Raw genomic sequence first — 57671 nt, 5'->3', positions numbered from 1 at the left:
AAGAAATAGAATAAACCCAGATAATATTTCTTGGTTTCAGTATGATTTATTGGAGTGTTTATATCAAACAAATGGAAGTCTCCCTGCAGAATTAAGTAATAGATTAGGTGTTTCACGTTCTAAAATATCTAAAGGGTTAAAAATTCTTAAAGAGATAGGCTATATAAAACAAGAGAAAAGTAATTATGATGCAAGAGAACTTTGGACAGAATTAACAGATAAAGGGTTTAATTTTTTAAAGGATACTGAGAAAGGACATGAACATTTAGCTGAAATTTCAGCATCCGCTTTAACTGAAAATGAACAAGTACTTTTTGCTGAACTATGTATTAAAGTAAGCAAAATTTTTGGAGAAAGAAGGGGATACTATGACAGAAGAAATGATTGAGATACTTCATGCAAATGAAAATAATCTTAAGGATATATCAGTAAATATTCCAAAGAAAAAAATCACCATAATCACAGGGCTATCTGGTTCAGGAAAATCTTCACTAATTTTTGACACACTAGCTGCTGAATCTCAGAGAATGCTGAATGAAACCTATTCTTCCTATATTCAACGATTGTTGCCACACTATGGCAGGCCTAATGTTGAGAAGATTAATCATCTTCCTGTGTCTATTATTATAGATCAAAAGAAAATAGGCGGAAATGTACGCTCAACAGTTGGAACAGTTACTGATATTTATACCTTGTTACGTCTTCTATTTTCGAGAATAGGAAAACCTTTTGTTGGTTATTCAATGAACTTTTCTTTCAATAATACAAATGGTATGTGTTCCTATTGTCAAGGCTTAGGAGTAGTTAAAGATATTGATATTCATAAGTTAATCAATTTTGATAAAAGTTTAAATGAAGGTGCTATTCAATTTCCTACATTTAAACCAGGCGGATGGCGATTAAGTCGTTACACCGAATCTGGTTATTTTGACATTCAAAAACCTATTAAAGACTACTCTAATTTAGAGCTTAATACGTTGCTTTATGAAGAAGAAAAAATACCTGATAACCCTACAAGCAATTGGCATAAAACAGCCAAGTATACTGGACTTATTCCCAGAATCAGAAGTTCCTTTTTAGAAAAAGAGCAAAAACAATACAAAAAAGAAATTGAACAACTTGTTGATGAAAAGATTTGCCCTCATTGTGGTGGAAAACGTCTTAATACTACGATTTTATCCTGTAAAATTAAAGGAAAATCAATTGGTGATTGTGTGGATATGCCATTAAATGAATTAAAATCTTTTATTCAAACAATCCACGAACCAAAAGTTCAGGCAGTCGCTCATGATATTCTCAAGCACTTAAGTACATTAGAAGAAGTAGGATTAGATTATCTTACACTAAACCGCACAACTAATACATTATCTGGTGGAGAGTCTCAACGTATTAAAATGTCAAAACATTTAAATAGTAGTCTTAATGATATACTATATATATTTGATGAACCTAGTATTGGATTACATCCTCATGATATTACTGGTATAAATAAGATATTCAAGGGGCTTAAAGAAAAGGGAAATACAGTTATAATCGTCGAACATGATCCTGATGTAATAAAAATAGCAGATCATATTATTGATATGGGACCAAAATCAGGAGTTCATGGTGGAAAAATTATTTTTCAAGGAACATATTCAGAAGTATTAAGCAGTTCTACTGCTACTGGTATTGCTTTATCTCAAAAACATAATATAAAAGAAACAAATAAAAATTTTACCTATTTTTATGAACTTAATAATGTAAAAATGTTTAACTTAAAAAATTTATCTGTAAAAATACCTAAAAACGCATTAACAATTGTAACAGGAGTAGCAGGTTCAGGCAAAAGTACGTTGATTACACGTCTTTTCCGTAATAAGTATCCAGATAGCATCCTTTTAGACCAAAGAAGAATTTATACATCTTCTCGTTCAATATTAGCTACATACATGGGTTTGTTTGATAAAATCCGAACTATATTTGGAAAGACAAGTGGTCAATCTCATTCATTATTTAGTTCTAATGGAGAAGGCGGGTGTCCTTTGTGTAAAGGAAAAGGAATAATTAAAACAGACCTTGCATTTATGGATGATGTGGAACAAACTTGTGAGTTATGTGATGGAAAACGTTATAAGAAAGAAGCATTGAATTATAAGTATAATGGATATACAATAAGTGATATTCTTAATCTCACAGTTGATGAGGCTTTAACAGTTTTTATTGACAAAGATATAAAAAAAATATTATATACTATCCAAGAAGTAAATCTAAGTTATATTAAACTTGGACAATCGCTTGATACACTATCAGGAGGAGAACTTCAGCGATTGAAAATAGCTTCAACACTTTTAAATGATACTGGTGAAATTTATATATTGGATGAGCCAAGCACTGGATTACACGAATCAGATATCCAAAAGTTAATAGAATTATTAACCAAATTAATTGAGCGAGGTAAAACAATCATTACATTAGAACATAATTTAAGTGTAATGTGCCATGCTGACTGGATTATTGATTTGGGGCCTTTCGGAGGCCTTAATGGTGGAGAATTGATGTATATGGGATATCCAGAAAATATTATACGATGTTCTTCATCCTTGACTGGAAAAAGATTGTTAGAATATACTCAAAGATAATATATTAATAAAATATATATTGTACCTGTAAAATAGTTACTAAAAATAGAGAAAGTATCATTCTTTTTCCTTTTTAATTGCAAAATATCTGCTTAAGATCATCTGGAACAATTTAAAGGCTACTTAATATTTAACATTATATTCATTAGCTTTATGTGAATATAATCTTCTATTATTCACATAATAAATATTGTTTAATAGATTAAATTTAAGAATGGAGTGATTTAAATGGGGATAGTAACAACAACTACAGACAATTATCAAAAATGTATTGATGAATGCAGTAGATGTACTCAAGCATGTTACGAATGTTTTGAGGCATGTATTAATGAACCAGATTTAAAAGATAGAAGAATTTGTGTAAAAATACTAATTGAATGTGCAAAGATGTGTGAAATGTCAATAGGGATTATGTCTATGAATGGAAAATTTGCAAAAGAGCACTGTAAAATGTGTGCTACAGTTTGTGATACATGTGCACAAGAATGTAGTATGTTTAAAGATGATCATTGTCAAAAATGTGCACAAGAATGTAAAACATGTGCAGATGAATGTAGAAAAATGTCTGGAATGTAATTTCTCCCAAATAGCTAGTAACTTCATTTGTTACTAGCTATTTTTATTATAATATTTATTCTACATATGTATTAAATAAGTTGTTATTTTTATCTATATTTATCATATAAGAATGAACTTTTTCGTTAATATAAGATAAATCTTGATTCGTTAAAATACTACATGTTTTAGAGTAAGACATTTCTTTTATAATATAATTTGAATCATTATATGTTTTATTGTTGGAAAGACCTATATGTGTATCATAACCATAAAAGCTTATAGTATCAAATTTATAATTAAAGCTTTTTAGAGTGTGTAAAATTAAATAAATATATTTAATATTAAGTTCAAGATCATGAGTATCTATAGTCATTAAATAGGTGAAATTTAAAGCATTATTTTTAGATGAATTTCTTTCATAAAATATTTCATAAGGTGGAATTTTGCTTTTATATTCTTTAAATAGATTAACAGATGAATCAATGCTGAATTCAATACAATCATTTCCAGGTTCTCTTTTTATACATATGTTTAATAATTTGTTTGCATATGGTTCATTTGATTTTAATGCATATTTGTTTATTTCAGATTTTATTTTAGAATTAATTTGCTTTCTAAAGTAATGCTGAAAATAGTCATCATAAATTATATTATTTTTTATTATTATAGAAAATGAACAATTATAAACAATTGACTGAGCTGATATTACTATAACATCGTCCAAAAAAGAACTAATATTAAATTTTTTATCTAATATTATAGGAATATCATAACATGATTTAATATATTCCTTGCATTGTTCAACATAGTAATTATGCATTGAACATAATTTATAATATTTTCTGATATTTTTTGGAAGTAAAAGCATAAGAATAATGAAAATATACAATATAAGTATTATATATTTAACATTAAAGTGATTAATTATAAATAAATCATCTAAAGTACTGCCAATTAAAATTCCTGCTTTCATAAAGAGAGATGTAATAAAAGTCCATCTAGCCCAGTTAAAGCCATGTTGTACACAAAGCCACAATATTACATCAAGTATGATATTAAAAATTCCAATGAGAAAAAAAGCAAAGTTATTTTTTAGTATAGGAAGTAACACATAAATTAGTACATCAATTGAAATTAAAAGAATAAATAGTGAAATAAAATAATATGTTAATTTTAGTTTATTATTAATATCTTTCATGATTGTATCTTACCTTTCATAAGTTAATCTCTTTGAATACCTCTTTGATTTTGATAATCATAAAAGCGATAAACAGTATCTTTAAAGTTGTTAACAGTTAAGTTATTAATATCTAAAGCTTCAAGAGTTTTTTCATTATACCAGCTAACTGCTGCCTCATCTATATGAGTTGTGTCACCTTTTTTGTTTATGGTATCACCACTAACGACAATTCCAAATAAGGTATGTCCAAATTTTTCGGGATAAAGGGTATATAATGATTTGTAAAGTTCTACACTTGCATTAATTGCAGCTGCTTTTAATTCATCACTATTTCTATAAAAACCAATGTTTATGTATATAGTGTAACTATTGTTTGAAAAGAGTATTCTACTTAAATAAGGGTTATCTTTTTTGCCAAAAGTTTCGGTAACACATGTACTAACATATTGGTTAATTGTAAGTTTACTATAATCGGTAGGAGTACAGTCATTTTTAGAAAACGTAAAATTATCTGAATAACTTTCAACATTTTGCTCATAAGTACCATTGTTTTTTTCTGAGTTTACACCATTATCTTTATAATTTTCAGTATTATCATTAGAAGATATATTTTCATTTTTAGATATAAATAGATTTTTAATCTTATTATTAATAAAGCTTTGATCAATAATTATGATAGGCTTTTGCAAAGTCACATATGTTGAAATACTATATGCTAATATAAAAATTAATGAAAGCATTATATTTCTTAATTTGAATTTATGTGGAGGTTTAATTTTAAATTCCATTTAATCACACCTTTCAGTAAAACCAAGTTAAATTATAACATATATGATAAAAAAATATAATTCATATATAAATTGAAACAAATAGGATATGTATACTAATAAAAAATTATGGATTTGGGCTAGATAAGTAGTCTATCTCTTTTTCTATTTTAATTTTCAAAATAGAAGATATTCATACATAAAGTACATTGTGGATACTTTATCCAAATAAGTTAAAATATATTGACATATAATATTATACGACGTATAGTATTATATATAGGGTATATTATACGTTGTATAATATATAAGAAAATATAGTATAGATATAGGAGGTAAAGGAATGGCTTTTCAATTAGGAGCAGCTTTACTTGATGCTTGTGTGTTAGCAGTTCTTTCAAGGGGAGATACTTATGGATATGTTCTTACTCAACAAGTACGATCCATAATGAATATATCAGAATCAACACTTTATCCAGTGCTCAGAAGATTACAAAAAAATGAATGTCTAACAACATATGATCAAGCTTTTCAAGGAAGAAATAGAAGATACTACAAGATAACGGAAAAAGGAAAAACTATGCTTAGTCAGTATCTTAATGAGTGGGAGCAATATAAAGAGAATGTTGATAAAGTTCTTTTAGGGGGGATATTAGGAGATGAATAAAGAAATTTTTATTCAAGAGTTAAGAAAAAAATTAAAGAGATTACCAAAGGAAGAAATAGAAAATGCAATAGGGTATTATGTAGAATACTTTGAAGATGCAGGAGTAGATAATGGTCAAGATATTTTAAAAGAATTGGATTCTCCTTCAGTTATCGCATCACAGTTGTTATCAGAGTATGCATTTAAAAATGATGAGATAACTATTACTAAACCTAAAAGAAGTATTTCTTCAATATGGTTTATTGTCTTAGCAATATTAGCTGCACCACTAGCATTACCATTAGCATTCACACTTATAATACTAGTAGTAACTATGATTATAGTTGCAGGAGCTATTATTTTTACATTTATAGTTACGACAATTGCATTGATAGTAGCAGGAGTTGTTACTAGTTTTGCAGGATTTGCAGTTATTACTCAAGGTTTTTCAACAGCCATTATGTTTATTGGAATTGGATTGGTATTAATTGGAGTGGGATTATTAGTGTTAGTGTTGAGTTCAAGATTAGTACCGAAAATATTTAAAGGAATTGCAACATTAGCTAGAAAATTATTAAATAGAGTTAAGAAATCAAATAAGAAGGAGGAGCTATAATGGTAAGAACAAAGAAGAAATTGTTAATATGTTCAATATGTATGATTGGAGTAGGATTAATCCTTGCTGTAATAGGCTTCTCAATGGGAGGAAAGTTTGGAATTATAAGGGATAAATCAGGATATAAGATTTTGGACAAAGAAGATGGAATTGTAAAAATTGAGGCGTCATCTGATTTTAAAAGTATAGAGATTAATTCAACTGTAGATAAAATAGATATAATAAAATCATATAAGTATGGAATTGAAATTGAATATAATAGCAATGAAAATGATGTTAATTATTCAATTAAAGATGGAAAGCTAGTAATACAGGGAAATAAGTCACAAGATACATTCAATAATATAAGTTTTGGTATAGGCAACACACATATACCTAGTTATATTAAGGTATATGTTCCTGATGCGGCTGATTTAGATACTATAAATGTGAAATCAAGTAATACAAAGATCACTATGAATAGTATTAATGCTAATGAAATTTCTATAAATTGTAATTATGGAGAAATAAAGTCAAATAATCTTATAGCTAATGGACTAAAAATAGCATCAAATAATTCAGATATTGATTTAGATGGAGAATTTAAAGGGGTTACTAGTATATCATCACATTATGGAGATATAAATCTTAGAACTAATATATCTAAAGAACTATATAATTATAGTACTTCATGTGATTATGGTGATATAAATATAGATGGAGATAAATTTACAAATAAGGTTGAGAAGAATGGTAATAATAATGCTCAGCATAGTATAGATATTACTAGTAATAATGGTGATATAAATGTAAATTTTAAGTAATAAAGATAATGATTTACTTAGAATTAGATTATTATCTATAAAAAATTTCTTTTATAATTATATTTGATTAAAAAATAAGAATGCTTAAAAACTCTATTGAATGTGCTTAGAGTTTTTAAGCATTAAATTTTTAAATATTTGTATTTTGATAATTTGTTTTATTAAAAGATACAGATTCTATTAATTCTTCCGGTTTAGAATCTCATTTTTTTTATATTTTCATCAAAGCCTATAATCATCCATGGAAACTTATCAGAAAAATACAGTATAACTTTATTAACTTATAAATATGTTTTACATAGAAAAAGTAATATAAAATTAAAAGGTATATAATAGGGTAATTTTAAGTTTAAATATACACATACTATTCACATAAAGTAGTTAGGAGAAGATTTATGAAAAAATTATTATTACCACAAAGTGCAAAGGTGACACCAAAAGAAGTATTAGATGAAATTAGTAAATTTGAATATATTAATAAAAGTCCATATAGTTTAAGTTATTATAATGTACCAGGAGTTTCTTGGGATTATAAACCAGAAGGAAGTTTAAGAATATCAGATCATTGGAATTTTGTATCTCATGGAAACAAGCATTGTCTTTTAGCTGATATAGAAGAAGAAATACAAAATAACTGGATATTAGCAAAATATATAGATGGTCAATATCATATTTTAAAAGAGTTTGGGGAAAATGTTTCTGGATATAGATTTATTAAAATAAATAAAAATGAATTAGAGTTCCTTAAATATCTATATAGTAAAGGAGGTATAGTTAGTTCAAAGGAGATATATAGATTATATAGTGATAGACCTAAATTAGCCAAGGAAGGTCATACAAAGAATAAAAAATCATTATTAAAAAACATAGGTGAAGAGAGATTTAAAAAATTTAAACAAGAAAATAAAAAAACAAGAAAAGTAGTTTTTATTGAGGAAAATAATATGAATATAATTCATAAAGTATTAACTTTATATGAAAATAGTATTGAATTTGATGAACTTTGTAAGACAGAGCAAGGAGTTAATGAATTGATTAATAAATATAAGGCTTATAAATTTAAGAGTGATGAGCTTGAATCATTTGAAGAAATATTTATTTTAGTATTAGATAATGGAATGGCTATCAATAAAAGGTAAAAAGTAGAATTAATTATTTTTTAAATAAACTTAAAAGCCAATACTTAACAACACTAAGTATTGGCTTGAAATTTTTAATTATTATATCCAAAATACCGATACTCTAATTTTGACACCTATCCCTCGATAGGTGGGTGTCCTCACAGATGTTTCAATCACCTTTAATGCCGTAAAAGGACTCACATGAAAGTACATTTCTTCATCTAAATATTGAACTCCCAAAATTTAAATGTAGGTTCAAAATAAGAGTTGACGAATATTTCAGAAAGTACAACCACAACTATTTATAAACAGTTGTTCTTTGCTATGAGATTATAATAACATATTTAAATTTTCTGTACAAGAGATATATAATTGGTAATTTAGGAATATAAAATAAAATAGCAAGTTAAAGATAGGATGTATACATTTTTTATATAAAAATATATAAAGTTATATTACAACTTGGAGACATTTAACAGAAGAAATCATATTATGAAGTAATTAGGCAGATGAAAGAAAATAACAAGTCAGATATACTAGTATACTGACTGGTTATTTTTATGGATATGCCTCAATTCTTTTGAAAGGTCGAAAATCATGTATAAATTAAGAGATAGTGATAATTATAGCTTAAATGATTATTCAAGCACTAAATGTGATAATAAATTTAAAGTCTTTGGAACAGGTACAGTAAGTTTAAAACCAGATGGAGCGGAAGTGGTAATTGGTATTATAACAGAAAATACACAATTAGAAGTAGCACAAGAAGAAAATGCTAAGATAACTCAGCAAGTTATAGATAGTATAATGGGAATGGGAGTATTGCCTAAATATATACAGACTCAAAGTTATAATATTAGACCTAATTATGATTATATTGATGGAAAACGAGTTTTTATAGGTTATCAAGTAAGTAACTATTTAAAAATTTTTGTTAGAAATATTAGTTCTGTAGGTGAAATAATTGATACTGCAGTAAAAAATGGTGCAAATACTGTAGGTGATATTAGGTTTATTGTTTGGGATCAAACAAAGCATTATTACGAAGCATTAAACTTAGCTGTTGAAGATACTCAAAATAAGGCTAGTGTTATAGCTAATAAACTTAAAGTAAAATTAAATATTATACCAATACAAATAAATGAGCAGGATAAGGGGAATATAACTCCATTAACATTAATGAATGTTAAAGCAGTAAATGGAGCTACACCTATTGAAGCTGGAGAAAATAAAGTAACTGCAGAAATTGAAGCCGTATTTATATATACTGAGTATTAATAATTATATAATAATAATGCAGTTAAGTTAGTAAAATGGAACCTATAAAATAGACACTTAAAAAAGACTATTTTGATAGGTTCTTTTTCTCTCAATTTTATTTATAACTTAATGCAAAAAATATAAATTAAAATTTATTGTCAGATTTACTTCACATAATACGAATGGTATTGTGTAAGAATAAATTTTAAGGCATACTGACGTGTTATTTTTTGAATATGCCTAAAGGAAAGGGCGGTGAATATCTATTTCTGATATTGAGTTATTAGATTTACTTAATAGTGATTTTGAAAAAGGATTAGAAGAAATTATGGATTGCTATACACCTCTTATTTATACAATAGTATCTAATAAGATTTTAGGAATATATTCTAAAGAAGACATAGAAGAATGTGTAAGTGATGTATTTATGGAAATATTTAATAATAGAAATAGAATTGATCTTAATAAAGGTTCTATTAAGGGTTTTTTAGCAACTATAGCAAAAAGAAAAGCCATAGATATGTATAGAAGAAAAGATGCTAATAAAAGTTTATTTAGTATATCTATGGATAATGTATGTTGTAGTAGTCATAGGGATGATGTTATTAATTTAGTATCTAAAAAAGAAGAGTATTCAAAATTAATAGATACAATAAAAGCTCTTGGAGAACCTGATAGTGAAATAATTATAAGAAAATATTACTTAAATCAAAGCTCAAAAGAAATTTCTAAGGATATTAATTTAAAAGTTAATACTATTGATAAAAAGGTATCAAGGTGTATAAAAAAGTTAAAAAAGATGTTAGGAGGAATTTTGTAATTTGGAAGATAGATTATCAAATATATTAGATGGTTTAAATGTTGAGGATACTACAGTTCTTTTGGAGGAAGATATTAATTTATCTATAAACTCATTTTCTAAAAGGCGTATTATGAAATCTGTAAAGAAAAAAGTTAAAAACAAAGGAAAAAATCATAATTTTATGAATGAATTTTTAGGGGGATTTTTTATGAAAAGAAAGTTAATTTTAAGTGGAGTAATGTTATGTTCAATGGTAATAATAGGGGGTGGAGGATACGCTTATGCTAATACTCCAGTAGCATATGTAAGTCTTGATATTAATCCAAGTGTTGAATTAGGTGTAAATAGACTTGACCAAGTTGTATCTGCTGAAGGATATAATGAAGATGGTAAAAATATATTAGAAAATACAGATTTAAAAAATGATAATGTTAATGAAGCAGTGGGTACATTAATTGAAAATGCTATTGATAAAGGTTATATAACTTCTGATAATGAGGCAGTTATATCACTTACAACTGCTACAGATAATGCTACAATTTCAGAAGAACTTGAAGACTCATTAAAAGTTGCAGCAGATGAAGTTTTAGATAAAAATGAAATTCAAGCAGAAATTGCAGAAGATAATATTGCATTACAAAGAAGAGATGAAGCAAGAAAACTAGGAATAACACCAGGTAAATTAAATCTTATACAAAAACTTCAAGCATTAGATTCAAATATAAAAGTAGAAGATTATAAAAATCTTTCTGTAAAAGAAATACAAAAGAAAAATAAAGAATTAAGAAAAGTAACTAATGAAGAAAATAGTGATAAAATAAATGATGATTTAAATAACAATTATGAAAACAATATTTCTGATGAAGAAATAGAAAATAAAATTCAGCGAGAAGATTCTACTAATTATTTAGAAAAAGAAAATGTACTTAAACAAGAGAAGAAGAATAGTGATAATAACAGTAATAACAATAAAGATAAAGAGTTTAATCAAAATAAACCAGAAAAACAAGAAGAAAATAATTCTTCAAATTCAAAAAATGATAATTTAAATAAAGCAGAACAAAAAGAGAATAATAATTCTTCATTAAATTCACAAAGCAAAAATTCAAATAAAAAGTAAATAATAATCATATGCCGCACCGTTATTTATGCACTGCGTTTGAAAATGGTACATGGCTAAAAAATCGACGGCTTTAAAGTGACCTTGACGATTTTTTTTAAGAGTTTATATATATAAACTCTTATTTTAATGGTTAAATATAGTGTATAATATAATTAAAGAGTAATTATCTTTACATAAAATAAATTTTAATGAAAAACTTAAAATTATTTAATATGATTTTAAATTTAGGGAGTTGATATTATGTCACACAAAAAGAATACATATATACAAAGTTTATTAGGTTCCGTATTTTCAACTTTTAGTGAAGATGAATTGAAAGAAATAACAGGAAATGAAAAAAGAAGTATAGCTATTTGCGGAAAAATAAATAATCCAGGAATAATAGAAGTTCCAGAAGGTGCAACGCTTAGAGATATATTAGAGCTTTGTGGAGGTCTTGTACACAATAGTAGTTTTAAATCTGCTCAGATAGGAATTCCTTTTGGTGGTTTTTTAAATGAAAGTAGCTTGGACAAAGAATTTGATTTTGGATTATTTTATGAAAATATTAGTAGAGCTATTATTGTTTTATCAGAAGAAGATTGTATAATCCAATATGGAAAATTTTACATAGAATATTTGCTAGCAAAAATTAAAGATGGTACTTATGAAAATTATAAAATAGTTAAAGATGAAATAACTAGAATGCTTAAGGTTTTAGACAGAATAAGTAAGGGTGTATCTGATATGCGTGATGTGTATATTTTAAGAAGTCTTGCAGATATTGTAAAAGATAAGATGAATCAAAAGCATAATATAATGGAAGAAATAGTTGAAAATTTTTATGAAGAAATAGAAGAACATATAGAAGAAAAGAAATGCTATACAGCACAATGTAATCATCTTATAAAGTTAACAATTACAAAAAAATGTATTGGATGTGGAAGCTGTAAAAGAGCTTGTCCTGTTGACTGCATAGAAGGAGAATTAAAAAAGCAACATAATATAGATTACAACAAATGTACTCATTGTGGAGCATGTATATCAGCTTGTCCTGTTGATGCTATAACAGCAGGAGATAATACAATAAAGTTTCTTAGAGATTTAGCTACACCTAATAAAATTGTAATTACTCAAATGGCACCAGCTATAAGAGTTGCAATAGGTGAAGCATTTGGATTTGAACCAGGGGAAAATGTAGAAAAGAAGATAGCAGCTGGTCTTAGAAAATTAGGAGTGAATTATGTTTTTGATACTACTTGGGGAGCTGATTTAACTATAATGGAAGAGGCCGCAGAACTTCAAGAAAGACTTGAAAAATATTTGGCAGGAGATGAAAGTGTTAAGCTTCCAATTCTTACTTCATGTTGTCCTTCATGGATTAAGTTTATAGAAAATAATTATGCAGATATGTTGGAAGTTCCTTCTTCTGCAAAATCACCGATGCAGATGTTTGCTACCATAGCAAAAGAAATATGGGCAAAGGAAAAAGGGCTTTCAAGAGAAGAAGTAACTTCAGTTGCTATTATGCCATGTGTTGCTAAAATATATGAGGCATCAAGAGTAGAATTTTCGGTAGATATGAATTACGATGTTGACTATGTAATTACTACAAAAGAACTTATAAAAATATTTGAAAATTCAGGAATAGATTTAAAAGAAATTGAAGATGAAGAAATAGATACTGTTATGGGAGAATATACTGGTGCTGGAATTATTTTTGGTAGAACTGGAGGCGTTATAGAAGCTGCCACTAGAACAGCAATTGAAAATATGACAGGAAAAAGAATTGATAATATAGAATTTGAAGGCCTTAGAGGATGGGATGGATTTAGAATTTGTGAACTTGAAGTAGGTGATCTTAAGCTTAGAATAGGGGTTGCACATGGACTTAAAGAAGCTGCAAAGATGCTAGATAAAATAAGATCAGGTGAAGAATTCTTTCATGCAATAGAAATAATGGCTTGTGTAGGTGGATGCGTAGGTGGCGGTGGTCAACCTAAAATAAGAAAAAATAAACAACAAGTTTTAGAAAAAAGGGCAGAAGGATTAAATGAGATAGATAGAAGTAAAGTGCTTAGAAGATCTAATGAAAATCCAGAAGTAATTGCTCTCTATGAGAAATATTTAGATCATCCATTAAGCCACAAGGCTCATGAATTACTTCATACAAAGTATTTTCCAAAAGTTAAAAAAAGATAATCCATAGGTAAACATAGGATGTTTATTTTAAAAATTAAATTTATAACCTAAAAAAGTTAGCAATGCAAAAAATCAACCTGTAGTTAATATGGGTTGATTTTTTTATTTTTAAATAAATCACTTATTCATATCAAGTATTTTATATAAATTTATTATACATAATATATAATGTAAAGAATAAGAAAATTAAATTTCTAAATTTTAAAAGTTTTATGAAATTATACTAGTATTTTATTTTTAAAAGTTGTAAAATAATATTAATTAAATAATAATAAATATCATTTAATATAAAATGTTGAATTTGGGAGGGCAATTTATGTATGATGTTAGTATTATAGGAGCAGGAATAGTTGGATCAGCTATTGCTAGAGAATTATCAAAATATGATTTAAAAGTGTGTCTTATAGAGAAGGAAGAGGATGTTGCAACAGGAGCTTCAAAAGCAAACAGCGGTATTGTACATGGTGGATATGTAGCTAAATATGGAACTTTAAAAGGTGAATTATGTATAAAAGGAAATAGTATGTATAGTCAGCTTGAAAAAGAACTTAATTTTGGATATAGAAAACCAGGTGCATTAGTAATAGGATTTAATGAAGAAGATGAAAAGAAAATAGAAGATTTATATGAAAATGGTTTAAAAGTTGGATGCAATGATTTAGATATAATACATGGAGATAAAATAAAAGAATTAGAACCTCATATAAATAAAGAAGTAAAAGTTGCATTATATGCTAAAAGTGTTGGAGTAGTTTCTCCTTATGAGATGACAATAGCACTTACGGAGAATGCAATAGAAAATGGAGTAGATTTAAAATTAGAAACAACAGTATTAGGTATAGAGAAAAAAGATGAAGCTTTTAAAATAAGTACTAATAATGGAATAATAGAGAGTAAGTATGTTGTAAATGCAGCGGGGCTTTATAGCGATAAAATAGCTAATATGATAGGATTAGATCAATTTAAAATATTGCCGAAAAGAGGACAGTATGTACTTTCTACAAAAGATCAAGGATATCTTGTAAATAGAGTTATCTTCCCAGTTCCTACAGAAAAGGGAAAAGGAATACTGGTTACTACAACTTATCATGGGAATTTTATGATAGGACCTGATGCTGAACAAACAGATGATAGAGAAGACATAGGAACAGATAAAGAAAGTATTGAAAACATAATAGAAACAGCAAGAAAGTCTATACCGAATTTTGATGTGAGTAAAGCTTTAACTACTTTTGCAGGGGTAAGAGCAGTTAGTAGTTCAGGCGATTTTGTCATAGGTGAAAGTAATATTAAAGGATTTATAAATGCCGCAGGCATAGATTCACCAGGGGTAACATCTTCACCAGCTATAGCAGAAAAAATAGTTGAAATTATTAAAGAATCTGGATTAAAGTTAATTAAAAATGAAAGATTTAATCCGTATAGAAAACCTATAATAATTAAAAAAGACAAAGATTTTGCTGGAAAGATAGATGATGAAGATCCAAAGAAAAATATAATATGCAGGTGTGAATGTGTGACTGAAGCAGAGATAATAGATGCAATGAATAGAGGGATTCCAATAAAATCTACAGATGCTATAAAAAGACGTACAAGAGCAGGAATGGGATTTTGCCAAGGTAATTTTTGCAGACCTAGAGTAAAAAATATAATATCAAGAGAGATGAATATTCCAGTAGAAGAAGTTACAGTAAGAGGAAAAAATGAAGAAGAACCACCTAAAAGAGTAAATATAGATATTATTAGAAACTGCGATAAGTAAAATAAAAGTAATTTGTAACAATTTTTTATACTCGTTACATAATATATAGCACAACAAATGAGGTGGATGGCAGGAAAAAGATACAGTGAATAATTGTGATACACATATATAATGTAAATGAAGTTATTTAAATAGAGGCTATTGCAAAATAATATGCAATAGCCTTTGAATTTATATTAGAATCTAAAATCACGTTTTCCTTCATTTAATTCTTCTAAATGTTTAATTACTACCTCTTTAACTTTATCACTTGGAATTCTAGTAATTTCTTTTTCTATTACTTTTTCACCATTTTTCTTAGTTTTTGAAGAAGCATAATCTTCTAAGTATTCTTTTAAAGTCATTAAAGCGTTTGGTTGACAGCAGTTAGCTATTTGCCCAGATTTAACAAGACTCATAAACCTATCTCCAGTTCTTCCTTCTCTATAACAAGCAGTACAGAAACTAGGAATGTGCCCCATCTCTAATAACCAATTAACTATTTCATCTAATTTTCTATTGTCATTTACATCGAATTGAGCAGAATTATCTTCTTCTTTTTCTTTTTCAACGTATCCACCAACGCTTGTACAAGAACCACCACTTAATTGTGAAACACCAACTTTTAAAAGTTTTTCTCTTGCTTCTTGAGATTCTCTTGTAGAAACAATAATTCCTGTATATGGTACTGCAATTCTAAGAATAGCTACTATTTTTTCTAATAATTCATCTGAAATTGCATTTGCAAAATCTTCAGGATTTATATCATCAGCAGGTCTTATTCTAGGAACACTTATAGTATGAGGGCCAACTCCTTTAGCAGCTTCTAAATGTTCAGCATGCATTAATAGACCAACAAAATCATATCTATAAAGATTTAATCCAAATAAAACACCACAACCAACATCATCAATTCCACCATCCATAGCTCTATCCATAGCTTCTGTATGATAAGCATAATCATGTTTTGGTCCAGTTGGGTGAAGTTTTTCATAAGCTTCTTTGTTATAAGTTTCTTGGAATAAAATATATGTTCCAATTCCAGCTTCTTTAAGTTTTCTATAGTTTTCAACTGTTGTAGCTGCTATATTAACATTCGCTCTTCTTATAGCACCATTTTTATGTTTTATGCTATAAATAGTTTTTATACTTTCAAGAACATATTCTATTGGATTATTAATAGGATCTTCTCCAGTTTCTAAAGCAAGTCTTTTATGTCCCATATCTTGAAGAGCAATTACTTCTCTCTTAATTTCTTCTTGAGTTAATTTCTTTCTACTTATATGTTTGTTTTGATGATGGTATGGACAATAAGTACATCCATTTACACAATAATTTGATAAATAAAGAGGTGCAAACATAACAATTCTATTTCCATAAAATTTTTGTTTTATCTCTTTAGCTAAATCATGTATTTTGGCTATTTCTTCATCTAAATCACATTCAAGTAGTACAGCAGCTTCTTTATGAGAAAGGCCTTTATATTCTTTTGCCTTTTCTAAAATTTCATTAATTAAAACTTTATTTCTCTTATTTTCTTCTGCAAACTTAAGAGTTTCTAAAATCTCTTCGTTATTAATAAATTCAGTTGCTATACTTGATTTTACATTATACATGTCAAACATCTTCTTTCCATATTAATTTTATTAAAGCTGTTCTGACAACATTAAAGTTAATAGGGATTAATTTGTTTTTGAATACATAGTTTTTACATTTATGCCTTTAAGCATACCCAATTTACCTGATAATGAACTTATAATATCATTACTAGCATCAACTACAATACTTATAATGGCAAGATTTTTTTCCTTATAAGGAAGTCCCATTCTTCCAATTATATATTTATTATAATCATGCAAGATAGTATTTACTTTTTCAGTTACAGTTGTATCTTGAACTATTATGCCTATTAAAGCAATTCTTGTATCCATAAATATCCATCCCTTCTTAAATATTAAGTAAATAACAAAATTCATAATGTGATAATGAACTTTGAATTTTTATTAATATGCATTTTAAAATTTATATAAAACAAATTTGGCACAAAAATAAAAAACTCTATGCAAAAAAGGCATAGAGATACATACTTAATTATATATTCGCCTTCTCATTTGGGTAAAACCCTCATGTATTTCAGAACATTTTTTTAATTGTTACCTTTTCTCTCAGGAATATCCTTAAAGTAAGGGTTAAATTAATTCTATCATATATTAATGTTTTTATCAAAGAATACAGTTTAGTAACTATTAATTATTTATAAACATAAATTTAAGAATAGATTAAGGAAACATGTAAATTAGCTATGTTAATATATTAGTATAATAATTTAAAATGAGAAAATTCAGGAGGATACTATGGAAAAACGTCAATATGTTTGTTCAAAATGCGGATGTAATAGATACGAAAGTGATCAATTTCAAGCAACTGGTGGAAATTTTGCTAAAATATTTGATATTCAAAATAAGAAGTTTATTACAATTTCTTGTTCTCAATGTGGCTATACAGAATTGTACAAGGCTAATACGAAGAATGGATGGAATATATTAGATTTTCTAATGAGTTAAATTTATTTATGAAAGATGAACTCAGGTAAAAAAGAGTCTATATAATAGTATAAATTCCATTATGATAGACAAATATAAAAATATATGTAATAGTAGCTAGTCTTAAATTTATAAATTAGCTACTATTTTTTTATTATTTAAAGCCTATTTTGAATTCTTTAGGGGTTACATTATACTTTTCTTTAAAACTTCTTATAAAATAAGAAATATTACTAAAACCAACTTCTAATGATATTTCAGTTATAGATAAATCAGTATTTGAAATTAAATTTGCAGCTTTTTCTAATCTATAATTTTTTATAAATTGAATGCAGGTTTTACCAGTGTACTTTTTGAAAAATCTCATAAAGTGATATTGATTGTAATGGCATATAGAAGAAAGTGTATTAATATCTATTTCTTTATTATAATTTTCTTGTATGTATTTGAGTATAATTTTAATTTTTTCAATTTTTTCTTTATTTAAATATGTATTATTTGTTTTCTTTTTTATCAAATTAAATTTAAATAGAAGAGAAAAATATCTAAAAAGCAATGATTTGATTTCTAGTTCAAAACCATAATATTTTGAATTATAAGTATCAGTAATATTTAATATTATATTTTTTAATTCATCATTAATAAGAGAATCTTTATTAATAATTACTGGAAGTTCAAATTCATTATTTATTATAGGAGTTATAAAGTTAACGGAACAATTATCAATAATATTGCTATTTAATTGTTCCATATTGAAAACAATAGAATTCCAAGTGCTAGAATGATTTTCTTCAGTACTAAAATAATGAAGAAATCCGCTATTTATTAGGATTATATCACCTTTTTTACAAGTATAAGAATCTGCATTGATTTTTAAATTAAATTGTCCAGATAAAACTAAAATTAATTCTAGTTCATTATGCCAATGTGCTGTTATTGATTTTTCAATATTACCTAAGGAAACATTATATATGCCTAGCGGTAGTAAAAAACTACCATGTTCTCTTTTTTCTCTACAATTATCTTTTATCATTTTATCACCATTAATGTCAGTTTTGTGTTATTTATTATCAATTTATTGCAAGTATATATTACTTTTATTAAATATAATATCATTATAGAGATATTTTGCAAGAAACAAAAGCAAAATAAGTAAAGTTTATTTATAAATTAGAATATATTAAAGGAGAATTAATTATGACTGAAAAAGAAAAAATGTTAAATGGAGACTTATATTTAGCTCTTGGAGAAGATCTATTTTCTGAAAGACAACATGCTAAAGAGGTGATTTTTGAATTTAACTCATTACATCCGAGTGAAGTAGAAAAAAGAAATGAACTAATTGCAAAGCTATTTGGATATGTGGGTGAAAATTTTTATATAGAACCACCTTTTAGATGTGACTATGGATACAATATTCATTGGGGTGAAAATTCTTATGTAAATTATAATTGTACAATATTAGATTGTGCTAAAGTAACAATAGGAAAGGATGTACTTATAGGTCCTAATGTGAATATTTTTACAGCAGGACATCCATTATCACCTTCACAAAGAATTTCAGGGCTAGAGTATGCACATCCTATTGAAATAGGAGATGGAGCTTGGATTGGTGGAGGAACAACTATAAATCCAGGAGTTAAAATAGGGAGAAATGCAGTAATTGGATCAGGAAGTGTTGTTACAAAAGATATTCCAGATAATGCAGTAGCTGTAGGAAATCCTTGTAGAGTTATAAGAATTATAGATGAAGAATAATACTAAATGGAGGGAAAATAATGTTATTTAAAAATAATGAAGCGTCTTGGATTTTTGAACCCAAAACATATATTATATCAGATGAAAAGATTGTTATTAAAACTGAGCCAGGAACAGATCTTTGGCAAAGAACTTATTATGGATTTCAAAACAATAATGCACCGGCATTGTTAGTTAGCACAAATGAAAAAAATTTTTCTTTTGTAGTGAAAACTCAATTTGACAGTAATCATCGTTTTGATCAATGTGGTGTTATAATTTACCAAGATAGTGATAATTGGTTTAAAGCATCTATTGAATATCAAAATGAAGAATACCAAAGACTTGGAAGTGTAGTAACTAATTATGGTTATTCGGATTGGGCAACTACTGATATTTCTGCAAAATACAAACAAATGTATTATCGACTTAGTCGCCGTGAAAATGATTATTGTATTGAAAATTCATATGACGGAGTTAATTTTAAACAAATGAGAATTTTCCATTTATTTAAAGCAAGTGATGAAATACGTATAGGAGTATATGCTTGTAGTCCGGAAAAATCTTCATTTAATGCTGTGTTTACAGAAATACAATTTACAGAATGCAAATGGCCAGCTCATAAATAAATATTAAAGATTTTACTATAATGCTATAAAAATAAATATCCAATATTTAGATTATGCTTATTATACTATAGATATGATAATTCATTAATATTGATTTAAAACACATTCTAATATTATGACCAAGTGTAACAATAGGTATTTGCTTTAATAAAATATTAATAAGTAATTGATTAAAGGAGATATTTATGAGTTACACTACAAATAGACAACCACAAGGAATTTTAAAAAATATTGAAACTTTTTTTAGAGAAGGAATGATTGCTGAAATAGTTGCAATAAATGATTATAGTTATTTTATAAGTTTAACTGATAATAAAGAAGTAAAAGATATATTCCATCATATAATGGAGGAAGAAAAAAGGCATTATGGACTGTTTTTGCAAGCATTAAGAAGTGTAGATAAAGAGCAAGCAGCAGTAAAGGCTGAAGTAGATGAACATCTAGAAATATCATCAAAGGAAAAATATAAAGAATATAATGGTAAGGGAAGTAAAAGCAATTTACTTACTCATATAAGAGATGCTATAAAAGGTGAACTAGAAGCTATAGTATTATATGAATTTTTTATTGAAAATCTAGAAAATGAAAAGGCCATAGAACTTATAAAAGAAATAACTAAAGATGAAAAGGAACATGTGGAGGAATTAACAAAAACATTGGTTATTTTAGATAAACATAAATATAATAATATAGTATAAATATATAAAAACAAGGAAGAACTTTAAGTGTTCTTCCTTGTTTTTATATGGTTGATTTTTATTATTTCTTTTCTGCTGGGTACTTACGACCTACAAAAATTTCCACTCTTCGATTTTTAGCTTTACCTTCATCTGTAGAATTATCAAATTTAGGTTTTTGATCACCATAAGCTTGAATTGATATTTTTTCTTGTTTAATGCCTCCTGAACCAACCATAAAATTCATTACATTTATAGCACGTATTGCACTTAAATCCCAATTAGAACGGAAGTTAGTATTATTAATTGGAACATTGTCTGTATGTCCTACAATTTTAATATCATTATCTAGACCCTGAAGCATGCCTGAAATTTTTAAAAGTAATGGATGTACATTTTTTAACACATCTGCATCACCTGAATTAAAAAGTATAACATCCTGTATTGAAACTTCTAACCCACCTTCATTAAGATCAACCTTAACTTTATCAGAATATCCTTGTTGACTAATTTCTTTCTCTAACATTTGCTTTACTTCATTCATTTTTCCGTCTTCAACTGTAGAATTATTAGACTCTGATATACTAGCCTCCTCCGTAGACATATCGGGTTTTCCGCCTTTCATTGCACTGTTAGTACCTGAAAAAATAACGCTGAATTGTTCACTAGCTTGTTGTAGCTTTTGGTTATCTACTTTACTCATAGCAAACATAACAATAAAGAGAGCTAATAAAAGTGTTAGCATATCTGCATACGGAATAAGCCATGTTTCATCGACATGTTCTTCATGATGTTCTTTTTTCTTTTTCATCCTTATTCTCCTTTGATTTAAGTTTAATTATTCATTCTCTCAATTTCAGCTCTATCTTTTGGTGGTAACATACCAACTAGTTTTCTTTCAATACTCTTAGGATTTGCGCTTGATTGAATAGCTAAAACCCCTTCAAATATAATATACATATTACTTATTTCTTCATGAGATTTTCTTTTTAGTCTAGAGGCAAAAGGATGACAAACTACGTAACCAACGAAAATACCATAAAGAGTTGCAACGAATGCTCCCGCTATCATGTGACCTAATTTTTCAGTATCATTTAAGTTTCCAAGAGCACCAATTAAACCAACAACTGCTCCTAAAACTCCAAGTGTTGGCGCAGCACCACCTGCTGCTGTAAAAATAGCAGCACCATTACGATGTCTTTCTTCTGTGCTCTCAATCTCCATTTCCAAAGTATCTCTTATTACTTCTGAGTCTAAACCATCCACTACCATTTCTAAACCTTTTTTCATAAATTTGTTTTCCATTTTTTGTACTGTACCTTCAAGCGATAATAATCCATTTTTTCTAGTTAATTGCGATATTTCAACAAGTTGTTTTATAATTGAAACTGGATCTTCACCTTTTCTTTCTTTAAACAGAACCCCCATAATTTTAGGGATTGAAAGAAACTCTTTTTTCGGAAAAGAGTTCATTACTGCAGCAGTAGTACCAATAAGAATTATAATAGCTGCAGCAGGATTTAATAATACTGCAACATTCGCACCTTTTACAATCATCCCTACAACTACTGCAAGAAGACCTGTAATAACACCTATAATCAAAAAAATATCCATGTTTATTCCCCCCTGGAATATATGTTTTAAATTATGTAAAATAAATATAGAAAAACAAATTATATGTATTTCTAAATAAGACTTATATATTATAAAAAGAAATCTATATATTGGTAATATAATACATATATGTATTAAGATTAAGAGCAGCATATATATTAAAATTACATATAAATTAACTTATTTTTTTATTAGTTTATTACATCTTATTATAAAATTTTTATAAAGTTATAATATCACAATATTTAAAAAGCTAAAAGTATATTTTAAAAGTATTTGGACAAAATTTCACATTATTAAATACTATATTTTTTAATAGATATTATATAAAAAGTTTATTAGAATATATGCCAATAAAGGGAGAATGTAAAAGTGATTAAATGATGCAACAAAAAAATTTTTAGTAATAAAAAATATTGGATTATTAGAGTGTTGATATATAAGGGTTAAGAAATAATATTAATCATATATTAATATTATCCTAGTTTTTTAATTAAATTTGACTTACTAAAGAGCATATAGTAAACTGTACACGTATTAAATAATAAAGACAGTTCGTGTAACCATCCTGTCTATAAACAAAACTAGGGCGTAACTACCCGTATAGGTAGTTTTTTGTTTAAGGGCGGTTTTTGCCCTTTTTTATTTGCAAAAAATTAATTAGTAGCCTATTTTTTAGTAGAATGTTGATATATGCATAAGTAAAGTTGGACAGAATAATTATATAGTTTATGCCCTTTATCAATATGTAAGGAGGTCTTGATTATGAAAAAAATAGGGTTAACAACAACAGTTCCAGTAGAGGTTCTTATTGCAGCAGGATATACACCTGTAGATTTAAATAACATTTTTATAACCTCTACTGATTATTCAAAATACATAGATATAGCAGAAATAGATGGGTTTCCTAAAAGCTTATGCGCTTGGATAAAGGGAATTTATGGCGCATGTATAGAAAATGATATTAAAGAAATAGTTGGAGTTATGGAAGGAGACTGTTCTAATACTAAAGTTCTTATTGAGGTACTTCAATTAAAAGGAATTAAGGTTTATCCATTTTCATTTCCACATAGTCATAAAATAGAAGATATAGAAAATGAAATAAGAAAGTTTATGACTATCTTTAATGTAAGTCTTGAAGAAACTGAAATAGTTAGAAAAAGACTAAATGAAATTAGGCAATTATCAAAACAAATTGATGAATTAACATATATACATAATAAAGCTAGTGGATTTGAAAATCATTTATATCAAGTAAGTTTAAGTGATTTTAATGGAGACTTAAATGTTTTTAAAGCAGATTTAAAAAAAGTTATTGATGATATAAAGAAAAGAGAACAACTAAATAAAAAATTAAGATTAGGATATATAGGTGTTCCACCTATGACTAGTGATATATATGAATTTGTTGAAAATTTAAATGCTCATTTTGTATATAATGAAGTGCAAAGAGAATTTGCTTTTCCTAGAGTAGATAAAGCAGTAAGTATATTTGAGCAATATTATGATTACACTTATCCTTATAACACTGAATTTAGAATTATGGAATTAAAAAAGCAAATTAGAGATAGAAAATTAGATGGAATAATTCATTACACTCAAGCTTTTTGTCATAGAGCAGTTGAGGATATAGTCTTAAAAAAGCAATTAGATATTCCAATATTGAATATTGAAGGAGATAAATTAAATACATTAGATGCAAGAACAAAACTTAGATTAGAAGCTTTTCTTGATATGCTATTGGATTTAAAGGAGATTAAAGAATGAGAACATTAGGAATAGATCTTGGAAGTAGGGAAGTTAAAATTGCTTTAATGGATGACAATAAGATAATAGAAATGAAAAAGATAAGTACCATGAGCTTTTATAGAGATTATTGCAGTTTTGATGGTAGGGTAATAGTAGATTTAGAAAAGCTTAATATAGGACCAATTGATAAAGCTGTTTCAACAGGCTATGGAAAAAATAATACGGATTTAAAACTTTTTACTCCTATAAATGAATTAAAAGCTCATATTTATGGAGCAATTTATCAAACTGAATTAAAAGATTTTATACTTTTAGATATAGGCGGTCAGGATGTTAAAGTGATAAAAGTAGAGAAAGGCATTATTGAAGATTTAGAACTTAATGAAAAATGTGCTGCCTCTTGTGGAAGATACTTAGAAAATATGGCTAATGTGCTTGAAATATCTATTGATGAAATGAGTAAACACTCAGAAAATCCCATTGATCTAAATTCAACTTGTGCAGTATTTTCTGAATCAGAGTTAATTGGAAAAATAGCGGAAGGTGTAAGTATAGAAAGATTATGTGCAGGAGTTAATTATTCTCTTTATAAAAGACTATGCCCTCTTTTAAGTAAATTTAAAGGAAAAAAATTAATTATAACTGGTGGTGTTGCAACCAATACTTCAATAAAAAAATATCTAAAAAATGATTATGAAGAAGTAGTAGAAGTAAAACAGCCACAATTTAATGGAGCAATTGGATGCTGCTATTATGGGAGTAAGGTGCTATGTTAAAAACATAGATTTGAAGAAATATTCAATAGGTTATTGGAGGAAATAATTATGTATATTTTAAAAGCAGAACATAGTTTTGATAGTGCCCATTTTCTTGCTAGATATAAAGGAAAATGTGGAAATATTCATGGACATAGATGGAAGGTTGAAATTGAAATACAATCAGAAACCTTAGTAAAAGGTGGGCAACTTGATGGTATGTTAATAGACTTTGGGGATTTAAAGAAAGATGTTAAAGATATGGTAGATTATTATGATCATGCATTGATTATAGAAGAAGGGACCATGAGGAAAGAAACATTAAACTGTATAAAACAAGATGGATTTAAAGTAATAGACGTTAATTTTAGGCCAACAGCTGAAAACTTTGCAGCATTTTTCTTTAAAACAATGAAAAACAAGGGATATAACGTAAAAAGAGCTACAGTTTATGAGACTCCTACCAATAGTGCTGTATATGAAGAAAGTGAGGGGTGTTAAAGTGAATTTTAAAGTAGTTGAAAAGTTTGTTAGCATTAATGGAGAAGGCCGCCTTTGTGGGCAATTAGCAGTATTTATAAGATTTGCAGGATGTAATTTAAATTGTAGCTATTGTGATACAATTTGGGCAAATGAAAAAAATGTTTCTTATAAGTTAATGTCTTCTAATGATATATATGAATATATTAAATCAACAAAAGTTAGAAACATAACTTTAACTGGAGGAGAACCTCTTCTTCAAGAAGGAATAATAGAGCTATTAGAACTATTATCAAAAGATAATGAACTTTATGTTGAAATAGAAACTAATGGAAGTGTATTGATAGATCAGTTTTTAACTATGGAAAATCCTCCAAGTTTTACTATGGATTATAAACTTCCTTCAAGTAATATGGAAGGTAAAATGGAATTAGAGAATTTTAAATATTTAACTAATAAAGATACAGTGAAATTTGTATCAGGTAGCATTGAAGATTTAAAAAAAGCGAAATACATAATAGATACTTATAACCTTGTGGATAAAACTAGTGTATATATTAGTCCTGTATTTAGGGAAATTAATATGGATGATATAGTAGAATTTATGAAAGAAAATAATATGAATAAAGTTAATTTACAAATACAACTTCATAAGGTTATATGGGAACCAAGCAAGAGGGGTGTATAATATGGAAATCGATATAAAAGCAATTGAAGAACATATAAGGGGAATTTTAATAGCTTTATGTGATAATCCTGACAGAGAAGGATTAAAGGATACTCCTAAACGTGTAGCTAAAATGTACGAAGAAATCTTTCAAGGAATGTGTTACAGTAATGATCAAATTGCAAGTATGTTTAATACTACTTTTGAAGATGATTTATTAATAAAAGAAAATAATAATGATATAGTTTTTATGAAAGACATAGAAATATTTAGTCATTGTGAACATCATTTGGCACTTATGTATAACATGAAAGTTGCAATAGCATATATACCTAATAAAAAGGTTATTGGATTAAGTAAAATAGCTAGAATAGCTGATATGGTAGGACGTAGATTGCAGCTTCAAGAAAGAATAGGAACAGATATAGCTGAAGTATTGCAAAAAGTAACTGAATCAGAAGATGTAGCAGTTATTATACAAGGAGAACATGGTTGTATGACTACTAGAGGAATACAAAAGCCAGGTGCTAGAACAATATCAACTACTCTAAGAGGAAGATTTAATACTGACCCAATTTTAAATAACAAATTGATGATGCTTTATAAACAAGGTTTTTAGCCTCAGATGGATTTTTAAACCTATTCGGAGACTTAGAAACCGTTATCCATGAGTGTGTAGCTGTTATGAAATTACAGATACTAGCTATGGGATAGACAATAAGAATATATATACATATTAAAAGGACGGTGTACTATAAATGAATAAAGAAAAAGCAATAGTAGTATTTAGTGGTGGGCAAGATAGCACAACTTGCTTATTTTGGGCAAAAAAGAGGTTTAAAGAAGTTATAGCAGTTTCTTTTGATTATAATCAAAAACATAAGTTAGAATTAGAATGTGCAAGAGATATATGTAAAAAATATGATGTAGAACACCATATTTTAGATTTAAATTTATTAAATCAACTAGCACCTAATTCACTAACTAGACAAGATATAAATGTCGATAAAGATGCACCTAAGGAAGGGGTTCCTAACTCATTTGTAGATGGCAGAAATATGTTATTTTTAACTTTTGTTGCAGTATTCGCAAAGCAAAGAGGAGTAAATACTATTATAACAGGCGTATCTCAAAGTGATTTTAGCGGATATCCAGATTGCAGAGATGTATTTATAAAATCTTTAAATGTTACACTGAATTTAGCTATGGATTATCAGTTTGAAATCCTTACACCATTAATGTGGATTAATAAAGCAGAAACTTGGAAAATGGCTGATGATTTAGGTGTGCTTAATATCGTTAAAGAAGAAACTTTAACTTGTTACAATGGAGTAATAGGTAATGGCTGTGGAAAATGTCCAGCTTGTAAATTGAGAAAAAATGGATATTTAGAATTTAAAAAAGAATATTTAAACATTTACTAGTTTTAAACTATACTAATATAGAGAAAAATATTTGCGAGGTAGATATGTCTATATATTTTGATGTCAAAACTATTAGAGAACTTATAGGAGATAATTATAGAGAACAAAGAGAATTTACATTAGAAGAATTAGCACAATATGATGGAAGTAACGGAAAACCTGCTTATGTGGCCATAGAAGGTATAGTTTATGATTTAAGCGAAAAAGCAGTTTGGGCTAACGGAACACATTTTGGACTTACAGCAGGTAAAGATTTAACAGAACAATTCAAATCGTGTCATGGAGTGCCTAAATTTTTAAGTACCCTATCTAAAGTTGGGATACTTAAAGCAAATAATAGAATGAATACTGTAACTATGAACAGAAGTGAAATGCAAAGCAAATCTAACTTTACTCCTGATGATTGGGTTAGATATATTACCCCATTAGTTAATCGTGCATTAGCAGAAGCTAAGGCAGGAATTAATCCAGAACATTTATATCAGGAATTTATTTTATCAGGTGTACTTGTAGGATTAGGAAAAACTCCTCAAGAAGCTATTGAACAGGTTGAAGAATGGGAAAAGACAGGAGTATCAAAGTTATTGGCAATGAGTAAGATGAACAGATTTTATTAGAGATTAAAAAGTGACTATCTAACAAAATTTTTGTTAGATAGTCACTTTTTTTATTTACTATGTTTTAATTGAATGTTGAGCTTTATAAAAAAATATAAGTTCTACATCATTAAAGCAATATTAAATTTTATATATTTCTACCTACTTCAAAAGCATCCCAAATGGCAGTCAGAATATTTCTAACTTCTCTTGCATCTCCTAATAGGTACACTTCTTTATCATTAAATTTTAATTCATTATATAGTGATTTTTCAGAATTATAACCAACAGATAAAATTACAGAATCAGCAGGAATTGTCACTTCTTTATCATCTTCTATTATTATAGCACCGTCATCAGCTACTTTAGATAAGATAGATTTTGTTTTAATATCAACTTTATAAAAAGCTAATAAATCTCTTAGCATTTGGCTATTTGCATGACATATTTCAGGACCAGAAGCTAATATATCATCAAGAGCTTCAACTATAGTAACCTTCTTACCCTGTTTTACAAGCCAAAGGGCTGTTTCACAACCTACTAAACCACCACCAAGAATAACAGTTGAATTTCCAGGAGTTTTATTTCCTAAAAGTACATCTTGAGCAGTATAAACTTTATTTTTATTTCCTTCTAAATTTAATATTTTAGGTGTTGAACCTGTAGCCACAATAATTACATCTGGATTTAATTTATCAGTTAAATCTTTTGTAACTGCAATATTAAAATGAATATCGATGTTATTTTCTTTTAATTCATTTTCATACCATTTTACAAGAGCTCTGTCATCTTCTTTAAAATCAGGAACTCCTCCTGGTATAATATTTCCACCTAATTTATCTGTTTTTTCATATAAAGAAACTTTATGGCCTCTGATAGCACAAACTCTTGCAACTTCGCATCCAGCAACACCACCGCCTACAACCATTACATTTTTGATTTCTTTAACTGTGTGCAATTCAAAGTCCTTTTCTCTACCTGTAGATGGATTTACAGCACAAGAAATTCCGCCACCAGTAGCTAATCTTCCCATGCATCCATCATGACAAGATAAACATGGACGAATATTTTTAATTTTTTCTTCTTTAATTTTTCTAGGAATATATGCATCTGCTAAAAGTGGTCTTCCTAAAGCAATCATATCTGTTTTGCCAGTAGCAATAGCATCACTTGCTAGATCAGGATTGTCCATTCTTCCAGCAGTAATAACAGGAACTTTAAGCACTTGTTTTAACTTTTCATTTAATGAAAGATACATTCCCTTTTTAAAATACATAGGAGGGTGATTCCAATACCATGAATCATAAGTACCAGCATCAGAATTAAATGCATCGTATCCGGCCTCTTCTAGTATTTTAGCAACTTCAAGACCTTCTTTAAGATCACGACCTTTTTCGTCAAAGTCTTCTCCAGGTAAGGCGCCATCATTTAAGCCTTTTACATAACTTTTAACACTATAACGAAGAGATACTGGGTAATCTTCTCCACAAGCATTTTTTATTGATTTAAGAATTTCTATAGGTAATCTTAATCTGTTTTGTAAGCTTACACCATATTTATCTGTTCTTTTATTAAACAATGCAATAGTAAATTGATCAAGAAGATATCCTTCATGAACAGCATGGACTTCGATTCCATCGAATCCAGCCTCTTTTGCTATAGCAGCTGATTCACCAAATCTTTTTATATAAGTTTCAATTTCTTCTATTGTAAGTTCTCTACATTTTATATCAGGTACCCATTTATGAGGTATAGCAGATGGTGCTATTGGTTGAACGCCACCAACCATGCTAGGGATACTAACACGACCAAAACCCATAGTTAATTGTAAAAATATCTTTGAATTGTATGCATGAACTCTTTCTGTAAGTACTTTTGCTGTTTTTATAAAATTTCCAGGATTAATAGTTGGACAAGGCATAGAAGGCATAGTACATTTTTCAATTTCATTTTCAACATAAGTAATACCAGTTATTATTAAACCAGTACCACCTTTTGCTCTTTCAACATAATACTCTATTCCCTGTTCATTAAAACTACCATCTTCTGAGCATAATCCAGCAGGTCCCATAGGGGCCATTACAAATCTGTTTTTAATTTCTAGATTACCAATTTTTATTGGTTCAAATAAATTTGAATATTTAGTGTCCATAAAACAACCTCCCATTTGAAAAAATTTACCAAATATATTCAGTATAGTCTAATGCAATGAAAACGTCAACATAGAATGACCAAATATTGTAATATATAGCCTTAAAGAAGAAATACATAATACCTTAATATATGTTGTAAAAGTATTCAAACCTTAATAATATAGTAAATTTTCCAACTATATTATTAAGGTTTAATTTATAGTAAAGTTTATTTTTTACTGTAATTAAATTAAATAATATATAAAAGCTGTACTAAGATTTTAGTACAGTTTTTTAGTGATGATTATGCAATCAATAATATTTTCTATGACAACTATTAATGAACTTAGTTAATAAAAGAACTATATTGTATAAATTTAATATTTTTATCACTTATTTATATTGGTATAATTTTTTATAATTTTAATGGAAAAATCTTTTTTAGAGCAATCTTCTTTATCAGCAAAAACAAAATAATAAGTAGGGGTTTTAATATCACGATATTTACACATTCCATCACAATTACCAGTGTAAATTTCTTTTACTTTAAATGCTCGTAAGATAGGTCCTTCAAAAACTAAAACTCCTACAGCTAAATTTTTATCACATAAAATATTTTTTAAGTGTACTTTAACTAATAATAATTTCCCAGTGTCCTCTAATGAGGTGTTGATTTTTTTATTTAGACAATCACAGTATTTGGGAAATACAATATGCTCTACTTCAGTTGGAATATCATAGTCATTTGTTTTCACTAGTAGTCACCTCCATATAATATTATATTTTATGTCGAAAATAATATTAATGTTACAAATTGACTTTAAGGAATGACGATAAATAGAACGTATATATTTTAAAATTAAAAAGTAACATTGTAAGTATATTAGAATAATCTAAATAATAAATAACATTTTGTCATATAAAAAATAGTATATATTAAGATGAAAAATATCTAAATTATTCAAAGGAGAAAGATATCATGAATGATAATATTAATTGTGAAAATACTATAGATGAAATTAGAAATTTAGAAATAAGTTATTGCTACAGTCCAACTTTAGTTGATAAGTATATGAATCAAGAAACAAAAAATGTAAAACAACCTACTACTTTAGTTGCTTTAGATTGTTTTACTACTTTTGATAACCCTGATACTGCTTATACAGCAGCTACAAAAAAAATAGATATTTCAGGTATATCACAAGGAACCTTTTTAAACTCTATAACTGATGGTACCCAAACAGTTACTTTTAGTTCAAATATGCAAAAACTTAATGTACCTTCAGGTTGGAATAATTGGTCTTCACCTCCATTATCTGAAGATTCCACTCCAGATGTACTATTTTCAAACTTCCAAAATTCTATGACTATAACTTTATCTGAACCATCTTGCATTTTTGGATTTGAAATGGAAGCTAATCTTTTTGGAACATTTCCTCTTACAGTTGAATTTTATTCAGGAAATGAGTTTGTAGGAAATATAGTTAGAACAGTTACTTCTCCAAATGGTGCAAGGTTATTTGCTGCAAAAACATGTTGCGATACTCCATTTGATCGTATTGAAATTATAGTACCACCGGCACTTGGATTTGGAATAGCACAAGTTAGGTACAGTACTGATTGTTCTTCTGAGTGTGATTGTTGCTGTAACGAAGCTGTTGATGCTAACTTTGTAGGTTGTGAAGAATCTAGAAATGTTCCAATAGAAATTACTAACTTAAAATGTCAAGGAAGATTATTAATAGTTGATGTAACAGTAACTGCATGTGAAAATAGAAAAGTAGCTATAGGCGTATTAGTATGTGATGAGGAGGAGGAAGATGTTTTAAGATTTAAGGTTTGTGAAGCATGTATGCCAGAATCAACAACACCTGAGATACCTTGTGTAGAGAATACATTTAGGTTCTGTTTTGGATTTGAAACTGATTTATGTGATCCACTTTCATTAAAAGTAAAAACTTTTGCTGAGTATGCTTCTTTTAATTTTGAATGTGATTGCTAAGTATCATAAATTAAGGTCTTGAAATAATATAAATATTTTAAGTTAATATAATAAAATTAACCTATAGAGTAGACAAAACGTCTATTTTATAGGTTTTTTCTATTTACAAGTAAGAAAACCGATTCTTTAATAGCTTAAAAATATTAGTGTTAATAAAGTATAATTTTTTACTTATAAATATAAGTTATATAAATGAGGATTCAATATGACTATATAAAGCTAATGCATTTTAATATAGTATGTGTTAATTATTTAGAAAAAGTTACGATAATAAATATAAGCGAAGGATAACAATAATTGATTATGATTTAAACAAATGTTGATATATACATAAATAAAGTTGGAAGCTATGAAATATGCTAAAGAATTATCAGAAGAAGATGGTGAAATTAAATTAGAAAAAGTAGATGTACCAGCAGGAAGTTTTTTTATAAAAATATGTAGTAATTATTATTAGGAATTTCAAGATGACCACGATTTCATATAAAACTACAGAATTTTATATAAATTCTTTTAATTGACATATTTTGAAAAATAATGTAGAATCTCATATGTTATGCCAAAATATGTACAATTAAAGGAGGGAAATTAAATATGACAGAATACAATGAACAAACACATTCAATTTATGAAGAGAATTATCAAAGAAGCATATGTCATAAATGCGGACAAGTTAATGCAGACACTTCACAATGTAAGAATTCAATATTATGCAATACATGTAGAGAAGAACAAATTCATTATCCAATTCCAAAGATCTTTGCAATTCTTGCTATAGGACTTATTATTCTTATAGGAATTTCATTTTTAAAATTTCCAAAAGTATTTAATAGTTATAAAATATATTCTGCGGCAGAAGATAATGCAAAAAAAGGAGAAGTAAATAGTACATTAAAAAATTTACAAAATGTATTAGAAGAATATCCTGATTCGCTAGATACCGCTGTAAAAATTATTGAAATAGCCATGGAAAATGGTAAATATAATTATGCAGGATACATAATAGATACTTATTTATCAGGAAAAGAAGCAGATAACTCAACATATACTTTAATTACTGAATACACAAAATATATTGATTCATATTATAAAACTTATGATGCATTTGGAAATATTGTAAGCAATTTAGATGAAAATGCTAGTCCAAATGAAAAAAACCAACTAATATCAAATAATTTGAAAATTTTATTAAATGATAAGAGTCAAAATAAATCATTACTATATTATTATTTAGGATCTACATCTAATGATAATAATGCAGCTAAAGAATATCTTAGTAAATCTATTCAAGAAGACAATAATATAACTGATAGTAAAATCCAATTAGCTAATATTTTACGTAGAGAAAAAGATTTTAATAGTGCAAGAGAAAAGTTTAATACTGTATTAAATAAAGAAAATGATAATGCAGGTGCATTAAGGGGATTAGCTATAGTAGAAATGCTTGAAGGGAATAAACAAGAGGGAGTAAATCTTGCTAAAAAAGCTTATGATGCAGACCCACAAGAAACTTATGTATTAGAAACTTTAATTATTGCTCTTATAACAAATGGACAAGACGATGAAGCTGAGAAATATAAAGAAGAATATACTTCAAATGGAGACGGATTTGATGATGATATAATGAATTTCTTAGATGGAAATAGTACTATTGATGATTATTATTTAGGATAAATAGGGGGATTTAGATTATGTATTTTATACCAGGTTTTTTAATATCAGCAGTAACATTTCCAGGTGTTATTGTACACGAATTAGCACATCAAATTTTTTGCCGTTTAATGAGGGTTCCTGTATATGAAGTAAAATATTTTCAATTTAAAAATCCTTGTGGTTATGTTGTACATGAACCAGCAGATAACCCATTAAAATCTTTTTTTGTTTCAATAGGACCATTTTTAATAAATACCATTTTGGGAATGTTTATTATGTTGCCTGTATCAATAGAAGTATTTGAATTTAAAAATTATAACAATTTGTTAAATTTATTTTTAGTATGGATTGGAATATCTATATTAATGCATGCATTTCCAAGTAAAGTTGATGCAGAAAATATGATTGAATCAATATTAAAGAATAAAGAAGTGTCTATAATATTTAAAATTTTAGTAACACCAGTGATTGGACTAATTTATATTGGTGCATATGGTTCAATAGTTTGGCTTGATCTAATATATGCAATAGTAATTTCTATATTATTACCCCAAATATTAGTTCTAATATTTTAATTATAAGAATACTATAAATTAAAATTATTATTAATAGCAAATAATATTAAATAAAAACTCCTTTAGATACATAAAATATTTAAGGGAGTTTTTTAATAATACAATTAAAAATAAAGAATAAATATTTAGAACTTGAACAAAATAGTAGTATAAAATTATAATAAAAATTTATTTTAGGAGCGATAAATATTATGAGTGAAAAACATGATTGTTCTTGTGCAAGCCAACAAGAAAAGGAGAAGAAAGCTAATAATTGTGGAGTTAAACATAGTAAAAAGACACATAAAAAAGATTAATAAAAATTCCTTTAGATACACAAAATATCTAAAGGAATTTTTTATTATTTAAGAAAGTACAAAGCGCTGAAGTCTTTAAATAACTTAAATTACAATTTAGCCAAAGATTAAAAAATGTAACCTAAAAAGCATATACATGATAGATTTTTTTATTTTTACTTATTGCTAAGTGATAAAGTCACAGAAGAAAATATATCTGTTAATTATAATGAAATTAATAAATTATAGATGAGTTTGTATAAGAAATAGATATTTAAATTTTTTATAAAAGATTAATATAAAACACAGGAGGAAGAATATGTTTGGATTTTTAAAAAGAGATATTGGAAAAGTAATTAATGTTAATGATATTGATGATTTAATAGGAAAAGTTGAACTTATTGATATTAGAGAAGATTATGAATATAAAAATGGAAGCATAAAATCTGCTAAAAATATTCCAATGGGTACCCTTTTAAATGAACCTAATAAATATTTAAATAAAGATAAAGAATATTACATAATGTGTCAATCAGGTGGAAGAAGTGCAAGAACATGTAGTAGTCTTAGAAAACAGGGATATGATGTTATTAACGTTTCTGGAGGGGTAGGATCTTATGTTGGCTCAAAAAAGAGGTAACTTAAGTTAATGTTTTAAAACAGTGTTGATATTATAGTGTAAAGTTAAAAATCAAGTTACATAATAATTAGGAGGATGATATTATGAAAAAGAAAATATTAATAGTAGGTGGAGTTGCGGGAGGAGCCTCAGCAGCTGCAAGACTTAGAAGAAATAGTGAGGAAGATGAAATAATAATGTTTGAAAAAGGACCTCATGTATCTTTTTCAAATTGTGCACTACCTTATCATTTAAGTGGAGTAATAGATTCTCCTAATAGATTAGTTTTAATGAGTCCAGAAAAATTTATATCACAATATAATATTAAAGCAAGAGTAAATAATGAAGTTATTTCAATTAATAGAAAAAATAAAACTGTAGATGTCAAAGATTTAATGAGTGGAGAAGTTTACAAAGAATCTTATGATAAACTTATTTTATCTCCAGGAGCACATCCAATAGTACCTAATATACCTGGCATTGAAAAAGTTAATGTTTTTACAATAAGAAACGTAGTTGATATAGATAAATTAAATAGATATTTAAAGGAGATAAATAGTAATGATGTAGCTGTAATTGGTGGTGGTTACATAGGGGTAGAAGCCGCTGAAAATTTAAGAAAAGCAGAATATAATGTATCACTTATAGAAGCTACTAAACAAATTCTAAAACCTTTTGATTATGATATGGTACAAATACTTCATAAGGAAATTTATGATAATGGTGTAAATTTAATTGTTGGAGATAAGGTTGAGCGTTTTGAAGAAGATATTATAGTTTTGTCATCAGGAAAAAAAGTGAATGCAAGTGCAGTTATTATGACAATAGGAGTTGCACCAGAAGTAACTTTAGCTAAGGATGCTGGAATAGAACTTGGAGAAACAGGAGCAATAAAAGTAGATAAAAACTATAAAACAAATGATGAAAATATTTATGCTGTAGGTGATGCAATTGAAGTGTATAATTCACTTACTCATTCTATGACTAAATTATCACTAGCTGGACCAGCTCAAAAGGCAGCAAGGAGTGTAGCAGATAATATAAACAATAAAAGTACAATAAATAAAGGGTATATAGGATCATCAGCTATAAAGGTATTTAACTATAATGGAGCATCAACAGGATTAAATGAATCATTAATAAAAGCACTTAATATGAACATAAATTATGATATAGTGAATATAATTCTTAATGACAAAGTTGGAATAATGCCAGATTCTTCGCCAATACATTTCAAAATGATTTATGAAGTACCAACTGGAAAAATATTAGGTTCTCAAGCTATAGGTAAAGGAGATGTTACTAAAAGAATAGATATAATCGCTACAGCAATAAAATTTGGTGGAACAGTAGAAGATTTAAAAGATTTAGAATTATGTTATGCACCACCATTTTCAACAGCAAAAGATGTTGTTAATTATGCAGGATATGTTGGATCTAATTTATTAAATAATGATTTTAAGCAAGTTAACATAGATAAGGTTAGAGAACTTGTAGAAAATAATGCTGCAATAATAGATGTTAGAGAAAGAAGAGAATATGAAAATGGCCATATAAAAAATTCAAAAAATATACCATTAAGTGAACTTAGAGAAAGAGTAAATGAAATACCAAAAGATGAGCCAGTATACCTTCATTGTAGAACAGGACAAAGAAGTTATAATGCAACTTTAGCACTTCAAAATTTAGGATATACTAATATTTATAACATAACAGGAAGCTTTTTAGGACTATCTTTTTATGAGTATTATAATGATAAGACTATGAATAGAAATAGTATTGTTACAGAATATAATTTTAAATAATAGAATAAAATCGCCTAGGCGACTTTAGAGACGGCGATTTTTTAGCAATGTACCATTTCCAAACGTAGTGCAGGAATAATGGTGTGGCATAATTAAAAATATATAGTAATAGGTAGTCTAAATTTAAATTAGACTACCTATTAAAGTTTACATCAATTTCTGATAATAATGAAAGTTCAGGAATATAACTTTCAGAAGTTCTAAGTTTAGCTATTAAGTTATGTTCATTTCCATCAGAATGTTCAGCAATCTTAAATGCATCTTTAATTAATAAATAGTTTTATAATCTTTTTTAATTTTGTTTTAAATAGTATAATGCTAGTAAATAATTGTAATAAAGAGCATTATATTAAAAACGACTTAAATTATAAAGCTAAAATAATATATTTTTAGATGGAGGAATTATGGAAAAAAGTAATTTTGCAAGTAATGTTAGAGAAAAGAACTTAAAAGAATTTTATGAAATTTATAAAGTTTTAGAGTATATTGACAAAGAAAATAATAAAATAATAAGTAAAAAAGCAAAATTTAAAACATTAAATGCTGATGAGTATATATCATCTGGAAATTGTACCTGTGAAGGGATCATATTTGTTATAAATGGAACAATAAAAATACAGAGAATTAATGAAAATGGAGAAGAAACAAATCTTTTTAATATTAAAAAGGGAGAACTATGTCATGAGGCATTAAGCTGTCTTTTAAATTTTAAATCATTAAATATTATAGGAAAAGCACTCCAACAATCTAAAATATGTATAATTCCGTTTGAAATAGTAACAGAACATCTATTTAAAGATAGTGAGTTTTTAAAATATATGTATAAAGATATATATAGTAAATTTAATACTGTCATAGAAAAGAAAGAAGAAAAGAGACATGATTCATTAGAAACTAGAATTGCAAAGCTACTCATAAGTAAGAAAAGCAAAATTGTTTATAGCACACATAAAGAACTTGCTTTTGAAATTGATTCTACTAGAGAAGTTGTTAGTAGAAAGTTAAAGAAATTTGAACAAATGGGATATGTAAATTTAGAACGAGGAAAAATAATTATTTTGAAGGATTTAAATGAATTTATAAAGTAAGAGTATGAAAATATCATTTTTTAAAGCTATAATAGTGTTTTTAGGTAAATATAAAGAATATTGGTTGTTTAAGCATTAATTAAAATAATTTGTCAATATAATAATACTATGATATTATATAAAACTGTGAGAAATTTTTGCTATTTAGAGAGCAAGTTTACTAAAGAAATAATAACTTGAAATTTTATTAATATTTAAAATAAACAATACAAAAAAAGATGTGAATTACTATTTTTATGAGGTTAACAGCATAAGAATGGTTTTTATATATTAAATTAATAAACAATGGAGGAAATGAATTTTATGAATACTTTACCAAATTGTCCAAAGTGTAATTCAGAATATACTTATGAAGACGGAAATCTGTTTATTTGCCCAGAATGTTCTTATGAATGGACTTTAGAATCAGAAAAACAAGCTGCAGAAGAAACTTTAGTTAAAGATGCTAATGGAAATATATTAAATGATGGTGATTCTGTAACAGTAATTAAAGATCTTAAAGTAAAGGGAAGCTCATCATCTATAAAGATAGGAACAAAAGTTAAAAATATACGTTTAGTTGATGGAGATCATAATATTGATTGTAAAATTGATGGATTTGGAGCTATGCAATTAAAGTCTGAATTTGTTAAAAAGATATAATTTTATCATAAAACTAATTTAAAACATAGCCTAATAATAAAATAATCCTTGTTAAGTAGATGCAGTAAAAGTGCTGCCATAAAATCTATTTAACAGGGTTATTTTTGTGTAGAAAAATATATTTAGATATAAATAATTTTTTCTTTCAATTCACAGTGAATCAAAACTTTACATAGCGTTACATAATATAGTACAATTAGTATATGAAATTTCCAAAAAATAGAAATAATTAGATAAAGAGGGGTAGAAATGCAACTTAATATAGAACAAAAAAGAATAATTGCAAATAAACCAAATGGTCATTCATTAATAAAAGGGGTAGCAGGTTCTGGGAAAACTACTGTTGCAGTAAATAAAATTCCACTATTATTAAGACATTATTGTCCACTTAAAGATGACAAAGTACTTATGGTAACTTATAATAAATCACTAAAACAATATGTATCAAATATATATGATAAAGTCAAAGATAAGGTTAATGTTCAGGTAAATCTATTTGATGAGGACAACAGTTTGAAGTTATACATTAAAAGAATAGACGATATACTTTTTGATTATTTCAATGAATATAAAAAACAGAATAATATAAATATAGAACTTGCTTCGCGTAAAGAATGTAAATGTGAACTAATTAATGCTATAAATTTTATTGGTAATATATATAAAGATGTAAAAATCATAGATTCTAAGTATCTTCAGTTTATTAAAGAAGAGATTATGTGGATAAAAGCATGTAATTATATAGATCTTGAGGAATATCAGTTGGTTGATAGAATAGGAAGAATAAGTAATATAAATAATGATGGTCCTCAAAAACTCAGAAAAAATTCAGAAAAGAGAAGAGCAATATTTGAGGTCTTGTTAAAATATAATAGTAATTTACAGAATATAAATAAAGTTGATTTTCAAGATATGGCACTATTAGCATTAAATCAAGCAAAACAATATCCTATTGAAAAGTATACTCATATTTTAATAGATGAAAGTCAAGATTTAACTAGAGTTGAATTGGAATTTTTAAAGGCTTTGTACGATAAAAAACCATATTCCAGTATAACATTTATTTCAGATGCAGCTCAAAGCATATACCATCAAGCTTGGTTAATAAAAAATCGTTCATTTGCTAGCTTAGGATATGATATGACTGGTAAATCTAATTTATTAAGTAAAAATTATAGAACAACGGCTCAAATAGCTGAGGCAGCATTCAGTTTAATTGATATTCATAAAGATTTACTACAAAATGACAACTTAGTTAAACCTAATTTGATAGACAAGCAAGGTGATTATCCAACCTATGAAAATTTTGAAAGTAAATTTGAAGAATGTATATATATAGTAAATTTAATAAATGAAACTCTCAAAGAAGGATATAAATTAAAAGATATAGTAATAATTGCTAGATTAAAAAAACAGTTAAAAGAATTTAGGAAATGCTTACAAGCTTATGATATACCATGTTCAATTTTTAATGATAATGATGAAATAAACTTTTCAGAAGATGAGGTAAAACTTGTAACTATGCACTCTGTAAAAGGACTTGAATTTAAAGTTGTTATAATTGCAGGTCTAAATGCTAAAGTAATGCCACTATGTCCAGTTAAAAATGAAGAAGAGGATATGGACATGCTAGAATTTAGAGAAAGAAAGTTACTTTATGTTGGAATGACAAGAGCTACTGAAAAATTATTTTTAACATCACATGGTATGCCTTCTAAATTTATTAGAGATATAGATGATAAATACTTAAGAATGAATATAGATAGTAATATGAGAGAAAATTGTAAATAAAAAGTATATATAGTATAATTTTATATGTAAATGTTTAAATAGGTAAATTTAAACTTAAAGCATATAAGGGGGATTGTAAATGGATTTTCGAACATATTTAAAGAAGTATCCAGATAAAAATGGTCGTTTTGGTCAATACGGTGGGGCATACTTAACAGCTGAACTAATTCCAGCTTTTGAGGAGATTGCTGATGCATATCAAACGATTTGTCATTCTTCACAGTTTATTAATGAACTTAGAAGAATCCGTAAAGAATTTCAAGGTAGACCTACACCAGTTTATCATTGCGAAAGACTATCTAGAGCAATAGGGAATTGTCAAATTTATTTAAAAAGAGAAGATTTAAATCATACAGGGGCACACAAATTAAATCATTGTATGGGTGAAGGATTACTTGCTAAATTTATGGGGAAAAAGCGTTTGATTGCAGAAACAGGAGCAGGACAACATGGTGTGGCGCTTGCAACAGCTGCTGCATTTTTTGGATTGGAATGTGAAATTCATATGGGAGAAGTTGATATTGCAAAGCAAGCGCCAAATGTAACTAGGATGAAAATATTAGGAGCTAAAGTTGTTCCGGTAACACATGGTTTAAAAACTTTAAAAGAAGCTGTGGATTCTGCTTTTGATTCATATGCTAAAAATTATAAGGATTCAATTTACTGTATAGGATCAGCATTAGGTCCACATCCATTTCCACTTATGGTAAGAGATTTTCAAGCTGTTGTTGGTTATGAAGCTAAAGATCAATTTAAGGAAATGACAGGTTTTTTACCAGATGTAGTTACAGCTTGTGTAGGTGGGGGAAGTAATGCTGCTGGAATGTTTATACCTTTTTTAGAGGAACCAGTTGAAATAATTGGAATAGAGCCATTAGGTAGAGGTGAAAAATTAGGAGACCATGCTGCCTCTATGAAGTATGGGGAAAAAGGCGTTATGCATGGATTTGAAAGCATAATGCTAAAAGATAAAAATGGTGAACCGGCACCAGTATATTCTATAGCTAGTGGTCTTGATTATCCATCAGTTGGTCCTGAACATGCATTTTTAAGAGAATTAGGACGAGTAGATTATAAAGTTATAAATGATGAAGAGGCTATGGAAGCGTTCTTTAAATTATCAAGATATGAAGGAATTATACCAGCAATTGAAAGTTCACATGCTGTTGCATATGCAATGAAAAAAGCTAAAGAAATGAAACAAGGGTCTATTTTAGTTTGCTTAAGTGGACGTGGTGATAAAGATATTGATTATGTTGTTGAACATTATGGATATGGAGAACAATATTTTAAATAAGATTTAATTAAAAACCACTTAAATATTTTAAAAGATATTTAAGTGGTTTTTAATTTATATACTAAATTTTTATTACATATAATCTCATCAGAAAGATGGATAAAATGTAGATTAGAGTTGTAGATTTAAATAAGCTTAATATATTTAAGTATAAATATATAGCAAACAATATATTATACTTAAGATAGAGATATAGATTAAACTTTTGTAAGAAATCTGAGAGGATGAAAAAGTAATGAAAAAATTCAATCTGGAGAATTTTATATTATCAATATTAAGGTTAATAGGAAGCATAGTTATTATATATGTGCTTATTCATATATTTTATAAACATAAATAATAAGTTTTATTTAAGGTAAGATTTAGGTAGAGGATAAAGATTTAATATCTAAATAAAAAAAATGAGGATAGTACATTTTTAATAATATTTTTAAAAATTATAAGTGATAAAATGAAAAAACAATTGAAATTGGAATAAATGTAAAAATATTCTTGACATTATAAATCTACAAGTGTAGACTTAAATTAATAATTTACATTTGTAGATTTAAAAGAAAGGAGATGTACTTTTTGAGTGAAATTCCTAAAATATCAGAAGCTGAATGGGAAGTAATGAAAACTTTATGGAAAACAAATCCTTTAACATCTGAAGAAATAATAGAAGCATTGAGTTTAAAAATGAGTTGGTCAAAACAAACTATAAAAACTTTTATAACAAGACTTATAAAAAAAGGGGTTATAGGTTTTAAAAAAGATGGTAGAGTATATAATTACTATCCTTTAATTTCTGAGGGAGATTGTATGAAGTTTGAAAATAAATCTTTTATTAAAAAAGTATATGATGGAGCTTTAAATATTCTTTTTAGTAGCTTCTTAGAAGAGGAGAATCTATCTATTGATGAAATTGAAGAATTAGAGAAAATTCTTAAAGAAAAAAAAGAAAAAATCAATATAAAAGATTTTTAACTAGATAACGAGAAGGGGTATATTTTTATGGGGAGTTTAGAAAAGGTTTTTTTATGGTTTTTTCAAACATCTTTAACAGCAGCTATCATTATTTTAATAATAATTCTGATTTTAAAAATGTTTAATAATCATATTAGTGTGCGGATTAAACATGGATTGTGGATTTTAGTAATGTTAAGACTTCTTGTGCCTGTAATTCCAGAGGTAAATATAAATTTATTTGATATTTTTAGTGATAAATATACAAATAGTTTACAGGAAATGATATTAGATACCTCAGGTAAAAATAGAGAAATTTCCATAGGATATAATAATTACAATAATGATACAAAGAAGATAGAAAAAATTAATGATTATGAAAAAAATAAAGAAGAATCTATAAATAAACAAATATGGATTTCTAATTTTATAAAGATAGCTTCTTTAATTTGGATTATAGGGATAATCGTTTTAAGCTTAACATTCATATTATCTTTAATGAGATTTAAAAGAAAAATTATACCTTTAGAAATATATAAAGATTTTAAAATTAAATCTATAATCAACAATTTAAAAGATAAGTTAAATATAAATTCAAAAATTCAAATTTTTATATATGATGGAATAAAAAGTCCTGGAATATTTGGAATTTTAAAGCCTAAAATTTATATACCACAATATGTTTTGAAAATGGAAGATTACAATAAACTATCCTATAGTCTATTACATGAGCTTATGCACTATAAAAGAAAAGACTTATATTATAACTTTCTTAGTATAGTAGCTCTTTGTATACATTGGTTTAATCCTTTAGTATGGATTGCTATAAATAAAATGAAGTTGTATAGAGAATATGCTTGTGATGCATGTGTTTTAGAGTGCCTTGAAGAAAAAGAAAGAATAGATTATGGTATAACGCTTATAGATTTTTCAAGAATGTTTTTTAATAAAAAAGAGCAATCTAGATTGCTAATTTGTTTTGAAAATAATAACCAAATAAAAAGGAGAATTAAAATGATAAAAGACTTTAAAAAAGGTTCATATAAAGTATCAACAGTTGCTATATTAAGTTGTTTAGTAGCTACAATAGCAATATTTACAAACAGTATTCAAGTAAAAGGATTTGATAATGATAATGTTTCAAAAATAACATCTAATAAAGAAGAAAATTCTAAATTTTTAATTGATGCACCTGTAAAAGTTTATGATGATATTAAAAAAGCACAAGAAATAGCAGGATTTAAATTCAAAGTACCAGATTATATTTTAGATGGAAATGAAGTTGGAGCTGGATTTCAAGTCATAAAAGTGTCTGATAAAGAAAATGCAGTACAAATGTTTTTTGATAATAACAATGAAAGAAACAATGAATTTTCATTAATCACAGGAGTATCAGATCCAATAGAGATAATAAAAAAATCAGAAAGCTTACGTGCACTACAAGAAGAGTTTAAAGTAGAAAGTGAAAGAAATTTAGTAGACTTTAATGGAATTCATGGAGAAGAGGTTACTGTTACAATTACTTCTCCAGAAAGAAAAATAGAAGATATTGATATTGTGATCAAAGAAATGAAGGAAATAAATAGATATTTTGTGTGGAAAGATTCTGGTATATGTTATATCTTAAATTATAATAAGCAATGTAAAAATGAAGATGAAATTAATCAATGGACAAGTATTGATAAAGATAATATATTTAAAATAGCAAAATCTTTGAAGTATTCAGAAGATATAAAAAACGTAAATTACTATCCAACAAGAGAAGTTTCAACAGAAATAGGAGTAATGAGTATATATGATAAAGGAGATTTAGAGAAAGCTGAAAAAATTCTTGGATTTAATCCTAAATTTCCATTAAAAGTAGATAAAGATATAAAAATAACTGGGTCAGGAGTTGGGATAACAGGAGATTCTGATATAGAAAACAATATTATAAATTACGAAATGAATAATTTTTATGTTAGTAAAAATTTGAGAATTACTTTTACAGCTAAAAAAGATTTAAAGTTTTATGATGATATAAAGAAAAATGAATATTTTATTAATGAAAATACAGAAGATAATATACCTAAAAAGATTAATGTAAAAAAATTAAACATTAATAATAATGAGGTATTTAAATACGAAGAAAGCAATGAGTATAATTATTGTTTAGTATATATTTGGAAAGAAAATGATGTTTGTTATTCAATTGCTTTATTTAATGAAGTTGATAATCCAGATAAAATAGCTGAAGAATTTGTTAATTCTAAATCAATAGATTAGTTAGTATATTAATAAAAAATTAGATAAAATTAAGTTTTTATAAACATATAAGATTATAATAAGTATAATATTCTCATATTAAATTATTTTGCTAGCAATAATTTAAGAGAGTATTATACTTATTTTAGCACTCTTTAATTATCAAAAATTGTATTATAAATATAAGTTGCAGTTTTAAAGTTATGGGTTAATTAAAGAAAATTATATATGAGGAGATAGAATCTTATAATATTATAAGATTTATCATTAAATTATTTTGAGATTCATATAATTACTATAGCAATCATATCTAAATATATCACAATGTAGAACTATTAATATATGAGCATATATTAATATAATTCAAATCTTAACAGTTTAAGAAATTTTCACTGAAAATCAAGTTTTGTATTATAAATTAAAGCCAATAAAGTAAAGGAGTTGAAAGGAGTTGAAACAAAATTCAAATTATAAACATAATAACTCTCATAATAGTAGAAAATATAATGAATATACAAAAACTAATAGCACAAAAAATTTCACTGAAGATGATATAGAATTATTAAGATTATTAGATACACAAAAATGTGCTCAAACAATATCTATATATGCAAACATACTTTCTTATATATCAACACTAGAAGGTATTGAGTTAATTTATAGTAAATATAATAAGGGAGTAAATTCAAATGAGTTACCTAATCCTGATATTCCAGCATTACAATCAGTTTATCTTGGTTTAATTTCAAGATCAATGACTACAGAAATAGGATTTATTAAATACAATAAATTATATAAAAAATATATTAATGGAGAAATTACTTATTCACTTAGACCTAATATAGATATTAATTTAGGAAATATTTTTGGCTTGATATCTTCATATTATACATTAAATGGTACAAAAGGTATTTATAAGAGAAATATTGATCAACCTATATTTGGAATTTAAGATTATCTATCTATAATATAGATTAATTATTAAAAACTTAACTATAAAAAATAGAAAATTATAATGATTTCAAAAATAAAAAACGAATAATGAGAAAGATAGATACATATTAATATTCGTATAAACATCATAAAAAGCGAAAATAAGTACTAAAATATCGTAAAATATTCACAAAAGTGTTGCAATATATCGAAAAATAACTTATTATAGTTCAGGTGGAAAAAAGATTTACGAAAGAGTGGTTTTATGAAGAAATTATTTGAAAAGAATGGAATGTTAGATAACTATTTCGGACTTACTGAAAAAAATACAAATGTTAAGACAGAAATTATAGCAGGTATTACTACCTTTATGACTATGGCGTACATATTAATAGTAAATCCAACTATATTATCAGCAGCTGGAATGGATAGCGGAGCAGTGTTTACTGCTACAGCACTATCAGCAGTAGTTGCAACTTTGATAATGGGTTTATATGCCAAATTACCATTTGCTCAAGCGCCAGGTATGGGTTTAAATGCATTTTTTGCATTTACAATAGTTCTTGGTATGGGATATTCATATCAATTTGCATTAACAGCAGTACTTTTAGAAGGTATTATATTTATTTTATTAACCTTATTCAATGTGCGTGAAGCTATTGTTGATTCAATACCAGAAAACATTAAAAAAGCAATTTCAGTTGGTATTGGTTTATTTATTGCACTAATAGGTTTTGAAGGGGCAGGAATTATAGTTCACCCTGAAGATAATTCAACAATTCTTGCACTTGGGAATATAACAAGTGGAACAGCACTACTTGCAATAATAGGTATCGTAATTACAGGTATTCTTTTAGCAAGGAATATTAAAGGTGCATTATTTATTGGAATGATTGCTACAGCTGTAATAGGAATTCCTTTTGGAATTACTCCAACACCTAATAGTATAATGAGTGTACCACCATCAATTAGTTCAGTTTTCTTTAAATTTGAGTGGAATAATATATTTTCTTTAGATATGGTAGTTGCTTTATTTACATTATTATTTATGGATATGTTTGATACAATAGGAACTTTAGTTGGAGTAACAACAAAAGCAAAAATGTTGGATGAAAATGGAAAAGTTCCAAATATAAAGAAAGCTCTTTTTGCAGATGCAATAGGAACTACGTTTGGAGCATGTGTTGGTACAAGTACAGTAAGTACATTTGTAGAAAGCGCCTCAGGAGTTGCGGAAGGTGGAAGAACAGGATTAACAGCAGTATCTACTGCTATAATGTTTGGATTATCATTATTCTTTGCACCTATATTTGCTTCAATTACTCCAGCAGTCACTTGTTCAGCATTAGTATTAGTTGGATTATTTATGATTGAGCCAATAAAAGAAATAAATATTTCGGATTTTACAGAAGCTATACCAGCATTTTTAACTATAATTATGATGCCGTTATCTTATAGTATATCAGATGGTATCGTATTTGGAGTTGTTTCATACATACTATTAAAATTATTTACAGGAAAAATAAAAGATATAACTTTAGCTACAGTGGTAATAGGAATAATATTTGTATTAAAATTCTTAATCTAAAAATATTTAAATAACAAAAAACTTCCTTTTAATAAATTAATATTGAAGGGGAGTTTTTTTATAATAATAACATAATATGTCAAATATTGTTGAATTTTAATGTTTGATAATATATACTTAAAGTAATATTATTTAATACGGTTTCAATTACAGCTTATATCAAAATATTAAAAATGAATAATTTGATTATATATAATATTAACGAAAGCTGGGATATTAAAACTTAATTTTACAGATATGGAAGGAGAGTATATAATTATGAAAAAATATAGAAGTATACAAACTAGATTTTTACAACTATCAGTAGGAATGATTTGTTTGTTTTTGGTAATAATGATGACTTTTATTTCTTATAGAATAAGTGTACAAGCTAAAAGTGAATACATTAATAACTCCAATGAACAAATGAACATTGTATCAAGTGCAATTAATAATTTCTACAATCAAGTTGATGCTAATATTAATATGATGGCCACAAATCCTACTGTAATGAAAGGTGATGCAACTATTACTAAATATAAAGACAATAGTACTAAAGTTGACATGACACCTTCCATAAATGGAGGAATTGAACAGGAAATATATGAAGTTTTCGATCAATACGCTGCAAGTCATCCAGAAACTAAATATATTTATTTAGCTACAAAAGATGGTGGATATATTAATTGGCCAGAAACATATATACCGGAAAAATATGATCCTACAATAAGACAGTGGTATAAACTTGCTATTGATGGTAACGGAGAAATTAAAAGGACAGAACCGTACATAGATACTACTAATACAATGATTACAAGCAATGCCAGAATTGTTAAAGATACTGATGGAAACGTTATTGGTGCTGTGGGGATTGATGTTGAACAGTCTTCTATAAGTAACATATTAAATAATATGAAGACTGGAAAAACTGGATTTTTTATGATTGTTCATAAAAATGGAACAATCATGGCAGATGGAAACAATGAAGAAAATAATTTTAAAAACATAAAAGATGTCAATATAGAGAATTTAGATAATTTATTAAAAGGAGATTCTAAGCAATTTAATGTTAATATTGGTGGAGAAAAATATTTTGTAAATTCTAAGGGAGTTGAAGGTACAGAATGGAATCTGGCAGCTCTTATTTCAGAAAAAGAATTAAAACAAAATATGATACAAACTAACATTGTATTTTTATGTATAGCTGTAATTATGGTACTAGCTATAAGTGTGATAATTATTAAAAATGTAAAGAAAATTACTAATCCTATCAAAGAAGCTGCAAAATATTTAGCCGAAATTGGTAAAGGTAATTTTATGATAGAAGTAAATTCTAAGTATCTTAAAAGAGAAGATGAAATTGGAGTTATAATAAATGGCATTCAAGATATGAGAACTGCATTAGTAAACTTAATTTGTAAAATCAAAAGCGAATCAAACTCTATAGAAAATGAAGTTAATAATGTTATAGAAGATGTAAATGTATTAAATTCTAATTTAGAAGATATATCTGCAGCAACTGAAGAGTTAACAGCTAGTGTTGAAGAAACAGCAGCTACTACAGATGAGATGACTACAACTTCAAAAGAAATAGAAAAAGCAATTATATCTATTGCAGATAAGTCAAAAGAAGGTGCAAATAATGCAAAAGAAATTAGTAATAGAGCTAATATAACAAAAGAAAATGTTATAGCATCTCAAAAGAAGGCAAATGATATTTTTATTAATACTAAAGAAAAACTTGAAGAAGCTATTGAATCTTCAGGGGTGGTTAATCAAATTAATATTTTATCTGACGCTATTATGAAAATTACAGAACAAACTAATTTGCTTGCATTAAATGCAGCAATAGAGGCTGCAAGAGCTGGAGATGCAGGAAAAGGATTTTCAGTAGTAGCTGAAGAAATTAGAAAGCTTGCTGAACAATCAAAACATACTGTTTTAGAAATACAAGAAGTAACTAGTAAAGTTACTGGTAGCGTAAATAATCTTTCAAGTAGTGCTAATGAAGTTTTAAAATTTGTATCTATAGATATAGATAAAGATTATAAAACTATGTTAAATGTGGCTAATGTATACAATGAAGATGCTAAAACAATAGGTGATATAATTACTAAATTTAGTATTATTGCTGAAGAACTGATGTGTTCTATGGGAAATATTATGCAGTCAATTGAAGAAGTATCACAAGCATCGTCACAAGGTGCAACTGGAACTGCTGGAATAGCAAATAGAACTTGTGATGTTAATAATAAATCAGTAGAAGTTGTTGAAGAAGTTTCAAAAACAAAACAACATATTGATAAATTAAGAGAAGAAATTTCTAAGTTTAAGATTCAATAATTTAATTAATAGTCGCAATTTGATGAAAAAATTAAATAATAAAGAATAATAGGAATTTTCTTGATGAATTTAATCAAGAAAATTCCTATTTATTTTCTAAAAAAGCATATTTTTTCAAAAAATATGTTGAAATATCATGAAGTATATAGTAAAATAAAAGAGAATTAAGTAATACATAATGCTAATGAGATTTTAGCATATCGAATTATATGACTAATGTTGTATAATAGTGACATATTAGTAAAAATTATATAGTAAGATTTTTACCTGTTGAGACATAATAGAGAAAACACAGGAAAATATTTAAAGTTTTTATATATTTTCTAGTTGTGTTTTTGTTTATTATGTTTTTTTTATATTATTTATTATACCTATAATATCATAATATTGATTTACAAAAAAAGGATAATAAGAATTTTTGTAGAATTATATTTTTAGGAGGGTGAGGTATTATGAATGAAGTAGATGTAGTTGATTTAAATAACAAACAATATAGGAAATTAATTAAAGTGCAAAGAGATGCATATAAAAAAATATTGAGTTTTTGCATAAATAATATAAAAGATATAGAAAAAGCAAAAAAAATAGAAAGGTATATAGAATCAATGGATAAAGCTATAACCAATGAATTGGAGAATATTAGAATAGATAATGAAAAATATATGGATATTAAAATGTAGTTATTTTGTAAACGATTAAAAATATTTTAAAATAAGGCTAACAAATAACTTAAAATATATTCACAATTAAAATAACTTAATGCATTTGTAAAAAAATAAATGTGTTAGGTTATTTTTTTATTTGTCTATGTTTTAGCAGCGTACTGATATAGGCATAAGAAAAGTGGACTGAATAATTGGATATATCAACACATATTTAAAACATAGTCTTTTATTTTAAATTATTAATATTTAATATTAAACATAACTGTGATAAAATAGTTTGAAAAGAATTATGTGGAATTAATATTTTGTATTAAATTTAAAACATAGTCTAAAAATATTAAAAGATTAAGGTGGTTTACTGTTATGTCAAAGTTTAAAGAAAACAACTTTTTAAATACAGTTTTTTCTTTCTTAAAATCAAAAGAAGATAAAGTTGATCAAATCGAATTAAATGATAGTGTTGATAGCATAAATTGTCCTATAAAAAACACTAAAACATTAAACCGAGTATGGAAAAAGGATTATAATCCTTTAAGAAGCATAGTTTTATGGGGATGGGATAATAACAATAATCCAAGTTTTCTTATACTTTATGGAAAACATGAGTTTAAAAATACTCAAAGTGATGGAGAATCTGTAACTAGTATTCTTGAAGACGAAGTTAAATATTCTAGTTATGCTATATTTAATGGATGTGAAGGACATTTACCATCTTTTGAATCAGTAAAAATTATACAAGAAGATGGATATTATAATAGGAATAAAGATGAAGAATTTCCTAGAATGTATTATAAAAATGGAGTTGATTATAGTTGGTATTGGAAAAGAGATGAAAATTATTTAGTTAATGAATTCAAAAACTTAGAAGAGGAAAATAAAATAGTATTACCTTACTTTAAAGAAATATCATATGAAGACTGCGTGAAAAATGTACAAGCTAAAAATATAAGTTTTCTTAATTTTAGATTAGCTAATCATCCTAATGAAGTTTTAAATTTGGATGAAGAATATCATAAATACTATTTAGTTATTTATGATATGTTTAGCAATAAAAATATTTATATGAGAAAAAAAAGATTATCTCAATTAATTGAAAGCAATCCACCAAAGGAAATTTACAACTTACTTTTAAAACTTGGAAGTACTGAAATGATATCAGGTTTATTCTTAGAGTTTGCAAGATATAATAATTCATTATTGATAGAAGAAGCAAAAAATATTTTAAAATCAAATATAAATTGGGGCGGCGAAAATTATACAAAAGGTGTAAAACGATGTGTAACAATATATGTAAATACAATAACAGAAGAATTAAGACAAAAAAGAGAAAGCTTTATACGTACACATTTATCAGAAATGGATTTACATCTTATTCATATTAATGGTAAAGATATTCCTTCTAATAAAGTACTTGAAGGAGCACATTATAGAAAGTATGCAGCTCAAGAGCTCTTAAAAGAATACTATGGAAGATATGATTATGAAAAGGGTGAGTGGGTAGAGTCTAGATCTCCTCAGCGTTATAAAGAAGGGATTTACACTGATGGAGTAATGTTAAATACAATTGAATTTAAAAATACAATTCAAGAAGCAGAAGCATATGGATTAGCAGATGTTATTGGTAAAATAGCTTATTATTTAGATTCACCAAGATTAACATATTATTTTAAAGGTACTGGTAAAGGAAAAGAACTAAAATACTTTAAGCGATATGTAAGAAAAATTATGGATTCTTATGCAAAAAATGATGAAGAGAAATTTATAATAGCTATGAAATCTCTTCTAACAAGTTATACAAAGCATGATTATGTATGTAAATTTAAAGGGAATTTTCAATTCAATGATTTTATAAAATATTATTTATATAATGATTTTAAAGAAAAACCTCCAATAGGCTGGGATAATTGGCAAGCTAGAAGTGAGTGGATGCAAAATGATCAATTAATGAAACTTCAAGGGCGATATGAATTTGTTAAGGAAATATGGGACAATCACTTAGATGATGTATTATACATAGCTATAAATTCAAATATTAATCCAATATTTAAGGCATGTTATTATATTTTAAAAGACTCAGAAAGAACCAATGAACTTATAAATAATATGTCATATAAAGAGTTAAGTGATTTAACATTAGTTTCTTATGAACCACTTGCCAACATGTTTATGAACATTCTTACAGAAAAGTTAAATAAACTAGATGAATTTGATTCAAAATTAATGATAGATTTAATCAATAGTAAAAATGAAAATGTTCATGAGCTTGCTATTAGTTTTTTTGAAAGGACTAATGGAAAATTTAAATCTAGTGATATAGTGAATTTCATGTTTTTAAATGATCTTGATAATTGGATAAACTTATTTAAGGAAAGCATTTTATCGTTAAATGAAAAAGAGTATTTAAACTTTGTGAAAGAAATTATAGATAATTCTGATAGATTTAGAAAGACCAATGTTACTTTATCTAAAGAAATTAGAGACTTGCTTTCACTTTCAGTTAATAAACTTAAAGGCATATCTAATAATGAAAAGATGAATTTAATATCATATGTTATTTCATCAATTTTTGAAAAATCTAGTATGCCAGAGTGGACTGAGATATTTGTAGAGGAAGCAATTTTTTCACTTTCATATAAGGAATTAGAGAACCTACTTAATGGAGTTAATATAAAAGATACACAAAAAGCAATTTCAGAAAGAAATAGACAAGTTGTTTCTCTATTAGAATCAATAAAAAATAATGAGATACCTAAGGATTCTCAATTAGTAAGTATATTAGAATCTGCTACAGCGCAAATGATTAAGATATTGTTTGGCATTATTGAAAGAAATAGTGAAGCATTAAGTAAAAGATTTTCTACCCTATTAATTATGTTTGAATCTGATATAACTATACTTAATAAAAAAGCAGAAGAAATTTTTGAGAATATGATTAATGAGGAACAAAAGAAGTTACATGGAATAATAATCGATTCTCCAGTAAACAAAGTTTATCTATTTGGAATTAAAAAATTAAAAGAGATATATGGCGACTTAATTCCTAAAGAATTTATAATTCAAATGTTAGAACATACTTCAAGTGAAGTAAAAGAATATATTTCTAATAAAACAACTGAGATACTTGCAAACTTAGGTGATGGAGATGAGGAACTTTTTATGTATTATGTAAAAACATTGATATTTCTTCCTAATAGAATTTCTAAGAGCAAAGACAGTATATATGAGGTTATACCTAAATTTGCAACTAAATATAAAAATAAATTAAATGAAATCGAAGATATGTTACTAGATATCGGAGGTTCAAATATTATAGTAGATTCAGAACGTGCACTTATGGCATTAGCTAAAATAAGAAAGGGGGCAATGTCTCTTGAAGGTTAAGTATGAATATGCAAGTCCATCTATGTGTCTAAATAAAGGGAATGAAACAGTTTTGGGACTTAGTCCAGATCTTTCAAGAAATGAAAAAGTATCTTTTTTAGGGAAGTTAAAGCATCCACTTATTTTTAGAGATGCAATGCTTATGCTTCGTGAAATTGTTATTTCTGATATGAGTCAAAAAAAGAAAGAAAGAGTTGAATTCTTTGAGTGGCTTGACAAAGAAATTGAAAGAAGAATATTAAAACATGATGAGTATTTGCCAGAAATAAGAAATAGTCTTAATAATGATATGAATACATTATTAAATTCTATTGAGGATAAAAATAAAGAAATATTTAATTTAATTGATATTAAAAACAATCTAAAAAAAGAAATTGATAAACATGATATATGGAAAGATTATTATAAGATCGAAAAGGACTTTTGGAAATTTATAAAGGATAGAGATATGGACCTGTGGTTTGTTTTAGATCCTGTAATAACAGTTCATCCTGATCAAGTATCTTTTGAAGCATTTTCTGTAGATGAGTCTACATATGGATGTTTATCAATTGATATGGAAGAATTTGAATTACTACAAAAACCATCTTTAGGAACAACTAATATAGATTTTTCAGCTAAATTAGCTAAAGAAATTGAGAGATTTAGAACCTATAGTGATGTAAATCTATCTGTTAATCCAGAGGGTTTTGGAGTAGATAGCGGAGTAATGCCTGAACATATGGAAAAGAAAATAGAGCTTCCTGAGACATGGATAAAGGGGTTTAATCAAGTTTCTTCAGCTGCCAGTTTAGGTGGAGTGGATGTTGAGTTATCACCAATAGATATGTATGATATATGTTCATTTTTAAGAAGACATAAAGCAAAAGAAAGTCCAAGATATATGAAGTGGATATTAGAACCTGATAAGCCAATTAAAATTATTTTTGAACCTTTTGGAAAGACTCTTACTCTTAATTCAATTTATAATGGAGAAAAGAAAAGAGAAGAAAAAATATGGGGAAGAAGACGTTGGCTTGTTTTAGAAAAGATAATTCCTTTAGTTAAGTCTTTTAAAGTAAGACTTCTTGGATTTGGAATGCCACAATTTATTATAGGAGATATGGGAGCGATGAAGATGACTATAGGTTTCTCATCATGGTCTTCTAACGATTGGGTAAAAGGGACAGCATTTAACATATTAGGTGGATTTATTGGAGAAGGAAATTACGATAAAGTTTATGAATTATTAAAAGAAAAACGTTTTGCTTCAATAGATAAAATTTATGAAGATTTAACTGAAAGTTCAAAGAGTGAAAACAAAGCAGGAATAGGTATGCTTTTAAGACGTGGAGAAGGTTATTATGATGCAATAAATGACTCTGTAAGATTTAGACGATTATGCAATGAAGAAATTCCAAAAGAATTATATGAAACAACACCTATGGAATTAAAGGTCCAAGAACATATAGATGAAGGCATGGATAACTTTAGGGTGACAATGACAGAAGATAATGAGTTTATTTTTACACATTCGCTAAAGACGCCAAATCCTAAATATAAAAAGTGGAAATATTATAGGACAGATGATTTTAATAGAGAATTTGATTTTACAGAAACTTTAATAAAAATAGATGAAGAAGGTCAGCTTTCAAAAGTTAAATGTGACTGTAGAGATTTTAATAAAGGACCTAGAAATATTTCAGCTCCTTGTTCACATATTTTAGCTTTATATTTAATTTCTACAAAATTTTTAAAGCTAAAATTAGAACCAAATAAAGAATATAAAATTAATGATATTATGGAGACGGTACTATGATGGAGAACCAAGAAAATAATAGAAAAGATTATAGAGAAGCTGTAAATGCAATGGGTAAAAAGGAATTTACCCTTGTAAAGATGCAGGAATATGGGTTTTGGCCACAGAATCTACCTACCCCTTATGAAAGACAAGAAAATGAAACAAGTGAACAGTATGAGAATAGAAAAAATCTATTAGAAAAATATGAAAAAGTAATTGATGAAATTGCTAATTTATATGAAGAAAAAGACAAGATAAATTCAAAATTAATAGAACTTCAAAAAAAGTACGATGAAACATGGGATTATGAGAAAATAAGATTGGATGTATCTAAGACTATTATGGAGGAATCTATTGCAAGGCGTGCTGAAAGAAAAAAACAAAGAGAACTTGAAAAAAGACAGCGCTCAGAGGAATGGAAAAAAGAAAAAGAAGATAAAATTGTATTTATAGGAAAAGGATATTCTAGTTTACTTAAAGATAAAGAAACTCATAAGGAAAAGTTATTAGCACAAGATTTACCTATTATAAATGATGACAAAGAACTAGCTAGTTTTCTAGGAATAGAATATAAAAAGCTGAGATTTTTAGTTTATCATAGAGATGTAGTATCTGTTGATCATTATTATAGATACACTATTCCTAAAAAAAGAGGAGGAGTTCGTAATATTGCAGCTCCGAAATCAGTATTAAAGAATTCACAAAGAAAAATTTTAGATGACATTCTATTAAAAATTCCTACTAGTGATGAAGCTCATGGATTTTTAAAGGGAAAATCTGTAGTTTCGGCGGCAGAAAGTCATTTTAAACAACCTGAATTGCTTATTAATATAGATCTTGAAGATTTCTTTCCAACAATTACATTTGAAAGAGTAAGAGGAATGTTTAAATCCTTTGGATATTCTGGATATATTGCATCTATGTTAGCAATGATTTGTACATATTGCGAACGTATGAAAATAGAGGTTAGAGGAGAAGAAAAATATATAAAGACATCAAATAGAATTCTTCCACAAGGTTCACCAGCAAGTCCAATGATTACAAATATAATTTGTATAAAATTAGACAAAAGATTAAAAGGACTTTCCTCTAAATATAATTTTACTTATACAAGGTATGCCGATGATATGAGTTTTAGCTTTAATGGGGATAATGATGAATTAAATATTGGCAGATTTATAGGATTAGTTTCAAAGATTGTTAAAGAAGAGGGTTTTAATATAAACAAGGATAAAACGAAATTCTTAAGAAAAAATAATTGTCAATGTATAACAGGTATTGTAATAAACAACGAAGAAATTGGAGTACCTAAAAAATGGGTTAAAAAATTAAGGGCTGCTATTTACAATGCTAATAAAGATAAAAATAATGGTGAAGTATTATCTAGTAAAGTTATAAATGAAATATCAGGAATGACATCATGGATAAAAAGTGTTAATGAAAAAAGATACAAAGCTATCATTGATTCTGCAATGGAGTTGATTAATAGTTAGTTATAAAGTTGTTTTAAAAATTATAATATATTAGGTTAATCACATTAGGGGTGATTTTGCTTTTATTAAAGGCTATGTTTTAAAACAGTGTTGATATTGTAGTATAAAGCTCATGGACAGAGGAATTTACTTTAAGAACTCTAAAATAAAG

The 57671-nt window shown here is 26.7% G+C and carries 50 protein-coding genes and 1 other RNA gene (1 of these 51 running past the window's edge); 41 read left to right on the top strand and 10 right to left on the bottom strand.

The features are described from left to right. The 3 genes from RGC78_RS06305 to RGC78_RS06295 all read left to right on the top strand — a co-directional run. A protein-coding gene (locus RGC78_RS06305) for a MarR family winged helix-turn-helix transcriptional regulator (RefSeq protein WP_252212126.1) crosses the window boundary here: on the top strand, positions 1–388 show its 3' portion. It extends 71 nt beyond the left edge of the window; the window shows 388 of its 459 coding nt (coding positions 72–459); its start codon lies beyond the left edge, outside the window; the stop codon is at positions 386–388. Further along, positions 369–2621 carry an ATP-binding cassette domain-containing protein gene (locus RGC78_RS06300; protein WP_309556262.1) on the top strand — a complete coding sequence of 751 codons (2253 nt, stop codon included), beginning with the start codon at positions 369–371 and terminating at the stop codon, positions 2619–2621. Before RGC78_RS06305 ends, RGC78_RS06300 begins: the two co-directional genes overlap by 20 nt. A gap of 228 nt (positions 2622–2849) precedes the next feature. Next, complete coding sequence (locus RGC78_RS06295; RefSeq protein ID WP_252212128.1) at positions 2850–3197, top strand: four-helix bundle copper-binding protein; 348 nt, start codon at positions 2850–2852, stop codon at positions 3195–3197. Positions 3198–3252: 55 nt separating this feature from the next. On the opposite strand, the gene RGC78_RS06290 is transcribed toward RGC78_RS06295, so the two are convergent. After that, positions 3253–4377 carry a hypothetical protein gene (locus RGC78_RS06290; protein WP_252226996.1) on the bottom strand — a complete coding sequence of 375 codons (1125 nt, stop codon included), beginning with the start codon at positions 4375–4377 and terminating at the stop codon, positions 3253–3255. Between the two features lie 23 nt (positions 4378–4400). Then, complete coding sequence (locus RGC78_RS06285) at positions 4401–5147, bottom strand: hypothetical protein (RefSeq protein ID WP_252212130.1); 747 nt, start codon at positions 5145–5147, stop codon at positions 4401–4403. A 322-nt stretch (positions 5148–5469) separates the two neighbouring features. On the opposite strand from RGC78_RS06285, the gene RGC78_RS06280 reads away from it, so the two are divergent. From RGC78_RS06280 to RGC78_RS06265, 4 genes are all read left to right on the top strand, one after another. Next, complete coding sequence (locus tag RGC78_RS06280) at positions 5470–5793, top strand: PadR family transcriptional regulator (RefSeq protein WP_252212131.1); 324 nt, start codon at positions 5470–5472, stop codon at positions 5791–5793. Further along, a complete protein-coding gene (locus tag RGC78_RS06275) occupies positions 5786–6388 on the top strand; it encodes a DUF1700 domain-containing protein (protein ID WP_252212132.1) in 603 nt (200 codons plus the stop codon). Before RGC78_RS06280 ends, RGC78_RS06275 begins: the two co-directional genes overlap by 8 nt. Continuing rightward, positions 6388–7191: a DUF4097 family beta strand repeat-containing protein gene (locus tag RGC78_RS06270; RefSeq protein WP_309556260.1), complete on the top strand. Its 804-nt coding sequence runs from the start codon at positions 6388–6390 to the stop codon at positions 7189–7191. The genes RGC78_RS06275 and RGC78_RS06270 overlap by 1 nt, the downstream gene beginning before the upstream one ends. A gap of 395 nt (positions 7192–7586) precedes the next feature. Further along, a complete protein-coding gene (locus tag RGC78_RS06265) occupies positions 7587–8330 on the top strand; it encodes a hypothetical protein (protein ID WP_309556259.1) in 744 nt (247 codons plus the stop codon). Positions 8331–8410: 80 nt separating this feature from the next. Here RGC78_RS06265 and ssrS read toward each other — a convergent pair. After that, a non-coding RNA gene (gene ssrS, locus RGC78_RS06260) (6S RNA) lies at positions 8411–8601 on the bottom strand. A 308-nt stretch (positions 8602–8909) separates the two neighbouring features. Between ssrS and RGC78_RS06255 the strand changes: the two genes are divergently transcribed. From RGC78_RS06255 to RGC78_RS06235, 5 genes are all read left to right on the top strand, one after another. Next, positions 8910–9590, top strand: coding sequence for an SIMPL domain-containing protein (locus RGC78_RS06255; RefSeq protein ID WP_252212135.1), 681 nt, complete (start codon positions 8910–8912; stop codon positions 9588–9590). A gap of 310 nt (positions 9591–9900) precedes the next feature. Beyond that, a complete protein-coding gene (locus RGC78_RS06250; RefSeq protein ID WP_252212136.1) occupies positions 9901–10392 on the top strand; it encodes a sigma-70 family RNA polymerase sigma factor in 492 nt (163 codons plus the stop codon). Between the two features lies 1 nt (position 10393). Further along, a complete protein-coding gene (locus tag RGC78_RS06245; RefSeq protein WP_252212137.1) occupies positions 10394–11494 on the top strand; it encodes an anti-sigma-I factor RsgI family protein in 1101 nt (366 codons plus the stop codon). A gap of 243 nt (positions 11495–11737) precedes the next feature. Then, complete coding sequence (locus RGC78_RS06240; protein WP_309556258.1) at positions 11738–13678, top strand: [FeFe] hydrogenase, group A; 1941 nt, start codon at positions 11738–11740, stop codon at positions 13676–13678. Between the two features lie 316 nt (positions 13679–13994). Further along, positions 13995–15440: an NAD(P)/FAD-dependent oxidoreductase gene (locus RGC78_RS06235; RefSeq protein WP_309556256.1), complete on the top strand. Its 1446-nt coding sequence runs from the start codon at positions 13995–13997 to the stop codon at positions 15438–15440. A gap of 176 nt (positions 15441–15616) precedes the next feature. Here RGC78_RS06235 and hydG read toward each other — a convergent pair whose 3' ends face one another. Continuing rightward, positions 15617–17035, bottom strand: a complete 1419-nt coding sequence (hydG, locus tag RGC78_RS06230) for a [FeFe] hydrogenase H-cluster radical SAM maturase HydG (RefSeq protein WP_252212422.1) — start codon at positions 17033–17035, stop codon at positions 15617–15619. A gap of 66 nt (positions 17036–17101) precedes the next feature. Next, entirely contained in the window at positions 17102–17350 is a 249-nt protein-coding gene (locus tag RGC78_RS06225; RefSeq protein WP_252212140.1) for a TM1266 family iron-only hydrogenase system putative regulator, read from the bottom strand. Between the two features lie 423 nt (positions 17351–17773). Between RGC78_RS06225 and RGC78_RS06220 the strand changes: the two genes are divergently transcribed. Beyond that, positions 17774–17983, top strand: a complete 210-nt coding sequence (locus RGC78_RS06220) for a zinc ribbon domain-containing protein (protein WP_252212141.1) — start codon at positions 17774–17776, stop codon at positions 17981–17983. 133 nt (positions 17984–18116) lie between these two features. Here RGC78_RS06220 and RGC78_RS06215 read toward each other — a convergent pair whose 3' ends face one another. Continuing rightward, entirely contained in the window at positions 18117–18995 is an 879-nt protein-coding gene (locus RGC78_RS06215) for an AraC family transcriptional regulator (RefSeq protein WP_252212142.1), read from the bottom strand. Between the two features lie 164 nt (positions 18996–19159). On the opposite strand from RGC78_RS06215, the gene RGC78_RS06210 reads away from it, so the two are divergent. The 3 genes from RGC78_RS06210 to RGC78_RS06200 all read left to right on the top strand — a co-directional run bounded on the left by RGC78_RS06210 (position 19160) and on the right by RGC78_RS06200 (position 21026). Further along, positions 19160–19720 (top strand): sugar O-acetyltransferase, encoded by a 561-nt coding sequence (locus tag RGC78_RS06210; RefSeq protein WP_252212143.1) that lies wholly within the window; start codon positions 19160–19162, stop codon positions 19718–19720. Between the two features lie 20 nt (positions 19721–19740). Beyond that, positions 19741–20328, top strand: a complete 588-nt coding sequence (locus RGC78_RS06205) for a DUF1349 domain-containing protein (RefSeq protein ID WP_309556255.1) — start codon at positions 19741–19743, stop codon at positions 20326–20328. 185 nt (positions 20329–20513) lie between these two features. Further along, positions 20514–21026 (top strand): ferritin family protein, encoded by a 513-nt coding sequence (locus tag RGC78_RS06200; protein WP_252212145.1) that lies wholly within the window; start codon positions 20514–20516, stop codon positions 21024–21026. Positions 21027–21087: 61 nt separating this feature from the next. Here the strand turns inward: RGC78_RS06200 and RGC78_RS06195 are convergent, their stop codons facing one another. Together RGC78_RS06195 and motA are read right to left on the bottom strand one after the other, a co-directional pair. Continuing rightward, entirely contained in the window at positions 21088–21816 is a 729-nt protein-coding gene (locus RGC78_RS06195; protein ID WP_309556254.1) for a flagellar motor protein MotB, read from the bottom strand. A gap of 23 nt (positions 21817–21839) precedes the next feature. Continuing rightward, positions 21840–22619 (bottom strand): flagellar motor stator protein MotA, encoded by a 780-nt coding sequence (motA, locus tag RGC78_RS06190; RefSeq protein WP_252212147.1) that lies wholly within the window; start codon positions 22617–22619, stop codon positions 21840–21842. 765 nt (positions 22620–23384) lie between these two features. Here motA and RGC78_RS06185 point away from each other — a divergent pair. From RGC78_RS06185 to RGC78_RS06155, 7 genes are all read left to right on the top strand, one after another. Continuing rightward, on the top strand, positions 23385–24386 hold the full coding sequence (locus RGC78_RS06185; RefSeq protein ID WP_309556253.1) for a 2-hydroxyacyl-CoA dehydratase family protein: 1002 nt from the start codon (positions 23385–23387) through the stop codon (positions 24384–24386). Continuing rightward, complete coding sequence (locus RGC78_RS06180) at positions 24383–25144, top strand: acyl-CoA dehydratase activase (RefSeq protein WP_309556252.1); 762 nt, start codon at positions 24383–24385, stop codon at positions 25142–25144. Before RGC78_RS06185 ends, RGC78_RS06180 begins: the two co-directional genes overlap by 4 nt. Positions 25145–25192: 48 nt before the next feature. After that, the gene (gene queD / locus RGC78_RS06175) at positions 25193–25624 is read left to right on the top strand and encodes a 6-carboxytetrahydropterin synthase QueD (RefSeq protein ID WP_252212150.1); all 432 of its coding nucleotides are present in this window, start codon (positions 25193–25195) and stop codon (positions 25622–25624) included. 1 nt (position 25625) lies between these two features. Beyond that, complete coding sequence (queE, locus tag RGC78_RS06170; RefSeq protein ID WP_309556251.1) at positions 25626–26291, top strand: putative 7-carboxy-7-deazaguanine synthase QueE; 666 nt, start codon at positions 25626–25628, stop codon at positions 26289–26291. Position 26292: 1 nt separating this feature from the next. After that, complete coding sequence (gene folE / locus RGC78_RS06165) at positions 26293–26889, top strand: GTP cyclohydrolase I FolE (RefSeq protein WP_309556250.1); 597 nt, start codon at positions 26293–26295, stop codon at positions 26887–26889. Between the two features lie 139 nt (positions 26890–27028). Continuing rightward, positions 27029–27694 carry a 7-cyano-7-deazaguanine synthase QueC gene (gene queC, locus RGC78_RS06160; protein WP_309556249.1) on the top strand — a complete coding sequence of 222 codons (666 nt, stop codon included), beginning with the start codon at positions 27029–27031 and terminating at the stop codon, positions 27692–27694. A 44-nt stretch (positions 27695–27738) separates the two neighbouring features. After that, complete coding sequence (locus RGC78_RS06155) at positions 27739–28311, top strand: cytochrome b5 domain-containing protein (protein WP_309556248.1); 573 nt, start codon at positions 27739–27741, stop codon at positions 28309–28311. A 127-nt stretch (positions 28312–28438) separates the two neighbouring features. Here the strand turns inward: RGC78_RS06155 and RGC78_RS06150 are convergent, their stop codons facing one another. Both RGC78_RS06150 and RGC78_RS06145 read right to left on the bottom strand, forming a co-directional pair. Further along, a complete protein-coding gene (locus RGC78_RS06150) occupies positions 28439–30442 on the bottom strand; it encodes an oxidoreductase (RefSeq protein WP_309556247.1) in 2004 nt (667 codons plus the stop codon). A 369-nt stretch (positions 30443–30811) separates the two neighbouring features. Beyond that, a complete protein-coding gene (locus RGC78_RS06145) occupies positions 30812–31177 on the bottom strand; it encodes a hypothetical protein (RefSeq protein ID WP_252212156.1) in 366 nt (121 codons plus the stop codon). A 224-nt stretch (positions 31178–31401) separates the two neighbouring features. Between RGC78_RS06145 and RGC78_RS06140 the strand changes: the two genes are divergently transcribed. The 18 genes from RGC78_RS06140 (at position 31402) to RGC78_RS06055 (ending at position 57520) form a co-directional block, all read left to right on the top strand. Beyond that, positions 31402–32424 (top strand): hypothetical protein, encoded by a 1023-nt coding sequence (locus tag RGC78_RS06140; RefSeq protein ID WP_252212157.1) that lies wholly within the window; start codon positions 31402–31404, stop codon positions 32422–32424. A 594-nt stretch (positions 32425–33018) separates the two neighbouring features. After that, positions 33019–34098: a tetratricopeptide repeat protein gene (locus RGC78_RS06135; protein WP_252212158.1), complete on the top strand. Its 1080-nt coding sequence runs from the start codon at positions 33019–33021 to the stop codon at positions 34096–34098. A 17-nt stretch (positions 34099–34115) separates the two neighbouring features. After that, a complete protein-coding gene (locus tag RGC78_RS06130; RefSeq protein ID WP_252212159.1) occupies positions 34116–34652 on the top strand; it encodes a metalloprotease family protein in 537 nt (178 codons plus the stop codon). A gap of 594 nt (positions 34653–35246) precedes the next feature. After that, positions 35247–35567, top strand: a complete 321-nt coding sequence (locus RGC78_RS06125) for a rhodanese-like domain-containing protein (RefSeq protein WP_309556246.1) — start codon at positions 35247–35249, stop codon at positions 35565–35567. 83 nt (positions 35568–35650) lie between these two features. Next, positions 35651–37351, top strand: a complete 1701-nt coding sequence (locus RGC78_RS06120; RefSeq protein WP_309556245.1) for an FAD-dependent oxidoreductase — start codon at positions 35651–35653, stop codon at positions 37349–37351. Positions 37352–37755: 404 nt separating this feature from the next. Continuing rightward, positions 37756–38439, top strand: a complete 684-nt coding sequence (locus RGC78_RS06115; RefSeq protein ID WP_252212162.1) for a Crp/Fnr family transcriptional regulator — start codon at positions 37756–37758, stop codon at positions 38437–38439. A 303-nt stretch (positions 38440–38742) separates the two neighbouring features. After that, complete coding sequence (locus RGC78_RS06110) at positions 38743–39081, top strand: zinc ribbon domain-containing protein YjdM (RefSeq protein ID WP_252212163.1); 339 nt, start codon at positions 38743–38745, stop codon at positions 39079–39081. A 249-nt stretch (positions 39082–39330) separates the two neighbouring features. Next, positions 39331–40872: a 3'-5' exonuclease gene (locus tag RGC78_RS06105; protein ID WP_309556243.1), complete on the top strand. Its 1542-nt coding sequence runs from the start codon at positions 39331–39333 to the stop codon at positions 40870–40872. A 79-nt stretch (positions 40873–40951) separates the two neighbouring features. Continuing rightward, positions 40952–42169: a tryptophan synthase subunit beta gene (trpB, locus tag RGC78_RS06100; protein WP_252231939.1), complete on the top strand. Its 1218-nt coding sequence runs from the start codon at positions 40952–40954 to the stop codon at positions 42167–42169. Positions 42170–42739: 570 nt separating this feature from the next. Next, positions 42740–43135 carry a BlaI/MecI/CopY family transcriptional regulator gene (locus RGC78_RS06095; protein ID WP_252227027.1) on the top strand — a complete coding sequence of 132 codons (396 nt, stop codon included), beginning with the start codon at positions 42740–42742 and terminating at the stop codon, positions 43133–43135. Between the two features lie 27 nt (positions 43136–43162). After that, complete coding sequence (locus RGC78_RS06090; RefSeq protein WP_309556241.1) at positions 43163–45379, top strand: M56 family metallopeptidase; 2217 nt, start codon at positions 43163–43165, stop codon at positions 45377–45379. A gap of 430 nt (positions 45380–45809) precedes the next feature. Continuing rightward, entirely contained in the window at positions 45810–46310 is a 501-nt protein-coding gene (locus RGC78_RS06085) for a hypothetical protein (protein WP_252227030.1), read from the top strand. A 246-nt stretch (positions 46311–46556) separates the two neighbouring features. After that, entirely contained in the window at positions 46557–47879 is a 1323-nt protein-coding gene (locus RGC78_RS06080) for an NCS2 family permease (protein WP_252227031.1), read from the top strand. A 258-nt stretch (positions 47880–48137) separates the two neighbouring features. Continuing rightward, positions 48138–50201: a methyl-accepting chemotaxis protein gene (locus RGC78_RS06075; protein ID WP_252212170.1), complete on the top strand. Its 2064-nt coding sequence runs from the start codon at positions 48138–48140 to the stop codon at positions 50199–50201. A 452-nt stretch (positions 50202–50653) separates the two neighbouring features. Beyond that, positions 50654–50881: a hypothetical protein gene (locus RGC78_RS06070; RefSeq protein ID WP_252212171.1), complete on the top strand. Its 228-nt coding sequence runs from the start codon at positions 50654–50656 to the stop codon at positions 50879–50881. A gap of 348 nt (positions 50882–51229) precedes the next feature. After that, positions 51230–54247, top strand: coding sequence for a hypothetical protein (locus RGC78_RS06065; protein ID WP_309556239.1), 3018 nt, complete (start codon positions 51230–51232; stop codon positions 54245–54247). Further along, on the top strand, positions 54237–56045 hold the full coding sequence (locus RGC78_RS06060) for an SWIM zinc finger family protein (RefSeq protein ID WP_309556237.1): 1809 nt from the start codon (positions 54237–54239) through the stop codon (positions 56043–56045). Before RGC78_RS06065 ends, RGC78_RS06060 begins: the two co-directional genes overlap by 11 nt. Then, a complete protein-coding gene (locus RGC78_RS06055; RefSeq protein ID WP_309556236.1) occupies positions 56042–57520 on the top strand; it encodes a reverse transcriptase family protein in 1479 nt (492 codons plus the stop codon). The genes RGC78_RS06060 and RGC78_RS06055 overlap by 4 nt, the downstream gene beginning before the upstream one ends. Positions 57521–57671 lie beyond the last annotated feature (151 nt).

The sequence above is a fragment of the Clostridium aquiflavi genome (assembly GCF_031344075.1).
Classification (GTDB): Bacteria; Bacillota; Clostridia; order Clostridiales; family Clostridiaceae; genus Clostridium; species Clostridium aquiflavi.
Note: the sequence above shows the minus strand (reverse complement) of the source record. Positions and strands in the feature narration are given on the sequence as shown.

What these genes read in the sequence shown, in the direction of transcription:
- RGC78_RS06295 (WP_252212128.1), top strand. Translation starts at nt 2,850, where the DNA reads ATGGGGATAGTAACAACAACTACAGACAATTATCAAAAATGTATTGAT.
- RGC78_RS06220 (WP_252212141.1), top strand. Translation starts at nt 17,774, where the DNA reads ATGGAAAAACGTCAATATGTTTGTTCAAAATGCGGATGTAATAGATAC.
- RGC78_RS06055 (WP_309556236.1), top strand. Translation starts at nt 56,042, where the DNA reads ATGATGGAGAACCAAGAAAATAATAGAAAAGATTATAGAGAAGCTGTA.
- RGC78_RS06290 (WP_252226996.1), bottom strand. Translation starts at nt 4,377, where the DNA reads ATGAAAGATATTAATAATAAACTAAAATTAACATATTATTTTATTTCA.
- folE (WP_309556250.1), top strand. Translation starts at nt 26,293, where the DNA reads ATGGAAATCGATATAAAAGCAATTGAAGAACATATAAGGGGAATTTTA.
- RGC78_RS06280 (WP_252212131.1), top strand. Translation starts at nt 5,470, where the DNA reads ATGGCTTTTCAATTAGGAGCAGCTTTACTTGATGCTTGTGTGTTAGCA.
- RGC78_RS06275 (WP_252212132.1), top strand. Translation starts at nt 5,786, where the DNA reads ATGAATAAAGAAATTTTTATTCAAGAGTTAAGAAAAAAATTAAAGAGA.
- RGC78_RS06265 (WP_309556259.1), top strand. Translation starts at nt 7,587, where the DNA reads ATGAAAAAATTATTATTACCACAAAGTGCAAAGGTGACACCAAAAGAA.
- RGC78_RS06080 (WP_252227031.1), top strand. Translation starts at nt 46,557, where the DNA reads ATGAAGAAATTATTTGAAAAGAATGGAATGTTAGATAACTATTTCGGA.
- RGC78_RS06285 (WP_252212130.1), bottom strand. Translation starts at nt 5,147, where the DNA reads ATGGAATTTAAAATTAAACCTCCACATAAATTCAAATTAAGAAATATA.
- RGC78_RS06075 (WP_252212170.1), top strand. Translation starts at nt 48,138, where the DNA reads ATGAAAAAATATAGAAGTATACAAACTAGATTTTTACAACTATCAGTA.
- RGC78_RS06070 (WP_252212171.1), top strand. Translation starts at nt 50,654, where the DNA reads ATGAATGAAGTAGATGTAGTTGATTTAAATAACAAACAATATAGGAAA.
- RGC78_RS06240 (WP_309556258.1), top strand. Translation starts at nt 11,738, where the DNA reads ATGTCACACAAAAAGAATACATATATACAAAGTTTATTAGGTTCCGTA.
- RGC78_RS06210 (WP_252212143.1), top strand. Translation starts at nt 19,160, where the DNA reads ATGACTGAAAAAGAAAAAATGTTAAATGGAGACTTATATTTAGCTCTT.
- RGC78_RS06065 (WP_309556239.1), top strand. Translation starts at nt 51,230, where the DNA reads ATGTCAAAGTTTAAAGAAAACAACTTTTTAAATACAGTTTTTTCTTTC.
- RGC78_RS06200 (WP_252212145.1), top strand. Translation starts at nt 20,514, where the DNA reads ATGAGTTACACTACAAATAGACAACCACAAGGAATTTTAAAAAATATT.
- RGC78_RS06180 (WP_309556252.1), top strand. Translation starts at nt 24,383, where the DNA reads ATGAGAACATTAGGAATAGATCTTGGAAGTAGGGAAGTTAAAATTGCT.
- RGC78_RS06215 (WP_252212142.1), bottom strand. Translation starts at nt 18,995, where the DNA reads ATGATAAAAGATAATTGTAGAGAAAAAAGAGAACATGGTAGTTTTTTA.
- RGC78_RS06235 (WP_309556256.1), top strand. Translation starts at nt 13,995, where the DNA reads ATGTATGATGTTAGTATTATAGGAGCAGGAATAGTTGGATCAGCTATT.
- RGC78_RS06195 (WP_309556254.1), bottom strand. Translation starts at nt 21,816, where the DNA reads ATGAAAAAGAAAAAAGAACATCATGAAGAACATGTCGATGAAACATGG.
- RGC78_RS06205 (WP_309556255.1), top strand. Translation starts at nt 19,741, where the DNA reads ATGTTATTTAAAAATAATGAAGCGTCTTGGATTTTTGAACCCAAAACA.
- RGC78_RS06185 (WP_309556253.1), top strand. Translation starts at nt 23,385, where the DNA reads ATGAAAAAAATAGGGTTAACAACAACAGTTCCAGTAGAGGTTCTTATT.
- RGC78_RS06110 (WP_252212163.1), top strand. Translation starts at nt 38,743, where the DNA reads ATGAATACTTTACCAAATTGTCCAAAGTGTAATTCAGAATATACTTAT.
- queC (WP_309556249.1), top strand. Translation starts at nt 27,029, where the DNA reads ATGAATAAAGAAAAAGCAATAGTAGTATTTAGTGGTGGGCAAGATAGC.
- hydG (WP_252212422.1), bottom strand. Translation starts at nt 17,035, where the DNA reads ATGTATAATGTAAAATCAAGTATAGCAACTGAATTTATTAATAACGAA.
- RGC78_RS06150 (WP_309556247.1), bottom strand. Translation starts at nt 30,442, where the DNA reads ATGGACACTAAATATTCAAATTTATTTGAACCAATAAAAATTGGTAAT.
- RGC78_RS06130 (WP_252212159.1), top strand. Translation starts at nt 34,116, where the DNA reads ATGTATTTTATACCAGGTTTTTTAATATCAGCAGTAACATTTCCAGGT.
- RGC78_RS06255 (WP_252212135.1), top strand. Translation starts at nt 8,910, where the DNA reads ATGTATAAATTAAGAGATAGTGATAATTATAGCTTAAATGATTATTCA.
- RGC78_RS06250 (WP_252212136.1), top strand. Translation starts at nt 9,901, where the DNA reads ATGGATTGCTATACACCTCTTATTTATACAATAGTATCTAATAAGATT.
- queD (WP_252212150.1), top strand. Translation starts at nt 25,193, where the DNA reads ATGTATATTTTAAAAGCAGAACATAGTTTTGATAGTGCCCATTTTCTT.
- RGC78_RS06140 (WP_252212157.1), top strand. Translation starts at nt 31,402, where the DNA reads ATGAATGATAATATTAATTGTGAAAATACTATAGATGAAATTAGAAAT.
- RGC78_RS06270 (WP_309556260.1), top strand. Translation starts at nt 6,388, where the DNA reads ATGGTAAGAACAAAGAAGAAATTGTTAATATGTTCAATATGTATGATT.
- RGC78_RS06105 (WP_309556243.1), top strand. Translation starts at nt 39,331, where the DNA reads ATGCAACTTAATATAGAACAAAAAAGAATAATTGCAAATAAACCAAAT.
- trpB (WP_252231939.1), top strand. Translation starts at nt 40,952, where the DNA reads ATGGATTTTCGAACATATTTAAAGAAGTATCCAGATAAAAATGGTCGT.
- RGC78_RS06090 (WP_309556241.1), top strand. Translation starts at nt 43,163, where the DNA reads ATGGGGAGTTTAGAAAAGGTTTTTTTATGGTTTTTTCAAACATCTTTA.
- RGC78_RS06125 (WP_309556246.1), top strand. Translation starts at nt 35,247, where the DNA reads ATGTTTGGATTTTTAAAAAGAGATATTGGAAAAGTAATTAATGTTAAT.
- RGC78_RS06225 (WP_252212140.1), bottom strand. Translation starts at nt 17,350, where the DNA reads ATGGATACAAGAATTGCTTTAATAGGCATAATAGTTCAAGATACAACT.
- RGC78_RS06155 (WP_309556248.1), top strand. Translation starts at nt 27,739, where the DNA reads ATGTCTATATATTTTGATGTCAAAACTATTAGAGAACTTATAGGAGAT.
- RGC78_RS06115 (WP_252212162.1), top strand. Translation starts at nt 37,756, where the DNA reads ATGGAAAAAAGTAATTTTGCAAGTAATGTTAGAGAAAAGAACTTAAAA.
- RGC78_RS06120 (WP_309556245.1), top strand. Translation starts at nt 35,651, where the DNA reads ATGAAAAAGAAAATATTAATAGTAGGTGGAGTTGCGGGAGGAGCCTCA.
- RGC78_RS06135 (WP_252212158.1), top strand. Translation starts at nt 33,019, where the DNA reads ATGACAGAATACAATGAACAAACACATTCAATTTATGAAGAGAATTAT.
- motA (WP_252212147.1), bottom strand. Translation starts at nt 22,619, where the DNA reads ATGGATATTTTTTTGATTATAGGTGTTATTACAGGTCTTCTTGCAGTA.
- RGC78_RS06300 (WP_309556262.1), top strand. Translation starts at nt 369, where the DNA reads ATGACAGAAGAAATGATTGAGATACTTCATGCAAATGAAAATAATCTT.